General features: G+C 68.6%; 58 protein-coding genes and 1 pseudogene. 19 read left to right on the forward strand and 40 right to left on the reverse strand.

Annotated features, from left to right (window positions below; all coding sequences use genetic code 11):
• From N802_RS19320 to N802_RS04625, 5 genes and pseudogenes are all read right to left on the reverse strand, one after another.
• A pseudogene (locus N802_RS19320) lies at positions 1-457 on the reverse strand (DUF222 domain-containing protein); the annotation flags it as partial.
• Between the two features lie 200 nt (positions 458-657).
• On the reverse strand, positions 658-1,440 hold the full coding sequence (locus tag N802_RS04610) for a ParA family protein (RefSeq protein WP_035913023.1): 783 nt from the start codon (positions 1,438-1,440) through the stop codon (positions 658-660).
• Between the two features lie 152 nt (positions 1,441-1,592).
• Complete coding sequence (locus tag N802_RS04615) at positions 1,593-2,495, reverse strand: RecB family exonuclease (RefSeq protein WP_245613834.1); 903 nt, start codon at positions 2,493-2,495, stop codon at positions 1,593-1,595.
• A 54-nt stretch (positions 2,496-2,549) separates the two neighbouring features.
• Positions 2,550-3,440 (reverse strand): formyltetrahydrofolate deformylase, encoded by an 891-nt coding sequence (gene purU / locus N802_RS04620; protein ID WP_035913026.1) that lies wholly within the window; start codon positions 3,438-3,440, stop codon positions 2,550-2,552.
• Positions 3,437-4,282 carry a PHP domain-containing protein gene (locus tag N802_RS04625; RefSeq protein WP_035913029.1) on the reverse strand — a complete coding sequence of 282 codons (846 nt, stop codon included), beginning with the start codon at positions 4,280-4,282 and terminating at the stop codon, positions 3,437-3,439. Before N802_RS04625 ends, purU begins: the two co-directional genes overlap by 4 nt.
• A 129-nt stretch (positions 4,283-4,411) precedes the next feature.
• On the opposite strand from N802_RS04625, the gene N802_RS04630 reads away from it, so the two are divergent.
• The 4 genes from N802_RS04630 (at position 4,412) to N802_RS04645 (ending at position 7,371) form a co-directional block, all read left to right on the forward strand.
• Positions 4,412-4,921: a SigE family RNA polymerase sigma factor gene (locus tag N802_RS04630; RefSeq protein WP_035913033.1), complete on the forward strand. Its 510-nt coding sequence runs from the start codon at positions 4,412-4,414 to the stop codon at positions 4,919-4,921.
• On the forward strand, positions 4,918-5,787 hold the full coding sequence (locus N802_RS04635) for a hypothetical protein (RefSeq protein ID WP_035913036.1): 870 nt from the start codon (positions 4,918-4,920) through the stop codon (positions 5,785-5,787). Before N802_RS04630 ends, N802_RS04635 begins: the two co-directional genes overlap by 4 nt.
• A gap of 74 nt (positions 5,788-5,861) precedes the next feature.
• Positions 5,862-6,359 carry a SigE family RNA polymerase sigma factor gene (locus N802_RS04640; protein ID WP_035913039.1) on the forward strand — a complete coding sequence of 166 codons (498 nt, stop codon included), beginning with the start codon at positions 5,862-5,864 and terminating at the stop codon, positions 6,357-6,359.
• Positions 6,352-7,371, forward strand: a complete 1,020-nt coding sequence (locus tag N802_RS04645) for a hypothetical protein (protein ID WP_035913041.1) — start codon at positions 6,352-6,354, stop codon at positions 7,369-7,371. Before N802_RS04640 ends, N802_RS04645 begins: the two co-directional genes overlap by 8 nt.
• 18 nt (positions 7,372-7,389) lie before the next feature.
• On the opposite strand, the gene N802_RS04650 is transcribed toward N802_RS04645, so the two are convergent.
• On the reverse strand, positions 7,390-7,809 hold the full coding sequence (locus N802_RS04650) for a VOC family protein (RefSeq protein ID WP_035913778.1): 420 nt from the start codon (positions 7,807-7,809) through the stop codon (positions 7,390-7,392).
• A 115-nt stretch (positions 7,810-7,924) separates the two neighbouring features.
• Between N802_RS04650 and N802_RS04655 the strand changes: the two genes are divergently transcribed.
• Both N802_RS04655 and N802_RS04660 read left to right on the forward strand, forming a co-directional pair.
• A complete protein-coding gene (locus tag N802_RS04655) occupies positions 7,925-8,425 on the forward strand; it encodes a SigE family RNA polymerase sigma factor (RefSeq protein WP_035913042.1) in 501 nt (166 codons plus the stop codon).
• Positions 8,418-9,467 (forward strand): hypothetical protein, encoded by a 1,050-nt coding sequence (locus N802_RS04660; protein ID WP_035913044.1) that lies wholly within the window; start codon positions 8,418-8,420, stop codon positions 9,465-9,467. Before N802_RS04655 ends, N802_RS04660 begins: the two co-directional genes overlap by 8 nt.
• 73 nt (positions 9,468-9,540) lie before the next feature.
• Here N802_RS04660 and N802_RS04665 read toward each other — a convergent pair whose 3' ends face one another.
• Complete coding sequence (locus tag N802_RS04665) at positions 9,541-10,095, reverse strand: MaoC family dehydratase (protein ID WP_035913048.1); 555 nt, start codon at positions 10,093-10,095, stop codon at positions 9,541-9,543.
• Positions 10,096-10,248: 153 nt separating this feature from the next.
• Entirely contained in the window at positions 10,249-11,151 is a 903-nt protein-coding gene (locus tag N802_RS04670) for a type IV toxin-antitoxin system AbiEi family antitoxin domain-containing protein (protein ID WP_035913050.1), read from the reverse strand.
• A 131-nt stretch (positions 11,152-11,282) separates the two neighbouring features.
• Here N802_RS04670 and glpK point away from each other — a divergent pair, with 131 nt between their 5' ends.
• Entirely contained in the window at positions 11,283-12,797 is a 1,515-nt protein-coding gene (gene glpK / locus N802_RS04675) for a glycerol kinase GlpK (RefSeq protein ID WP_035913052.1), read from the forward strand.
• Positions 12,798-12,864: 67 nt separating this feature from the next.
• Here glpK and N802_RS04680 read toward each other — a convergent pair whose 3' ends face one another.
• Together N802_RS04680 and N802_RS19325 are read right to left on the reverse strand one after the other, a co-directional pair.
• Entirely contained in the window at positions 12,865-13,206 is a 342-nt protein-coding gene (locus tag N802_RS04680; RefSeq protein ID WP_035913054.1) for a hypothetical protein, read from the reverse strand.
• A gap of 159 nt (positions 13,207-13,365) precedes the next feature.
• Positions 13,366-14,283, reverse strand: a complete 918-nt coding sequence (locus tag N802_RS19325; RefSeq protein WP_052109441.1) for a serine hydrolase — start codon at positions 14,281-14,283, stop codon at positions 13,366-13,368.
• 30 nt (positions 14,284-14,313) lie between these two features.
• Between N802_RS19325 and N802_RS04690 the strand changes: the two genes are divergently transcribed.
• Complete coding sequence (locus N802_RS04690) at positions 14,314-16,032, forward strand: glycerol-3-phosphate dehydrogenase/oxidase (RefSeq protein WP_035913056.1); 1,719 nt, start codon at positions 14,314-14,316, stop codon at positions 16,030-16,032.
• A gap of 96 nt (positions 16,033-16,128) precedes the next feature.
• Here the strand turns inward: N802_RS04690 and N802_RS04695 are convergent, their stop codons facing one another.
• Complete coding sequence (locus N802_RS04695) at positions 16,129-17,163, reverse strand: DUF2332 domain-containing protein (protein WP_035913058.1); 1,035 nt, start codon at positions 17,161-17,163, stop codon at positions 16,129-16,131.
• Positions 17,164-17,181: 18 nt separating this feature from the next.
• On the opposite strand from N802_RS04695, the gene N802_RS04700 reads away from it, so the two are divergent.
• Positions 17,182-18,675 carry an aminopeptidase P family protein gene (locus tag N802_RS04700; protein ID WP_035913060.1) on the forward strand — a complete coding sequence of 498 codons (1,494 nt, stop codon included), beginning with the start codon at positions 17,182-17,184 and terminating at the stop codon, positions 18,673-18,675.
• An 8-nt stretch (positions 18,676-18,683) separates the two neighbouring features.
• A complete protein-coding gene (locus N802_RS04705) occupies positions 18,684-19,607 on the forward strand; it encodes an alpha/beta fold hydrolase (RefSeq protein ID WP_052109442.1) in 924 nt (307 codons plus the stop codon).
• On the opposite strand, the gene N802_RS04710 is transcribed toward N802_RS04705, so the two are convergent.
• The 3 genes from N802_RS04710 to N802_RS04720 form a co-directional block, all read right to left on the reverse strand.
• Positions 19,604-20,350: a PIG-L deacetylase family protein gene (locus N802_RS04710; RefSeq protein WP_035913062.1), complete on the reverse strand. Its 747-nt coding sequence runs from the start codon at positions 20,348-20,350 to the stop codon at positions 19,604-19,606. The genes N802_RS04705 and N802_RS04710 overlap by 4 nt on opposite strands.
• A gap of 5 nt (positions 20,351-20,355) precedes the next feature.
• Positions 20,356-20,943 (reverse strand): YflT domain-containing protein, encoded by a 588-nt coding sequence (locus tag N802_RS04715; protein ID WP_035913064.1) that lies wholly within the window; start codon positions 20,941-20,943, stop codon positions 20,356-20,358.
• 93 nt (positions 20,944-21,036) lie between these two features.
• The gene (locus tag N802_RS04720; protein WP_035913066.1) at positions 21,037-22,233 is read right to left on the reverse strand and encodes an acyl-CoA dehydrogenase family protein; all 1,197 of its coding nucleotides are present in this window, start codon (positions 22,231-22,233) and stop codon (positions 21,037-21,039) included.
• Between the two features lie 340 nt (positions 22,234-22,573).
• On the opposite strand from N802_RS04720, the gene N802_RS04725 reads away from it, so the two are divergent.
• Positions 22,574-23,425, forward strand: a complete 852-nt coding sequence (locus N802_RS04725) for a serine protein kinase RIO (RefSeq protein ID WP_035913068.1) — start codon at positions 22,574-22,576, stop codon at positions 23,423-23,425.
• 69 nt (positions 23,426-23,494) lie between these two features.
• Here N802_RS04725 and N802_RS04735 read toward each other — a convergent pair whose 3' ends face one another.
• The 3 genes from N802_RS04735 to N802_RS04745 form a co-directional block, all read right to left on the reverse strand.
• On the reverse strand, positions 23,495-24,259 hold the full coding sequence (locus N802_RS04735; protein ID WP_035913070.1) for a L,D-transpeptidase family protein: 765 nt from the start codon (positions 24,257-24,259) through the stop codon (positions 23,495-23,497).
• 125 nt (positions 24,260-24,384) lie between these two features.
• A complete protein-coding gene (locus N802_RS04740; RefSeq protein WP_035913073.1) occupies positions 24,385-25,254 on the reverse strand; it encodes an HpcH/HpaI aldolase/citrate lyase family protein in 870 nt (289 codons plus the stop codon).
• Entirely contained in the window at positions 25,254-26,369 is a 1,116-nt protein-coding gene (locus tag N802_RS04745; protein ID WP_035913076.1) for an HpcH/HpaI aldolase/citrate lyase family protein, read from the reverse strand. Before N802_RS04745 ends, N802_RS04740 begins: the two co-directional genes overlap by 1 nt.
• Before the next feature lie 54 nt (positions 26,370-26,423).
• On the opposite strand from N802_RS04745, the gene N802_RS04750 reads away from it, so the two are divergent.
• The 4 genes from N802_RS04750 to N802_RS04765 are packed head-to-tail and all read left to right on the forward strand — an operon-like array spanning position 26,424 to position 30,010.
• Complete coding sequence (locus N802_RS04750) at positions 26,424-26,969, forward strand: hypothetical protein (protein ID WP_245613835.1); 546 nt, start codon at positions 26,424-26,426, stop codon at positions 26,967-26,969.
• 10 nt (positions 26,970-26,979) lie between these two features.
• On the forward strand, positions 26,980-28,278 hold the full coding sequence (locus N802_RS04755; RefSeq protein ID WP_035913783.1) for a magnesium transporter MgtE N-terminal domain-containing protein: 1,299 nt from the start codon (positions 26,980-26,982) through the stop codon (positions 28,276-28,278).
• Entirely contained in the window at positions 28,271-28,855 is a 585-nt protein-coding gene (locus tag N802_RS04760) for a DUF1003 domain-containing protein (RefSeq protein WP_035913079.1), read from the forward strand. Before N802_RS04755 ends, N802_RS04760 begins: the two co-directional genes overlap by 8 nt.
• Positions 28,856-28,864: 9 nt before the next feature.
• Positions 28,865-30,010, forward strand: coding sequence for an Mrp/NBP35 family ATP-binding protein (locus tag N802_RS04765; protein ID WP_035913081.1), 1,146 nt, complete (start codon positions 28,865-28,867; stop codon positions 30,008-30,010).
• A gap of 68 nt (positions 30,011-30,078) precedes the next feature.
• Here N802_RS04765 and N802_RS04770 read toward each other — a convergent pair whose 3' ends face one another.
• The 4 genes from N802_RS04770 to sigE are packed head-to-tail and all read right to left on the reverse strand — an operon-like array spanning position 30,079 to position 33,125.
• The gene (locus tag N802_RS04770; protein ID WP_035913084.1) at positions 30,079-30,486 is read right to left on the reverse strand and encodes a twin-arginine translocase TatA/TatE family subunit; all 408 of its coding nucleotides are present in this window, start codon (positions 30,484-30,486) and stop codon (positions 30,079-30,081) included.
• Between the two features lie 25 nt (positions 30,487-30,511).
• Positions 30,512-31,924 carry a S1C family serine protease gene (locus tag N802_RS04775; protein ID WP_035913088.1) on the reverse strand — a complete coding sequence of 471 codons (1,413 nt, stop codon included), beginning with the start codon at positions 31,922-31,924 and terminating at the stop codon, positions 30,512-30,514.
• The gene (locus N802_RS04780; RefSeq protein ID WP_035913091.1) at positions 31,921-32,484 is read right to left on the reverse strand and encodes an anti-sigma factor; all 564 of its coding nucleotides are present in this window, start codon (positions 32,482-32,484) and stop codon (positions 31,921-31,923) included. The genes N802_RS04775 and N802_RS04780 overlap by 4 nt, the downstream gene beginning before the upstream one ends.
• Positions 32,484-33,125 carry an RNA polymerase sigma factor SigE gene (sigE, locus tag N802_RS04785; protein WP_035913094.1) on the reverse strand — a complete coding sequence of 214 codons (642 nt, stop codon included), beginning with the start codon at positions 33,123-33,125 and terminating at the stop codon, positions 32,484-32,486. Before sigE ends, N802_RS04780 begins: the two co-directional genes overlap by 1 nt.
• A gap of 132 nt (positions 33,126-33,257) precedes the next feature.
• Here sigE and N802_RS04790 point away from each other — a divergent pair, with 132 nt between their 5' ends.
• On the forward strand, positions 33,258-33,893 hold the full coding sequence (locus N802_RS04790; protein WP_035913097.1) for an O-methyltransferase: 636 nt from the start codon (positions 33,258-33,260) through the stop codon (positions 33,891-33,893).
• Positions 33,894-33,900: 7 nt separating this feature from the next.
• Here the strand turns inward: N802_RS04790 and N802_RS04795 are convergent, their stop codons facing one another.
• The 10 genes from N802_RS04795 to N802_RS04835 form a co-directional block, all read right to left on the reverse strand.
• On the reverse strand, positions 33,901-34,266 hold the full coding sequence (locus N802_RS04795; protein ID WP_035913099.1) for a hypothetical protein: 366 nt from the start codon (positions 34,264-34,266) through the stop codon (positions 33,901-33,903).
• Positions 34,263-35,777 carry a leucyl aminopeptidase family protein gene (locus tag N802_RS04800; protein ID WP_035913101.1) on the reverse strand — a complete coding sequence of 505 codons (1,515 nt, stop codon included), beginning with the start codon at positions 35,775-35,777 and terminating at the stop codon, positions 34,263-34,265. The genes N802_RS04795 and N802_RS04800 overlap by 4 nt, the downstream gene beginning before the upstream one ends.
• Before the next feature lie 75 nt (positions 35,778-35,852).
• On the reverse strand, positions 35,853-36,029 hold the full coding sequence (locus N802_RS19840; RefSeq protein WP_082569572.1) for a DUF3117 domain-containing protein: 177 nt from the start codon (positions 36,027-36,029) through the stop codon (positions 35,853-35,855).
• 139 nt (positions 36,030-36,168) lie between these two features.
• Positions 36,169-37,479: a glycosyltransferase family protein gene (locus N802_RS04805; protein ID WP_052109443.1), complete on the reverse strand. Its 1,311-nt coding sequence runs from the start codon at positions 37,477-37,479 to the stop codon at positions 36,169-36,171.
• The gene (locus tag N802_RS20155) at positions 37,476-39,569 is read right to left on the reverse strand and encodes a hypothetical protein (protein ID WP_052109444.1); all 2,094 of its coding nucleotides are present in this window, start codon (positions 39,567-39,569) and stop codon (positions 37,476-37,478) included. Before N802_RS20155 ends, N802_RS04805 begins: the two co-directional genes overlap by 4 nt.
• Positions 39,566-39,973, reverse strand: coding sequence for an SRPBCC family protein (locus N802_RS20160; protein ID WP_156971291.1), 408 nt, complete (start codon positions 39,971-39,973; stop codon positions 39,566-39,568). Before N802_RS20160 ends, N802_RS20155 begins: the two co-directional genes overlap by 4 nt.
• Positions 39,966-40,268, reverse strand: coding sequence for a hypothetical protein (locus tag N802_RS20165; protein ID WP_052109445.1), 303 nt, complete (start codon positions 40,266-40,268; stop codon positions 39,966-39,968). Before N802_RS20165 ends, N802_RS20160 begins: the two co-directional genes overlap by 8 nt.
• A gap of 41 nt (positions 40,269-40,309) precedes the next feature.
• On the reverse strand, positions 40,310-41,044 hold the full coding sequence (locus tag N802_RS04825) for an LOG family protein (RefSeq protein ID WP_084071918.1): 735 nt from the start codon (positions 41,042-41,044) through the stop codon (positions 40,310-40,312).
• Between the two features lie 94 nt (positions 41,045-41,138).
• Positions 41,139-42,221 (reverse strand): succinyl-diaminopimelate desuccinylase, encoded by a 1,083-nt coding sequence (gene dapE, locus N802_RS04830; protein WP_035913108.1) that lies wholly within the window; start codon positions 42,219-42,221, stop codon positions 41,139-41,141.
• Between the two features lie 36 nt (positions 42,222-42,257).
• A complete protein-coding gene (locus N802_RS04835; RefSeq protein ID WP_035913110.1) occupies positions 42,258-42,869 on the reverse strand; it encodes a LysE family translocator in 612 nt (203 codons plus the stop codon).
• 96 nt (positions 42,870-42,965) lie between these two features.
• Here N802_RS04835 and dapD point away from each other — a divergent pair, with 96 nt between their 5' ends.
• Both dapD and N802_RS04845 read left to right on the forward strand, forming a co-directional pair.
• Positions 42,966-43,889: a 2,3,4,5-tetrahydropyridine-2,6-dicarboxylate N-succinyltransferase gene (gene dapD, locus N802_RS04840; protein WP_035913114.1), complete on the forward strand. Its 924-nt coding sequence runs from the start codon at positions 42,966-42,968 to the stop codon at positions 43,887-43,889.
• Positions 43,889-44,770, forward strand: a complete 882-nt coding sequence (locus N802_RS04845) for a hypothetical protein (protein ID WP_035913117.1) — start codon at positions 43,889-43,891, stop codon at positions 44,768-44,770. Before dapD ends, N802_RS04845 begins: the two co-directional genes overlap by 1 nt.
• Positions 44,771-44,905: 135 nt before the next feature.
• Here N802_RS04845 and N802_RS04850 read toward each other — a convergent pair whose 3' ends face one another.
• The 3 genes from N802_RS04850 to fdxA all read right to left on the reverse strand — a co-directional run bounded on the left by N802_RS04850 (position 44,906) and on the right by fdxA (position 47,769).
• Positions 44,906-46,204 carry a citrate synthase gene (locus N802_RS04850; protein WP_035913121.1) on the reverse strand — a complete coding sequence of 433 codons (1,299 nt, stop codon included), beginning with the start codon at positions 46,202-46,204 and terminating at the stop codon, positions 44,906-44,908.
• Between the two features lie 102 nt (positions 46,205-46,306).
• The gene (dapC, locus tag N802_RS04855) at positions 46,307-47,446 is read right to left on the reverse strand and encodes a succinyldiaminopimelate transaminase (protein ID WP_035913125.1); all 1,140 of its coding nucleotides are present in this window, start codon (positions 47,444-47,446) and stop codon (positions 46,307-46,309) included.
• A complete protein-coding gene (gene fdxA / locus N802_RS04860) occupies positions 47,443-47,769 on the reverse strand; it encodes a ferredoxin (protein WP_035913128.1) in 327 nt (108 codons plus the stop codon). The genes dapC and fdxA overlap by 4 nt, the downstream gene beginning before the upstream one ends.
• Positions 47,770-47,789: 20 nt before the next feature.
• On the opposite strand from fdxA, the gene N802_RS04865 reads away from it, so the two are divergent.
• Complete coding sequence (locus tag N802_RS04865) at positions 47,790-48,833, forward strand: GNAT family N-acetyltransferase (protein ID WP_156971292.1); 1,044 nt, start codon at positions 47,790-47,792, stop codon at positions 48,831-48,833.
• Between the two features lie 6 nt (positions 48,834-48,839).
• On the opposite strand, the gene N802_RS04870 is transcribed toward N802_RS04865, so the two are convergent.
• From N802_RS04870 to N802_RS04895, 6 genes are read right to left on the reverse strand one after another with little or no spacing between them, the layout of a single operon-like run.
• The gene (locus tag N802_RS04870) at positions 48,840-50,549 is read right to left on the reverse strand and encodes a VanW family protein (protein WP_052109448.1); all 1,710 of its coding nucleotides are present in this window, start codon (positions 50,547-50,549) and stop codon (positions 48,840-48,842) included.
• Positions 50,550-50,574: 25 nt separating this feature from the next.
• Entirely contained in the window at positions 50,575-51,081 is a 507-nt protein-coding gene (locus N802_RS04875) for a flavin reductase family protein (RefSeq protein ID WP_035913132.1), read from the reverse strand.
• A complete protein-coding gene (locus N802_RS04880; RefSeq protein ID WP_035913135.1) occupies positions 51,078-51,944 on the reverse strand; it encodes a PIG-L family deacetylase in 867 nt (288 codons plus the stop codon). Before N802_RS04880 ends, N802_RS04875 begins: the two co-directional genes overlap by 4 nt.
• A complete protein-coding gene (locus tag N802_RS04885; protein WP_245613837.1) occupies positions 51,941-53,749 on the reverse strand; it encodes an ABC transporter substrate-binding protein in 1,809 nt (602 codons plus the stop codon). Before N802_RS04885 ends, N802_RS04880 begins: the two co-directional genes overlap by 4 nt.
• A gap of 44 nt (positions 53,750-53,793) precedes the next feature.
• Entirely contained in the window at positions 53,794-55,701 is a 1,908-nt protein-coding gene (gene typA / locus N802_RS04890) for a translational GTPase TypA (RefSeq protein WP_035913138.1), read from the reverse strand.
• 25 nt (positions 55,702-55,726) lie between these two features.
• A complete protein-coding gene (locus N802_RS04895) occupies positions 55,727-56,161 on the reverse strand; it encodes a (deoxy)nucleoside triphosphate pyrophosphohydrolase (protein ID WP_035913141.1) in 435 nt (144 codons plus the stop codon).
• Between the last annotated feature and the right edge of the window lie 167 nt (positions 56,162-56,328).

Genomic DNA, 56,328 nt, shown 5'->3' on the forward strand with positions numbered 1-56,328 from the left:
ACGCCTTGTCCCCCAACGACCCGAGCTTCGGGGCCAGGTCGGCATCGACCTGCGCCCGGTGCTCCCGCGACAAACACGCGGTCTCGCGGACCATGATCAGCGCCCGCCGCTCACTGATCTCCCCGCGCGTGAGCGCGGCCAGGGTGTGCGGCATCTCCTCCACCAGTGCTTTCGCGACCCCGACGTGCTGGTCCGCCACCGTCGGTGAACACTTCCTGGCCAGCGCGATCTCGGCGCGGACGCTGCGGGAGTCCTCACCCAGGCCCTCACGGTCCACGACCGCGGCCTGCGTCAGCCGGGCCTGCACCGCTGCGGCGGCGCCCTTGATCGCCTCCAACGCCGACACCGTCGCGACCCGCTCCGCCTCGGTCAACCCCTCCGGGTTCAGCTCCGCCAACGACGACACCACCGAGCGCACCTGCGCTTCGGGTGTGGTCGTCATCGGTGTCGCGTCCATACCCCAAATCGTACACGCGTTCGGTGACATCCAGCCGGTTGTCCACAACCCAATTCCCTTGCACCACAACCCTTTTCGTAGCGTCAGGGTGAGTGGCTGCTAGAGCGACCGTTGACGCTGACGTTGCGAAAGCAGCGACGCCTAGCGTCAGGGTGAGTGGCTAATAGAGCGACCGTTGACGCTGACGTTGCGGTGACGGGCTAGAGCCGAGGGAGCAGGCTCTTGGCGACTTCACGGTAGGCCCGTGCGCCCTTGGACGTCCGCGACGTGGAGAGGATCGAACGACCAACGGCCGGAGCCTCCGCGAACCGCACCGTGCGCGGGATCGCCGGCGACAGGACCGGAAGCCCATAGCGCTCCCCCACGTCATTGAGCACTTCCTGCGAGTGGTTGCTGCGGCCGTCGAACAACGTGGGCAGAATCCCGATGATCTCGAGCTTCTTGTTGAGGATCTTCTGGACATCGGTGACCGTGTCGAGCAGCTGCCCGACACCTCGGTGGCTCAACATCTCGCACGGCATCGGAATGATGAGTCCCTGAGCGGCGGTCAGCGCATTGAGCGTGAGCACGCCGAGGCTCGGCGAGCAGTCGAGCAGGATGACGTCATAGTCCTTGCGCACGTCTTCGAGCACACCCTGCAGCACGTATTCGCGCGCGGGCCGGCCCAGGAGGACCGCTTCCGTGCCGGCCAGGTCGATCGACCCCGGCGCCAGATCGACCCCGTCGTCACTCGGGGTGATGATGTCGGCCAGCTCGACCTGGCCCAGCATCACGTGGTGGACCGACGACTCGACCTCGTCCGGGTCGATGCCGAGACTGAAGGTCAGGCACGCCTGGGCGTCAAGGTCGAGGAGCAGCACCCGCTTGCCGGCCTCGGCGAAAGCAGCCCCGAGCGACGCGACCGACGTCGTCTTGGCGACACCACCCTTCTGGTTGGCGACGGCGATGATCGTGGCACCTGAAGAGCGCTTGCGTGGAGGCACGGACAGTCCTTGGAATCGTCGGTATGCCGGCCGGCCCAGTCTGGCAGGCAGTCACGTCCCACACGTGGATTGCTCACATGGTGTCTACCGGGGCGGCAGGACTGCCTGACCAAGGTCGGCGAAGTAGCCGTCGTGGATTCCCCAGTGGTCTGTCAATCCACCTCGACCGGCCGTGGCACTGCGGCAGCCTCCGCAGCTTCAAGGGCTGCCCAACCGGACTTCTCCGGTCCGGCAGTCTGCCCTTCGGGGCAGTGCGCCCTGAAGTCACACCACGTGCACAGGGGCCCCACCACTGGCGGGAACAACGTCGACTCGACGCCGCGCTCCGCGAAGTCCGCGTCGACCCTTTGAGCATCGCGCGCGATCGACTTCGCCTCATCGACCTTGCGGGTCAGCGACTCCGGGGTGTGCGTGTGTGACACCACCTCACCGGTGGGCACGTGGTGGAGCTCGACGCGAAGGCACGGGCGACGGAACATCTTCCAGACGGCAGCGGCATACAGGGCCATCGGCAAGGACGTGCGCGCGTCATCCTCGCCCAAGGGTTTCTGGCTCGTCTTGTAGTCCACGACCACGAGTTCGCCGTCGCGGTCGTCGAGCCGGTCGATGCGCCCCGTGACGCGCAGCGCCCCGCTCACGAACGAGACCGTTCGCTCGATCCCCTTGGGCTGGTCGTCCGGGTCGACACCTCCGAGGTATGCCGTGACGTGCTCCTGCGCCCGCTTGCGCCACTGGCTCGCCTGGTCCGGATCACGAAAACCCACATCGATCCAGGACTGGCGCACCAGCTCGCGCCCGGCCGACGCCGTGCGGCGATCACGCGGCAGGTCCCACCAGTCCCGAAGCGCGTTGTGCACCGCCAGACCGAAGGAGGTGTGCGCCCGCTGCGGCCGGGCCTCCGGCCGCGGCTTGTCGAGGTATTGCATTCGATAACGGCGGGGGCAGTCGACGAGAGCAAGAAGCCGCGACGGGCTCGCGGCATACAACTTCGGCGGCATGCCCGCGAACTCCTGCTGGACCGGCCGCCCGGCGCCCACATCGCTCACCTGACTCACCTCCCCAACCTAGCCAGAGCGGCCGACACTGTCCGGCAACCATCCACAGGCGTGTCAGCTGAAGACGATGGTGCGGTCCTCGTTGAGGATGATCCGGCTCTCACAGTGCCACTTCACGGCACGCGCGAAGACCCTGGACTCCACTTCTTCGCCCGCCGCGACGAGGTCCTCCGCATTCATCCGGTGGTCGACCCGGTGGATGTCCTGCTCGATGATCGGCCCCTCGTCGAGATCGGCCGTGACGTAGTGCGCGGTCGCCCCGATGACCTTGACCCCGCGCTCGAACGCCTGGTGATAGGGCTTGGCACCCTTGAAGCTCGGCAGGAACGAGTGGTGGATGTTGATGACCCGCCCGCCGAGATCGCGGCAGAGGTCGTCGCTGAGCACCTGCATGTAGCGGGCCAGGGTGATCAACTCGACGTCGTGCTCGGCGACGAGTTCGCGCAACTGCGCCTCCGCCTCCGCCTTGGTATCGCGAGTGACGGGGATGTGGTGGAACGGGATGCCGTAGGACCTGGCCATCGGCTCGAGGTCGAGGTGGTTGCTCACGATGCCGACGATGTCGGCGTTGATCTGACCGGAGTTCCAGCGGAACAGCAGGTCGTTGAGGACGTGACCGAAGCGGCTCACCATGACAAGCATTCGGTATGCCGTGGCCGCCTTGCGGAGCTCCCACACCATGTCGAACTCGTCTGCGACAGAGGCGAACCCGCCCCTCCATTGATCCACGTCGACGTCGCTGTCGCCGGTAGCGAATCGCACGCGCATGAAATAGCGGCCGGTGCGGTGGTCGCTGAACTGCTGGCTCTCCTCGATGTTGGCGCTGCGCTCGTAGAGGTGCTGGCTCACCGCAGCGACGATGCCGGGACGGTCCGGGCAGGACAGGGTGAGGACGAGGTCACCCTCGTCCTCGGAACGGATGCGTCGGGAGACGCCTTCAGTCATGGCTCGATCACTTTCACGCCGCGGGACTGCTCGACGATACGTGACCATTCCCGCGGCTTCGTCGTGTTCTCACCGAGGCGGTTGAGCTTGCCGGTGCCGTGGTAGTCGCTGCTCCCGGTCACGACCAGTTTGTGGCGCTCGGCGAGCCGCAGGGCACGCTCGACCTCCTCGGGTTCGTGGTCGCGGTGATGCGCCTCGAGTCCTGCCAGCCCCGCCTCGGCGAACTCCTCGACCATCTCGTCACTGACGCTGGCCATCCGCATGGCGAAAGGATGGGCCAGGACCGGAACTCCCCCAGCACCCCGCACGAGCTTGATCGCTGCCACAGGGTCGGGTGCGTAGTGCCCGACGTAGTACTTGCTCCCGTCGTGCAGCAGGTCGCGGAACGCCTCGTCACGTGTGGCCACGACCCCGTTCGCCACGAGTGCGTCGGCCAGGTGTGGCCGGCCCAGCGTTGCGCCCGGCGCCACCTGCGCGCGCACCTCACGCACCGTGATGGGTATGCCGTCCGCGGCCATGCGTTGAACCATGCGATCCATGCGGCCCACCCTGCTGTCGCGGGCCCGGGCGAGCTCGATGGCCAGGCGCGGGTCGTCGGGGTTGGGCAGGTAGCCGAGCAGGTGGATGCTCCGGTAGGCGCGGCTGCACGAGATCTCGATCCCCCGAACCAGCCTGATGCCTTCGCGGTGCGCCGCACCCACGGCCTCTTCCCACCCGGCGGTCGTGTCGTGGTCGGTGAGGGCGATCATCCCCAGACCCGCAGCCTTGGCCTCGGCCACGAGGTCGGATGGGCTCTGGGTCCCGTCACTTGCGGTCGAGTGCGTGTGGAGGTCGATCTTCACGCTGCGTAGCCTAAGCGCGAAGTGGCCGGCCCACCCCTCACTCCGGACTCGCGAACCGATCGCGCCGCAGAGGCAACCTTTGACGGCATACCCCCGTAGTGCTGGGTGAGACCACGACAAGGGGGACACATGCTGGGACGAGAGTCCAAGGCTGAACGCGACGCGGCGTTCACCGCATTCATGACCGACGCGACACCGTCGCTGCTGCGCACAGCGTGGCTGCTCACGGGGTCGCACGATCGCTCCCAGGAGCTGGTGCAGGCAGCGTTCGTCAAGACGTATGCCGCGTGGCCCAAGGTGCGCCGCGAACAAGCCTTGGCCTATGCCAGGCGGATCCTCGTGAACCACAAGACGGACACGTGGCGCAAGACGTCGCGCGAGGTGATTGTCGACGGCGTGCCCGAGCGCCCGATCCGACCCGACAGCACCGTCGAACATCGCGACGAGATCCTGCGCATGCTCGACCTGCTCCCGGCGCAACAGCGAAGGATCGTCGTCCTGCGCTACTACCAGGACCTGTCGGAGCAACAGACCGCCGACCTGCTCGGCATCTCCGTCGGCGCCGTGAAGTCCGGTGCCTCCCGTGGACTCGCCACCCTCCGAACCGCCCACCTCACCACCGAAGGGAGCCAGCGATGAGCTTCGACATGGAAGACCTGCTCAGGAACGAGCTCCGTGGCGCCGCCTCGAGCGCTCCGCACGACCTCGGGATCGCCGACCAGGACGTGCTCACGCGCGGTCGCCGGGTTGTCGTCCGTCGTCGCGTCCTCACCGTGGCCGGTGCCGCCGCCGCGACGCTCGTGATCGCCGGGACGATCGGTGTCCTCGCCCCACGGGCCGGTGACACCGACACGCTCCCCGCGGTTCCGACGCCCACCGTGACGCCGACTCCGGACGTCACCCCGACAACCACGTCCTCGGCCTCGCCGTCCGCGACGGTGACGAGCAGTGCAACTGCCACACCAAACTCGACCCCGTCGGCCACGACGACCACGACGACGACCCCGGAATCCACTCCGAGTCGGACGCCGTCGAAGTCGCCCAGCCCGAGCACCACCTCGGCCAGCGTGGACTGGACCGACCCCGTCAGCGTGGGCGGTGTCGCCTACAGCGCAAGGCTGGTGCGCGACGGCATGTCTGGCGACTACCCCAACTACAAGGCCGAACTCCGCGCGAACGGCTCACTCGTGTACACGCGTCACGACCCCAACGGAGAGCACGGACTCGGCATCGCCGCCGACCCTCGCGTCGTCTATGCCTCGCATGTCGGCCCCCTCTCGGACGTGGTCTCGGAGAACGGCCAGCCGGTCAGCGGCGAGGAGTTCAGGTCGATCACCCTGCCCTTTCCGGACACGGGCCATGAATACCCGAAGGGGTCCATGACCTTCACCATCATCAAGCTCCCCAGGCCGGCGACCGTCGACGAGAACGGCAACGTGACTCGAATGGTGGTTCGCAATGCGAACGGCACCGAAGCATCCTTGGGCGTCGGCTACGACTTCTGAGGCGTGACAACCTTTCGGACCGGTCGGCCGTATCGAGGGCGTCCGGTTCGATGGGTATGGTGTGAGGTGGTGTCGTGAGCAGGCGCGATGACGGGTCGTTCGACGAGTTCATGCGGTCGAGCTCCCCCCGGCTGCTGCGGCTGGCGTGGCTGCTCACGGGTGGCGCGTCGAGCGCGGAGGACCTGGTCCAGGAGACGCTCGAGCGCGTCTATGTGGCGTGGCCCCGGATCGAAGCGGGCGGCACCCACAACTATGCGCGGCGCGTGCTCGTGAATCTCCACACCGACTCACATCGGCGTCGCTGGCGTGAGTCGCTCACGTCGGAGGTACCGGAGACGTCGCTCTCGGACCGCTCGGATCAGGTCGTCCTCTCCGACCACCTCGCGGGCGCTCTGGCTCAACTTCCGGTCCGCGAGCGCCAGTGTGTCGTCCTGCGCCACCACGTCGACATGTCCGAACGCGACGTCGCCGAGGCCCTCAACATCAGCACGGGGACGGTCAAGTCCTCAACCTCGCGCGGCCTCGCCCGCCTGCGCACCCTGCTCGTCACCGAAGGAGACCGTCATGCCTGACCCGATCCTCGAGCTCCTTGCCGCTCCCCCGTCACCTTCGCTGGCCGTCGACGAGGACGCCGTGTATGCCGGGGGGCGCCGTCGCCTGCGCCGGCGCGCCTTGCGGCGCACCGGGCTCGGCGTGGTCGGCGTGGTGGGAGCAGCCGCCATCACGTTCGGTGCCCTCGGCTCGGGGGTGCGCAACGACGCCCTCCCGGCCGTCCCGTCTCCGTCGGTCAGCGTCGGCAAGCCCGTTTCCGCCACGGTGCTCGACGGTCGCTATGCCGTCGAGGTCATCCCTGGTGACACGGGCGACCAGCCGAACGTCACGTTCTACAAGATCGAGGACGGCAAGCGCACACAGCTCGCGCAGTCGCTGGTCGACTCAACCGTCGTTTCGATGGGCACCGGCACCGGTGCCGACGGCGTCATGCTCGGCACCGCGCCGGTCGGCCTGGCCAAGTCCCTGACCAGCGCACCTGAGGCGAAAGGCGGGATCCAGCAGGACGATGCGCCGCTACCCGGAACCGAGTTCAAGGCGTACGCGCTCAAGTTCGACAACCCGGCCGACGTGGGGACCTACAGGGACACGTTCTGGATGGACGATGCCGGAAGCGGTGCGGTCCGTGACGGCATGGGCAACCGAGTGCTCAGCACGAGGCTCGCCGAGACCGACACCTTCTTCGTCGATCGTGAGTCGGGCGTCATGGGCGTCTTCACGCGCGACGGCGGATCAATGAAGCCCCTGACCCGAGAAGAGGCCATCACCACGATGGGCTACGGCCAGCAGCACGATGGAGGTGACTGGACTTGGCGCTCCGTCACCCTCCTCCCTTCTGAGGCGCGCAACATCGAGTTCTCGTGGGCCGCCGACAACTACCACTCCGAGGTCTTCACCGAGTCGCTTCCGAACGGCACTGAGGTGGCCGCATTTGCCGACGCCACCGGTCCCGGATCGGGCGCGGGCCCGCGGGTCACGAAGGTGACGTGGACGGACGAGGCGGGCGTACGGCATACCGAAGAAGTGAAGTGACCTTCGACTGAGATGCCCTCACACGACGAGGTGGGTGTACGGGTCCGGTCGCTCGTCGTAGCTGCGCAGGATGCAGAACTCGTTGCCCTCGGGGTCGGCCATCGTCACCCAGCCCGCCCCGGGGCCACCCTCGGGGTGGTCGCGCAGGTCGTTGACGACGGTCGCGCCGTGGGCGAGGAGGCGCTCGACCTCCTCGTCGCGGGTGCGGTCCGTGGGCACGAGGTCGAAGTGGAGTCGGTTCTTCACGGTCTTGCCCTCGGGTACCTCGATGAAGAGCACCCGCTCGCGACCGTCGGGGCTGAGGATCATGCATTCCTCGTGGCCCGGGAGATTGGGGTCCTGTGGGTCCTCGGACCACCCGAGCACTTCGCTCCACCAGTGCGACTGGTCGTGGGCGTTGCGGGAGTCGACTGACGTGTGTGAGATCCGTGAGGCCATGTCGGCCACCCTTTCATTCGGGAATCAGGCCGGCCACCGAGATACTCGACTCAACCTTTGGGGGACGTGCTCCGTTCTAAGGGGGCAATGACGAACCGAGGGAACGAGGGGTGAGATGGCGGGGAGACACGACGACGAGTTCGCCGAGTTCGCCGTGGGGGCCACACCACGGCTGTTGCGGACGGCCTGGTTGATCTGTGGTGACGAGTCTCAGGCCGAGGACCTGGTGCAGTCGGCCATGGTCAAGGTCTATCTGCGCTGGGGCTGGCTGCGCACCCGCCAGCCCGTCGCCTACGCGCGCAAGTGCATCCTCAACGAGCACATCGACACCCATCGCCGACGCCAGCGCGAAACGACCGTCAGCGACCTGCCGGAGCAGCACCATCGCGACCGCGAGCCCGAGGACACCGGGCACATCGTCCGGCTCCTCAACACCCTGCCGACGCGCGAGCGCCAGGTCGTGGTGCTCCGTCACTACGTCGGGCTCCCTGAGGCCGAGGTCGCCGACCTCCTCGATGTGAGCGTCGGCACCGTCAAGAGCAGCGGGTCACGCGGCCTCGTCCGGCTCCGCGAAGCCCTCGCCACCGAAGACCTTCAGGAGGGACAACATGTCTGACTTCCAGCAGCACGATGAGATCCGCGACCTGCTCGTCCGGGCACCAGCGCCCCACCTGCACTATGACCTCGACGCCACCCTGTCGACAGGTCGGCGGGTCCGCCGTCGCCGCCGGCTGGCCATGGGCGGAGGCGCCGCCGTCGTCCTTGCAGCCGGGGCGATCGGGTTCGCTGCCGTCGGCCCGCTGCCGGATCGAAGCGTGCTGCCCGGGGCGTCGGACGTCTCGACTGCCGGCGATCGCGTGACGAGCCGAGTGCTCTCCTCTCGGTATGCCGTCGAGCTCGACCGCGCCGCCAAGCCGGGCCAGGACGACGTCACCCTCTTCCGGGTCGATGACAACTGGAAGAACGTTCGGTTGTCAGCCACTCGGTCGACGCCCGACGGTGTGTCCCTCGTTCGGGCTGCGGGCAGTGACACGGTCATGATCGGGACGGCCCCCGCTCGGGCCGCGTCGTTGATGGTCGTCACTGACGGCGTCGTGGAGCTGCCCTACCTCGACAAAGTTCCCCTTCCAGGCACCGATCAGCAGGCCATCGGCGTGGAGTTCCGGGATGCTGCAACCGCCGATGCCTACCGGGACGTCGTGTGGACCGACGGCTCGGGAGCCTTCAACGCCAAGGGACAACCCTTGACGAGTGCATGGCTCCCGGCGAGCGAGAGCACCCTCCTCCTGTACCCCGACCAGCGGCTCATGGCCGATCTGCGACCCAATGGCGGCCAGGTCGAGAAGTACGCTCCCGGCTCCACACCATGGCTCGGCCTCGACCTCGACTCGCGGGCGACGAGGCTGCAGTTCCTGAGCGCCGCCTTCGCGCTGCCGAACACCGGTCGTGCGGCCACGGACGTGACAGTGACGTGGAACACCGGGGCCACGACGCCGGCCACGGTCGTCGGTCGTCCCGGTGCCGAGTGGACCTTCGTCCACACGACCCGTGAGCGCAGCCAGTCAGTGGTCGACGGCGAGATCCACCCCACCGCCGTCGAATGGACCGACGCCTCCGGCACCCGCCACACGGAGGCGGTCAAGCGGAACGTGCCCTGACCGCATCACGCAAGCGGACGGCATACCGAGAATTCCTGGTATGCCGTCCGCTTGCGTTGGGAGAGAAGGAGACTCAGCCCTCGGCGGGCTTGTCCTCCACGGCGTCAGGGCCGGCCCAGTTCTTGTCGGGCTGAGGCGTCGGGCGACCGGGCTGCTCGCCGCCGCGCGACTCGAGGTAGTTGTTCTTGGGGACCATGACCTTGCGGCGGAAGATGCAGACGACCTTGCCGTCCTGGTTGTAGCCGATGGTCTCGACATAGACGACGCCACGGTCGTCCTTGGAGGTGGACTCCCACTTGTCGAGGACCTTGGTCTCGCCATAGAGGGTGTCGCCGTGGAAGGTCGGCGCGACGTGGCGCAGGCTCTCGATCTCGAGGTTGGCGATCGCCTTGCCGCTGATGTCCGCGACGCTCATGCCGAGCAGGATCGAGTAGACGTAGTTGCCGACCACGACGTTCTTGCCGAACTGCGTCGTCTTCTCCGCGTAGTTCACATCCATGTGAAGCGGGTGGTGATTCATCGTGAGGAGGCAGAAAAGGTGGTCGTCGTACTCGGTGACCGTCTTCCCGGGCCAGTGCTTGTAGGTCGCTCCGACCTCGAACTCTTCATAGCTGCGTCCGAACTGCATGCCGCCCATCCTCGCCTGCCGCGCGCGCCGACACAGCACGTATGCCGCGTGCGTTCCCTCACAGGTCAGGTCACCTCTGTCGCGTGGACCCCATGACACGAAATCGTTGATCGTCCCGGTTGCAACAAGGACGGTGCCCGATTTCCGGGATGGTCAGGCTGCGAGGGCCCGGCGGATCATGGCGGCAACTCGTTCCGGCCGAGACAAGTCAGACCACACGAGCCGCACGACCGCGTATCCGAGGGAACGCAAGCGGTCTTCGCGCTTCTTCTCCGCGGCCAGCGCCTTGTGTCCGTCGGCTCCGGCGTACTTCTTGAGTCCATCGAACTCCACGACAACCCGTCCCTCAACGAGGAAGTCCACCTTGGCGACGAAGTCGTCGTTCTCGTCACAGATGACGACCTGGCTCCGCCAGTTGTGCCCCAGATCGTGCAACAACACTCGCGTCCGTGTTTCGCCCGGGGAGTCGCTCTTGGCGTCGGCAAGGTCAAGGAGGTGCTGGCCCAGGGCCCTTCGGGGCTTGGGCACGAGCTGATCGACGGCCCTGCGAATGCGATCGACTGTGCAGACCTTGGTGCGCAGTGCCGCATCGAGCGGAACCAGCGCGGCCTCAAGACCGGAGCGGAGGAGTACCTGGACGATCGCGTGCTCAACCGACACGGCCCGCGTCTCGTCCACCATGACGTGAGGGAGTGATCCTGGCTGCGTGCGCAACCCTGCGGAGAGCCGGACCCGCCCCGCCTTGGTCTGGACATCCACGACGTCCAGGCGCACACCGTGGAGTGGCAACCCACGCATCGCCAGGGCGGCCTGATGCGTCACCACGTCGTCCGGGCGCGTTCGCATCACGGCCAGCGCCCGCAACCTCAGAACCTCTTCGTGCACAGCCGGACGCCATACGTCCCCCACAACGTATGCACCTCTTCGGACCCGGACGACGTCGCCGGATCGCGTGAGCGCCCGCAACGCCGCGTCGTCGACGTCCACCCCTCGAGCGTCGGCCGTGCTGAAGACACCGCCGCGGGCGGTGGCGATGGCGTGAAGTCGAGAATCCATCACGCCATGGTGGCGCAGGGAGCGAGTCGAGCCGCTCGACTATCCACAGGGCTCAGTCCTGACAGGGAATCGCGGGTCGTCCAAGTTGCAACCGGGACGATCCACGATTTCCGCGTCATAGGGTGACCGGCATGGCGGACTTCATCGGCGCGGTCGACCAGGGCACCACGAGCACCCGGTTCATGGTCTTCGACCACGACGGGCGCGAGGTGGCCCGGCACCAGCTCGAGCACGAGCAGGTCCTCCCCCGCGCCGGCTGGGTCGAGCACAACCCCCTCGAGATCTGGGACCGCACCCAGACCGTCATCGGCTCCGCCCTGACCAGCGCGGGACTCTCCTCTGCCGACATCGCCGCCATCGGCATCACGAACCAGCGCGAGACCGCGATCGTGTGGGACCGCCACACGGGTCGCCCGTTCCACAACGCCATCGTGTGGCAGGACACCCGCACCGACTCGATCGCCAAGGCCTTGGACTCCGACGATCGCGGCCAGGTCATCCGCCACAAGGCCGGCTTGCCTCCGGCGACCTACTTCTCGGCCGGCAAGATCCAGTGGATCCTCGAGAACGTCGACGGCGTCCGCGAGGCAGCCGAGCGCGGCGACGCCCTCTTCGGCACTCCCGACACCTGGCTCGTGTGGAACCTCACCGGCGGACCCCGCGGCGGCATCCACGCCACCGACGTCACCAATGCCAGCCGGACCATGCTCATGGACCTCACCACCCTCGACTGGGACGACGAGCTCCTCGGCTTCTTCGGAATCCCGCGCAGGATGCTCCCGCAGATCCACGCGAGCAGTGACGACACGGCATACGGGATCACGTCCGGGGAGCGAGGCACGGCGAAGGTGCCGATCACCGGCGTCCTTGGCGACCAGCAGGCCGCAACGGTCGGCCAGGTCTGCTTCGAGCCCGGCGAGGCGAAGAACACCTACGGGACCGGCAACTTCCTCCTGCTCAACACCGGCACCGAGATCGTCCGCAGCAAGAACGGACTGCTGACCACCGTGGCGTACCAATTCGGTTCTTCCGCACCGGTATACGCGCTTGAGGGCTCCATCGCGGTGACCGGCAGCGCAGTCCAGTGGCTGCGTGACCAGCTCGGCATCATCTCGGGCGCCTCCGAGGTCGAGACCTTGGCGGCGCAGGTCGACGACACGGGCGGGGTCTACTTCGTGCCGGCGTTCAGCGGGCTCTTCGCGCCGTACTGGCGCAGTGATGCGCGCGGCGCGATCGTCGGGCTCTCCCGCTTCAACACCAACGCCCACGTCGCACGGGCGACCCTCGAGGCGATCTGCTATCAGAGCCGCGACGTCGCGGATGCCATGACTGCGGACTCAGGCGTGCGGCTCGAGACGCTCAAGGTTGATGGTGGTGTCACCGCCAACCGCCTCTGCATGCAGCTCCAGGCCGACATCCTCGGCGTGCCCGTGAGCAAGCCGGTGGTTCCCGAGACGACGGCCTTGGGAGCCGCGTATGCCGCGGGGCTGGCCACCGGCTTCTGGTCCGGCACCGATGAACTCAGGGCGAAGTGGGCCGAGGCCGAGCGCTGGGAACCCTCGTGGTCCGACGACCAACGACGAGACGGGTATGCCGGATGGCGCAAGGCGGTTGACCGGACCCTGGACTGGGTCGACGTCGACTGACGCGAAGAGGGGCCCGATGCTGGATCGAGCCCCTCTCGGGTGGTCTGTGAAGCTGTCCTGCTGCTCCTCATGCGGGGTGCGCCGCGTGGCGGTGGCGGCGCGAGGCGACGGCGATGCCAGCGCCACCGAGGGCAAGGCCGGCGAGTACTCCGGCGCCGACCTGGAGCACCTCGATGGCGTTGTCGTCGACGGTGAGGGCTGCAGTGCCGGGTACCTTCGTGGCCGGCGAGTCGGCCTTCGGCGCGGAGTTCTGCAGGATCGAGCCGTCCGGTCGGGACTGGCTGGACGCCGCCCCTGCCGGCTCCCCGGGGTCGGGCAGGGCGCTGGCCGGTGCGGCGATCGAGAGGGCAAGGACGCCGGCTGCACCCACGGTGCAGGCCGTGCGGCGGAGGCTGGTGGAGTGGGACATGGTGGCGCTTCTTCCTGGTGGGAGCCGACCCGTCGTGGAGCTGGGTGCTCGTGAACCCTGATGTTCACTCGGCTACTGGACAGGAGGCGGCGTGAGGCCCGGGGATACGGCGTGGGAGGGCGGTCTGAGGAACCACCCGCCTGGGCCAGGGACCCCGGCTCAGAGAGGCTGCGTCAGGGCCTCATGGACGATCTCGGACACACCATTGATCGACTCGCGGCCGTAGCGGAAACCCCTCGGACTGCGCGTGAGGATCGCCATGGTGTAGTTCCGACTGTGACCGATGACCCGTCCGATGGAGTTGAGCCGGTAGCCATCCGGGAGTGGTCCCCAGCCGTTCTTGGTCTCGGTGTAGACACCACCCGGCAGGGGCGGATCCGCCACGCCCCAGCGCTGGTTCGGCACCACGCCGGCCATGAGGTGACGGACGTAGGCCCGATGGCCGCCGTGGATGATCGCCGACCCGCCCGTCGGGGTCGCTGGCGCGATGGCGCCGAGCATCTTCACCAGGTCGGCTGGCGTCGTCTTGGTGTAGCCCCACCACGTGGCCGTCCCTGCCGCACCGCCGCCCTGAACCGTCGTGCTCGTCATCTCCAGGAGGGCGGCAGCCTCCTGGACCTTCGACGTGTCGACCCACGCGAGGAGCGCGTCGGTGGCTGCGTTGTCGCTCGACTGGATCATCCGGCGGGCCTGGTTGTGCTGGGCGTCCGTCAGGGCCGCCCCTGAGTCTTGGACCTTCCGCAAGCACGCGATGAGGATGAGCACCTTGATCGTGCTCAGCGACTCGTTGGTGAACGGTTGCCACTCGAACGTCTCGCCGCTGCGCTGGTCGCGGACGAAGAGACCCAGAGTTCCGCCACGCGTGGCCAGATAGGCGTCCAGCTCGGCCGTCAGGGCTGCGCGGTCCACCGTGCGAGCCACCGGAGCAGTGGTCTCGGCGGGCAAGGCCGGCTGTGCACGCGCCAAGGGCGCGGCCGCGACGTCGTCCGGCCGCTCCCGCAACGCGAAACCCGCCCCGACGAGGGCCAACGCCGAGCTCGCGATGACTCGACGTGAGATGGGGGTGGTTTCCGGCACAGGCCACAGAGTAGGCCCGGAGGGCGACCTATGCTGGCAGGCGTGACCCTTTCGCCGGCTGCGCGCACGTCCACCCTCCAGCGGCTGCGGTCAGGTGAGGAACTCGACGTCCTCGTCGTGGGAGGCGGTGTCGTCGGCTGCGGGACCGCGCTGGACGCCGTGACTCGAGGGCTGTCCACCGGCCTCATCGAGGCCCGTGACTACGCCAGTGGCACGAGTTCGCGCTCGAGCAAGCTCATTCACGGCGGCCTGCGCTACCTCGAGATGCTCGACTTCGGGCTCGTGCACGAGGCACTGCAGGAGCGCCGCCTGCTGCTCACGACGATCGCTCCCCACCTCGTGCGTCCGGTGCCCTTCATGTATCCATTGAGCAAGCCGGCGTGGGAGCGCTTCTACGTCGGCTCGGGCATCGCGCTCTATGACGGGCTCGCTTTCGGGGTTCGCCAGACCGCGGGTCTCCCCCGCCACCGGCACCTCGGCAAGAAGGCTGCTCTCCGGCTCATGCCGAGCCTGCGCCCCGACGCCCTGACGGGGGCGATCCAATATCACGACGCCCAGGTGGACGATTCACGGTTCGTGCTCGAGCTGGCCCGGACTGCGGCCATGCACGGCGCGCACGTCGTCAACCGGGTTGCCGCCGTGAGCATGCTCCGCTCCGAGGACGGCGAGCGCGTCGTCGGGGTCCGGGCACGGGATCAGCGCACCGGCGAGGAGTTCGACATCCGCGCCCGTCGTGTGATCGCGGCCGCCGGCGTCTGGACGGATGAGATCCAGTCCATGCTGGGCGAGGGCGGGCCGCTCAAGGTGCGGGCCAGCAAGGGTATCCACCTCGTCGTCCCGCGCGACCGCATCAGCTCCGAGACCGGCGTCATCCTGCGCACGGCGAGGTCGGTCCTCTTCATCATCCCGTGGGACGAGCACTGGATCATCGGCACGACCGACACGGACTGGAACCTCGACAAGGCGCATCCGGCAGCGACGTCCGCGGACATCGACTATCTCCTCGAGACGGTGAACTCGGTCCTCGTCACGCCACTCACCCGCGACGACATCGACGGCGTCTACGCCGGCCTGAGGCCACTGATCTCCGGCGACGAGGCCGATGAGACCACCAAGCTGTCACGCGAACACGTCGTTGCCACACCGGTTCCCGGGCTCACTCTCATCGCCGGCGGCAAGTACACGACCTACCGGATCATGGCCAAGGACGCCGTGGACGAGGCGGTCCAGGATTTCGAGGCCGAGGTGGCGGCGTCGTCCACCGACAAGATCCCGCTGGCCGGCGCGATCGGCTGGGAATGGCTCAGCGAGCGCCCGCAGATCCTCGCCCGATCCGCCGGAATCGACCAGGAGCACGTCGAGACGCTGCTCGAGCGCTACGGCACCCTCACCAAGGAACTCATCGCGCTCATCAACGCCCAACCCGAGCTGGGCGAACTGCTCCCCGGCGGCGAGACCCACCTCAAGGCCGAGATCGTCTACGCCGCAGCCACGGAGGGCGCCGTCCACCTCACCGACATCCTGACCCGCCGCACCCGCATCTCGATCGAGGCTCGCGACCGCGGAATCATCGCGGCGCCACATGCCGCAGCACTGGCAGCACCGATCCTCGGATGGGACGACGCCCGCGTCGCGCAGGAACTCGACATCTATCACCGCCGCGTCGAGGCCGAGATGTCGAGCCAGACGATGCCCGACGACGAGAGTGCCGCCGAGGCCCGCCGACTCGCCCCCGACGCCACCCTCTGACATCACGCGTCCCCAACCGAGGAATTGGCTGAGTTCGGGACGGATGGGTGCGTCCCCAACCGAGGAATTCGGTGAGTTCGGGACGCCGGTTTCAGGTCAGGGGCGGTCGAGGTCCAGCGGTGGGCCGTGGTGCGTGCAGTGGCCGATCACGTCCTCGTCGACCTCGATCTGCGGCACCCACGCCCCGTTCGCCGGGGGCCGTTCAGGGTCCTCGAGGGCGACCCGCACGAGCGGCATCCGGCTGCGGGCCTCGTCGATGGCCGCGATCATCGCGTCGTACTCGGAACGCGGCCAGTAGAGCCGGGTGATCGAGTGCCAGACCACGGTCAGCACGTCGTCATCCACCGGGGCGGCCAGCTGCTCGCGCACCCACTGCGCAGCCGGTGCGCGGTCGATGACGACCGGATTCTCGCGCAGTGTGGCGAGCGCGCCCACCAGCCGCGCATCGCGCTCCGGCATGTGCGGCCAGATGAACGACCGCAGGTATGCCGCTCCCTCACCTGTCGTGGCATCGAACGGTTCGAGGTCGCACCCCCTGCGTGACGCGACCTCGAACTCAACAGGCGCGAATCCCGTTGCGCCACAACCCTCCAGCACCAAGTGGGCATCAGACGGCCCTGCCTCCCAACCGTCCCCGACAAATCGGTACTTGTCGACGAGGAGGTTGAGTCCAGCCGAGGCACCCGGCTCCAGCAGGCGCACCCGACGAATCCCAGTGCGGCGCACCGCTTCTGACAAACCTGCCAGCAGCGCCACCGACCGACCCACCTCGTTGGTCTGCGGCGCCACGTCGAGGCCCGCTCGCAACTCGGCCACATGCGAGCGCAACACGGGCTCAAGAGCCGGCCACACGGCATACCGGTCGGCGGTTCCGCCCATGGACGGATAGAAGGGCTCGAGCCCGGGTGCATCCCCTCGCAACACGATCCGGTGAATCCCGGCCAGCAGTCTCAGCTGGAGCAGATCCCCCGCGGGCGCGTCCTCCCGGCCCGAGAGGATCTCGCGCACGACTCCGCCGCGGTCCCAGTCGCCGGCCAAGTCGCGGACGAGCACGCCGTAGAGGTGCTCGGTCCTCCCGTCGAAGTGGTTGCGCATGCGCTCGCCAATGGTCGCTCCGTCGTAGGCAGTCACGCGTGACACCATAGGCGGGTGAGTGAAGAGCAGAAGAAGGCCGAGAACCGCGCCCGTCCGACGACCGAGGAGTTCCGCGGCTTCGTCCGCGAGGACTGGGCGGAGCGACGACCGCAGGCGACCGGCGAGTCTCCTGCCGCCCCGTATGCCGCGGCGCGCCGTTCAGCTGTCAGCAAGGCCTTCCCGGGTCAGCGTCTCATCGTCCCGGCGGGTGGGCTCAAGGTGCGCAGCAACGACACCGACTACGTGTTCCGCCCCCACACCGCCTTCGCCCACCTCACGGGCCTCGGCGCCGACCGCGAGCCCGACGCCGTGCTCATCCTCGAGCCGAACGGCGACGGGCACGAGGCGATCCTCTACTTCCGACCTCTCGGCGAGCGGGACAGTGACGAGTTCTTCGCAGACGCTCGCTATGGCGAGTTCTGGGTGGGCGCTCGCCCGAGCCTGGCCGACATCGAGCTCGAACTCGGGCTCACCGCCAAGCACATCGACGAGTTCGAGGCTGCGGCGGCCAAGGACGCCGGCGAGGTCGTCGTTCGCCTCGTCCGGGATGCCGACCGCGAGCTCACGGCCGTCCTCGACAAGGCGCGCGCCGACAACGGTGCTGCATCCGAATCGCTGGAGGAACAGGACGACGAGCTCGCCCACCTCCTGTCCACGCTGCGGCTCGTCAAGGACGAATACGAGATCGAGCAGATGCGCGAAGCGGTCGCCGGCACGCACGTCGGCTTCGAGGCGGTCATCGCCGAGCTCGCGCGGGCCGCAGAGCTGGGCCGCGGCGAGCGCTGGATCGAGGGCGTCTTCGGGCTCCACGCCCGCCACCAGGGCAACGGTGTCGGCTATGACTCCATCTGCGCCGCCGGTGACCACGCGAACACGCTCCACTGGATCCGCAACACCGGTGACGTGACCGAGGGCGAACTCGTGCTCCTCGACGCCGGCGTCGAGGTCGACGCGCTCTACACCGCGGACATCACCCGCACGCTTCCCGTGTCCGGCACCTTCACGGACGCGCAGCGCGAGATCTACGACGCCGTGTATGCCGCGCAGGAGGCCGGGATCGCCGCGGCCAAGCCGGGCAACAAGTTCTCGGACGTCCACGCCGCCGCCATCCGAGTCATCGCCGAGCACCTCCACGCGTGGGGCCTGCTGCCCGAGGGTGTGTCGGTCGAGGACACCCTCGACACCGAGCACGGCCAGTACCACCGCCGCTGGATGGTGCACGGCACCTCGCACCACCTCGGTCTCGACGTGCACGACTGCGCCCTGGCGACGCGGGCCGAATACATGGATGCCGAGCTCACGCCGGGCATGGTGCTCACGGTCGAGCCGGGGCTCTACTTCAAGGCCGACGACCTCAAGGTGCCCGAGAGGTTCCGCGGTATCGGCGTGCGCATCGAGGACGACCTCGTCATCACTGCGGCCGGCAACGAGAACCTCTCGGCCGCGATGCCGCGGAGCAGCGCGGACGTGGAGGCCTGGATCGCGGACGTTCGCGAGGAGAACGCCTGACGGCAGCCATGTTCAACTCCGCCCCCAAGGTGGGCCACTTCCGTTCCGATGCCGACCGCGACCGCTACCTCGCGGCCTACGACCGGGCCATGGCTGAGCTTCCCGAGCCCAGCGAGGTGCTTGACGTGCCCACGAGCCACGGCACGGTGCGCGTCTATCGTTTCGACGGGCAGGGCAAGGGTGCACCCATCGTGGCGCTCCCCGGCACCCGGTCGGGTGTCCCCGTGCTGGCCGCCAACCTGCCCGGACTCCTGGAGCACCGCACGGTCTATGCCCTGGACCTGCTGGGAGAGCCGGGCCGAAGCGTGCAGACGGCACCGATCACGACCCACGAGGAGCAGGCGGACTGGCTGGCCGCGACGCTGGTGCAGCTTCCCGAAGGGGCCTTCCACCTCGTCGGTCTCTCCATCGGCGGCTGGACGGCGGTGAACCTCGCAGTCCACCGCCCCGACCGGCTCGCGACCATCTCCTTGATCGACTCGCCCTTCGTGGTGAGCAGCCTGCGCCCGGCCGCCATCCTCCGGTCCATCCCGGTGGCCTTCCCCTCCGCACCGCGCTCGTGGCGCGACTCGTTCAACAGCTGGACCGCAGGCGGGGCGCCGGTCGAGGACGTGCCCGTCGCCGACATGATCGAGGCCGGCATGCAGACGTACGCGATGGCCCTGCCCACACCGTCACGCACTCCCGAGGACAAGGTCGAGGCGCTCGACATTCCCACGATGATGATCGTGGCCGGCGCCTCCCCGCTGCACGACGCCCGTGAGGCAGCCCAGAACGCGCGTCGCCTGCTCGACGTGGTCCACGTCTACGAGGGCGCCTCACACGCCGTCAACGGCGAGCAGCCAGAGCGGCTCGCGCGCGACGTGGGCGCCTTCATCGACGCCCATGAGCCGGCCGTCCCCGACCCGGCTTCGCCCCAACCGCCGGCCTAGCGGCGGTTGACGACGTCGAGGGCGAGAGCGTGCGTGACTCCCTCGGCCTGCGCCGCCTTGGCGCCCATCTCCAGGAACATCGGCACGAGCTGGTCCGGCTTGGGGAACGTGTCCGGGAGGGCGGAGTTGTATGCCGCGTGCTCCTCGAGCGACTTCACCGCCACCTCGACCTGGTCCCCCACGTCGACGTAGTGCGTCGGTGTCATCGGGCCGGCAAAGGCGAGGATCCCGACGTTCCAGGGCTCGAAACCCTCCTCGACGAGTTCCGGGAAGATCCAGCGGTTGCCCGCATCGGCGACCGCGTCGGCACAGGCCAGCCCGACCGCGCGGTGGTCGGCCTGGTTGAGCATGCCGCCGACGAAGCGGTTCCCGTAGTCGCCGGTGATGACGACGTCAGGTCGACGCCGGCGGATCTCCCGTGCGATGTCGCGGCGGAGGTCGAGGGAGTACTCGACGTTGCCGTCGCGGTGGTTGCCGAAGTCCACCTCGGTCACGCCGACCACCTCAGCGCTCGCACGCTCCTCCGCCTCACGGACCGGTCCCGCCTCGTCGGGGTGCATCGTGTCGATGCCGGCCTCACCACGGGTGAGGAGGAAGTAGGTCACTGTCTTGCCAGCGTCGGTCCACTTGGCGACGGCCGCCGCCGTGCCGTACTCGATGTCGTCGGGATGCGCGACGACGCACAGGACGGACTCGAAGTCCTCGGGGAACGGTTCCAGCGGACTGTTGGGCGGGACGCTCATGACCGTCAACTCGTGGGAGCCGGACCCTCGGACGGCGGCGCCTGACGCGTCGCCGCCTCGCGCATCCGCGCGGCCTCCGCCTGAGCGGCAGCCATCGGGTCCATCTGCGCGATGAGGTCACGACCCCGAGCAGCGTGCTTGTGCTCCGTGAGCACTTCGTACTTCGTCGCGACGACCTGCATCACCGAGGTGAAGTCACGCTGCCCGCCCGTGAACGAGTAGCCGACGAACGCCCAGATCGCGCCGAAGACGGCGCCGAAGATCACGGTCATGAGCACCGAAGTCCAGGCGAACCCGCTCGTGTCGAAGAGCGCGAAGATCATGCCGATGAGGAGACCCAGCCACGCACCGGACAGGAGCCCGCCCAGCAGGATTCGACCGCGCGTGAGCCGACCGGTGACGCGTTCGAGTTGCTTCAGGTCGGTCCCGACGATGAGCAGGTCCTCGACGGGGAACTCATGGTCGGACAGGTAGTCCACGACCTTTTGCGCCCCGGCGTAGGTGTCGTGGACACCGAGGGACATCGGGTAGTCGAGGGAAAGCAGCTGCTGGGCTGCGGCCGGACCGAGGCCACGCGTCGGTTGGGTGCTCATGCACCCCAGTCTCGCACCACAGTCCGCACAAACGCCGGAAGGCGACCGACCGGCATACCCGGTCAGTCGCCTTCCGAAGCGGGAGGAACGATCTCAGCCCTTCAGTGCATAGTCCTTGAGAAGGCTGCGGCCGATGATCATCTTCTGGATGTCGGACGTGCCCTCGCCGATGAGCATGAACTTGACCTCGCGCATGAGCCGCTCGATCTCGTACTCCTTGGAGTAGCCGTAGCCGCCGTGGATGCGGAAGGAGTCCTCGACGACCTCGTTGGCGTACTCGCTGGCGAGCATCTTGGCCATGCCGGCCTCGACGTCCATGCGCTGGCCGGTGTCCTTCAGGCGTGCGGCCCGCACCATCATGTTGTGGATCGTCTCGACCTTCGTGGCCATCTCGGCCAGCCGGAACAGCACTGCCTGGTGGTCGGCGATGATCTTGCCGAACGTCTTGCGCTGCTGGGCGTAGGCGATGCCCAGCTCGAAGCCGCGGATCGCGAGACCACATGCACGTGCCGCGACGTTGACGCGGCCGACCTCGACACCGTCCATCATCTGGAAGAAGCCCTTGCCAGGCACGCCGCCGAGGATCTGCTCGGCACCGATCTTGTGGCCATCGAGGATGAGCTCGGTCGTCTCGACGCCCTTGTAGCCCATCTTCTCGAGCTTGCCCGGCACCGTGACGCCCTGCGCGGTCTCGCCGAACCCGGCCTCCTTCTCGACCAGGAACGTCGTCATGTTCTTGTAGACGCTCTCGGCGCCCTCGTCGGTCTTCACGAGCACGGCGACCAGCGTCGAGGTGGCGCCATTGGTCAGCCACATCTTCTGGCCGGTGATCGAGTAGCCGTCGTCGGTCTTCGTCGCCTTGGTCGACACCGCGGACACGTCGGAGCCGAGGCCCGGCTCGGACATCGAGAACGCACCGCGGACCTCACCGGTCGCCATGCGCGGGAGGTACTTCTGCTTCTGCTCCTCGGTGCCGTGCTGCATGAGCAGGTAGGCCACGATGAAGTGGGTGTTGATCACGCCGGAGACGCTCATCCAGCCGCGCGCGATCTCCTCCACGACCAGCGCGTAGGTGAGCAGCGACTCACCGAGACCACCGAACTCCTCGGGGATGGTCAGGCCGAAGACACCGAGCTCCTTGAGGCCGTCGACGATCTCTTGGGGGTACTCGTCAGCGTGCTCGAGGTCCTGGGCAGCCGGAATGATCTGCTCGTCGACGAAGACCCGCACGGCCTTCAGGATCTCGGACTGTTCCTCGGTGAGGCCCTCGGTCTGGGCGAGACGTGCCATGCGTGAATGCCACCTTCATGAGTCGGAGAAAGACCGTTGTCGAGTATGCCGTCCGCTCACCTCCCGCTGAACCCGCTCGGCGCGTGATTCCCCCCACCTCGCACCCCGTGCGTCCGCAACTTTGGTCGCCACGACGACCACATCCGCGGACGTGGAAAATCGGTGGCGAAGCGAGCGGTGGGGTGTCAGGCTGGGAGGTGAGCGGACGGCATACCGACTGCTTGCGAACGCACTCGGCGTTCACGGTGCGACGACACCGACGAGAGAAGGAGGCGTGACATGTCCACGACTGTCCTGGGCCTTTCCCGCGCCCACACCCTTCTTTCAACGGAGTCCTACCTTGACGTTTCACGCAGCCGCGACCGAGTCGCCGCTCTTCGCCAGCAACACCTGCCCTGACACCCCGCCCGAAGGCGAGCGCTGGTCCTCCTGGGACGGCGCCACGCACGGGCCCACACCCCGACCCGACTGGGTCATCACCGCCCTCGGCGCCGTCGAGGAGGACCTCGGCGTCCTCAAGACCGGCAAGGAGGCCGATGTCCACCTGATCCGACGGTGGGTGCCCGACGGGACGGCTACGCCCGCCGTCGACTCACTCCTCGCGGCCAAGCGCTACCGCGGCGCGGAGAACCGGCTCTTCCACCGGGACAGCGGCTACCTCGACGGCCGGCGAGTCCGCAAGACCCGCGACATGCGGGCCATGCAACGTCGCACCGAATACGGTCGGGCGCTCATCGCCGGCCAGTGGGCCTTCGCCGAGTTCGAGGCGTTGGCCAAGCTCTGGGAGATGGGCCTGCCCGTCCCCTACCCGGTCCAACTGGACGACGCCGAGATGCTCATGGAGTTCTTCGGCACCGGTCGCGAGGCCGCTCCGAGGCTCGTCCAGACCAAACCGGCGCCCGACCTGCTCGCCGAACTCTTCGAGCAGTTCCGCCACGTGGCGATCACCCTCGCGCACGAGGGCTGGGCGCACGGCGACCTGTCGCCCTACAACGTCCTCGTCCACCAGGACCGGCTCGTCGTCATCGACTGGCCACAGATCGTCGACGTGGTCGGAAACCCGCACGGTTTCGAGTTCCTCGAGCGGGACGTCCGCGTGATGTGCGACTGGTTCACCCGCCGTGGACTGGTCGTCGACACGGACCAGGTCTTCGGCGACGTCGCGGCCGTCGCCGCGGGCAGCGCTTGGTGAGCGGCACCGGGTGACGAGAGAGGGGCGTCGACCCTGTGGTCGACGCCCCTCTCCTGCCGCGCTTCGTGGTCAGTAGATCCAGACCTTGCGGCCGATGACCGTCCAGCTCTCACGATAGAACTTGTCCATGGCGGACGTGCTCACTCGGCAGCAGCCGTGCGAGGCGGGGTAGGGCGGGATCGACGTCGAGCCGTGGATCGCCCAGCTCTGGTTGAAGTACGTCGGCCGATACATGGAGCCGAGCCGGCCGTTCTGCCAGCCGGTGGTCCAGCGGTGGTAGATCGGCCAGCTGCCAGTGGGTGTGCGCGCGGTGCGCCACTCCCCCTGGGAGTAGTAGCGCTCGTTGTTGCCGGTGCTCGTGTTGATCGTGTAGACGAGCTTCCCGTCGCGCACGAACATCAGCGTGTTCTCCGCAAGGTCGCACTCGATCGCCGTGCCGGAGGTCGTGCGCGGGTTCGCCCTGACGCCCTGGTCGAGAAGTCCCCAGGCGCGCGAGTCGACCTGCCCCGTGCGACTGACGTGCGCGACCTTCTGCAGCGCCCACACCGCCTGCTGGGTGAGGGGCCCGAAGGTCCCGTCGCTCGTGCCGCACCAGTAGGTCAGGGCGTTGAGACGGTCCTGGGCCATCTTGACGTGCGCACCGGTGTCCCCGAGCTGGAGCGTCGGGCGCACCGCGTTCGGGTTGGGCGCGGACCTCGTGGTGGCCCGCGTGCGGCGCTTCTCCCATGTCGGGTCAGCAGCCGCACTCGTCGCCGTCAGGGCGGTCAACAGACCACCGCCACCGACAGCCAGCACTGCCGCTCGACGGGTGGCCGTTCGTCCCGTGGTTTCCATGCTCCCCTGCCCCTTCGTACGTTCGTCCTGAGTCACTCCCCCAGACGCTCCAGCGCACCACAGGGTTGCGTCGTGGTGCGGGAGTTTGGGAGAAACTCACCGACCCCAGGCTGGCGGGGGCACGGTCAGCGGCTTGAGACTACCTCGTGGACGGCGAGAACCCGGCGGGCGATGTCGACGTGAAGGTTTTCGACCATGCGCCCGTTGTGGGTGACGACGCCACTGCCGTCGCCCGCCTCCCAGGCCTCGAGGATGCCGCGTGCGTCCGCGACGGCCTCGTCGCTCGGCGCGAAGATCGTGTTGCACGGCTCGACCTGGCCGGGGTGGATCAGGGTCTTTCCGTCGAACCCGAAGTCGCGCCCCTGGACGCACTCCGCCTCGAAGCCCTCGGCGTTCTTGACGTCGTTGTAGACGCCGTCGAGGATCGCGATCCCCGCTTCACGCGCGGCGAGGAGCGACAGCTGCAACGAGGTGAGGAGGGGGCCACGACCGGGGACGTGATCGGCCCGGAGTTCCTTGACGAGGTCGTTGGTGCCCATGACGAGCACCGCGAGTCGCGGCGAGGCCTTGGCGATCTCTCGCACGTTGAAGATCGCCTCGGGCGTCTCGATCATGGCCCAGAGCTTCGTGTGCTCCGGAGCACCGGCGGCCTCGAGCCCCGCGACGAGCGAGCGGACCTCGTCCGCGGATCCCACCTTCGGAACCACAACACCGGCCGGTCCGGCGGCCGCGGCGGCGGCGAGGTCGGCCTCATGCCACTGGGTCCCGATGCCGTTGATCCGGATCGTCACCTCACGGTTGCCGTACTCCCCCGATGCCGCAGCGGCGCAGGCGTTGTCGCGTGCCGACTCCTTGTGGTCGGGGCCGACGGCATCCTCGAGATCGAGGATGAGCCCGTCGACGGGCAGGGTCTTGGCCTTCTCGAGGGCGCGCTCGTTCGAGCTCGGCATGTAGAGGACCGAACGACGAGGCGTGTATGCCGTCTGCTCACCCATCAGGAAGCCTCACCCTGCGTGACGGGCGCATCACCAGAAGGCGCCGGGACGGCATACAGGGCGGCAAGCTCCGGGTCACCCGCACTGAGGCGCTCGGCCAGCTCGAGAATGACGAGGCACTGCTTGAGCGACGCGTCGTCCTCCATCTTCCCGTCGAGCATCACGGCGCCGGTGCCGTCACCCATGGCCTCCTTGACCCGTCGTGCGTGGGCGACGTCCTCGGCCGACGGGCTGAAGACCCGCTTGGCGATGTCGACCTGGACGGGGTGCAGCGACCAGGTGCCGACGCAGCCGAGGAGGAAGGCGTTGCGGAACTGGTCCTCGCACGCGACGACGTCCTTGATGTCCCCGAACGGGCCGTAGTACGGGAAGATCCCGTGCATCGCGCAGGCATCGACCATGCGCGCGATCGTGTAGTGCCAGAGGTCCTGCTGGTAGGTCGTGCGCTCGGCGGTGATCGGGTCGACTCCCTCACCGAGGTCCTTGGCCGGGTCCTGGCGGACGAGGTAGCCGGGGTGCCCGCCACCCACGCGGGTGGTCTTCATCCGACGGTCGGCGGCCAGGTCGGCAGGACCGAGGCTGATGCCCTGCATGCGCGGGGACGCGCCCGCGATGGCCTCGACGTTGGCGACGCCACGAGCCGTCTCGAGGATGGCGTGGACGAGGATCGGCCGCTTCAGGCCGGCGCGAGCCTCGAGCTGCGCGAGGATCCGGTCGACGTAGTGGATGTCCTCGGGGCCCTGGACCTTGGGGACCATGATGACGTCGAGCTTGTCGCCGATCTCGGTGACGAGCGTGATGAGGTCGTCGAGGACCCACGGGCTGTCGAGGCTGTTGACGCGCGTCCAGAGCTGCGTGCTGTCACCGAAGTCCGTCGCCTTGGCGATGTCGACCAGGCCCTGCCGGGCGGCCTCCTTGCGGTCGGCCTTGACGGCGTCCTCGAGGTTGCCGAGCAGGACGTCGACGGTGCCGACCATCCCGGGGACCTTGGCGGCCATCTTCTCGTTGCTCGGGTCGAAGAAGTGGATCATCCGACTGGGGAGGGCGGGAACCTCGCGGACCGGTGCCGGAGCACCCACCGCGAGGGGGCCGAAGAAGTCCTTGGGAGAGCGCATGAGGCCGGACGGTAGCAGTGACGATGCGTGCAGCGTTATGAGACAGTTCACGCCGTGAGCGGTTCGCCCATCCCGGCCCCCCGACAGGCCTCCATCAATGTCACGCGCCTCCTCGCGGAGGCCGCGTCGAAGTCCGGCGTGCTCTGGGTGGAGGTGCCCGACGCCGGGACGCACGCGGTCTGGTTCGTGTGGCACGACGACGAGGATCCTCGCGGCACCGGCCCGGCGGCCTATGTCGTCTCCGGCCATGGCGAGCAAACCCTCCCCGACCTCCCCGACGTGGTCACGGTCATCCTGAGATCCAAGGACACCGGGGGGCGAATCCTCCGACTCCGGGCGAGCGTGCGCGAGGTCGACAAGGCCACGCCCGAGTGGGACGAAGCAGCCGAGATCCTGCGCAGCAACCGCCTCAACGCCACCGGGGACGTGCTCGCCCGATGGCGCGAAGGTGCGACGATCCACGTCCTCGCACCACACGGCATACCCGAAGAAGGACCGGGAACGTATGCCGCGGAGTCCGGGCGTGTGACCGTCTCGCCCGCGCGCGGGACCACGGCGCGCTGGCGACCATGGCACTGGCGGGGACGCGGACGCGACTAACGTGTCGCTCGTGAGCACGAGCACCCGCGTCTTCGTCGGCCGACTGGCCGAGCTCGCCGTGTTCGACCCCCTGGGCGACCCGGTGGGTCGCGTGCGGGACGTCGTCGTGACCTTCAGCGCCCAGCGATCGAGGCCGCGCGTCATCGGCCTCGTCGTCGAGGTGCCGGGCCGTCGTCGTGTCTTCGTGCCCATGACCCGCGTCACCTCCGTCGACGGTGGGCAGGTCATCACGACCGGTCTGGTCAACATGCGCCGCTTCGAGCAGCGACCCAACGAGACCCTTGTGCTGGCCGAGCTCATCGAGCGCAAGGTGAGCGTCCGCGACGAGCAGGGTGAGACCGTCGACGCCACGGTCGAGGACATCGGCCTCGAGCAGAACCACGCACGCAGCTGGTCGGTCACCCGTGTCTTCGTGCGCCGAGTCTCGACTCGCAGCTCCCTGTCCCGACTCGGTCGCCGCCGCGGAGAGACGTTCGTCGTGCCCGTCGAGGACGTCACCGGGCTCCGGGACACCGCGGACCAGCAGAGTGCGGCGAGACTCCTTGAGCACTACGAGGACCTCAAGCCGGCCGACCTCGCCGAGGCGATCCATGACCTCCCGGTGAAACGACGCGCCGAAGTCGCTGCGGCACTGGCCGACGACCAGCTCGCCGACGTCCTCGAGGAGATGCCCGAGGACGAGCAGGTCGAGCTCATCGCCGGCCTCGACAACGACCGCGTCGCCGACGTCCTCGAGGCCATGGAGCCCGATGACGCTGCCGACCTCCTCGCCGAGCTGCCCACAGAGCGCCAGGAAGAGCTCCTCGAGCTGATGGAGCCCGACGAGGCCGCCGACCTGCGCCGCCTGCTCACCTACGACGAGGACACCGCCGGCGGTCTCATGACGACCGAGCCCGTCATCCTCGGCCCCGACGCGTCGATTGCCGAGGCCCTCGCGGTCGTGCGCCGTCAGGAGCTGTCGACGACGATGGCGTGCACCGTCTTCGTGTGCCGACCCCCGCTCGAGACCCCGACCGGGAAGTTCCTGGGGATGGTCCACATCCAACGCCTGCTGCGCGAGCCGCCGCACGCCTCGATCGGCACGATCCTCGACAAGGACGTCGAGCCGGTCACGACCGAGGCCACCGTCGGCCAGGTGACCCGCCTCCTGGCGACCTACGACCTCATCGCGCTGCCCGTGGTCGACGAGAACGGCCTGCTCGTCGGCGCCGTCACCGTCGATGATGTCCTTGACCACCTGCTGCCCGACGACTGGCGCGAGGACCGCCACGAGGTCACGGGATCCCACGAGGTGATCCCGCATGGCTGAGCGCCGCGACCGCGCCCCCCGCCTCGACCAGCCTCGCGAAGCCAAGCGCCAGTTCCTCACCCGCCCCGAAGCACTCTCCTCGGAGGCCTTTGGGGTGCTGTCCGAGAAGTTCGCCCGCTACATGGGCACGGCCTACTTCCTCATCGGGATGACCGTCTTCGTCCTCACGTGGGTCGTGTGGAACCTCGTCGCGCCCAGGGACTGGCGCTTCGACGACTACCCGTTCATCTTCCTGACTCTCATGCTCAGCCTCCAGGCGTCCTATGCGGCCCCCCTCATCCTGCTGGCCCAGAACCGCCAGGCCGACCGCGACCGGGTGATGCTCGAGCAGGACCGCACCCGGGACGAGCGCAACCTCGCCGACACCGAGTTCCTCACCCGTGAGGTGGCTGCGCTGCGCATCGCGATGCGCGACTCGGCCACCCGCGACTTCGTGCGCGGCGAGCTGCGCGACCTGCTCGACGAGATGGAAGAGCGCGGACTCGTCATCGGCCGCCTCCAGGATCCGCAGGACAGTGACGCGTCAGACACCGCGAACGCCCGGACCGATGAGGGCGGATCGTCGCGAGCGACTTAGCATGGAGCAATGGCTGTCACTGCTGCACCCGTGAGCGATGAGGCGCTGCGCGCCGCTCTCGCCACCGTCAACGACCCTGAGATCCGCAAGCCGATCACCGATCTCGGCATGGTCGAGTCCGTGGAGTGCGACGAGTCCGGGCGGGTCGCCGTCACGGTGCTGCTCACCATCGCCGGCTGCCCCCTCAAGGACACGCTGACCAAGGACACCACCGCTGCGCTCATGAAGGTCCCCGGCGTCACGGCGGTCGACGTGACCCTCGGTGTCATGTCGGACGAGCAGCGCGCCGAACTGCGGACCAACCTCCGTGGGGGCGCCGCCGAGAAGGAGATCCCCTTCGCCAAGGCGGGCAGCCTCACTCGGGTCTATGCCGTGGCCTCGGGCAAGGGTGGCGTCGGCAAGTCGTCCGTGACCGCCAATCTCGCGGCTGCCCTCGCGCAGCAGGGCCTCAAGGTGGGTGTCGTCGACGCCGACATCTACGGCTTCTCCATCCCCCGCATGCTCGGCGTCGAACACAAGCCGACGCAGGTCGACGAGATGATCCTGCCGCCCATCGCGCACGACGTGAAGGTCATCTCGATCGGCATGTTCGTCCCGGGCAACCAGCCGGTGGTCTGGCGCGGACCCATGCTCCACCGCGCGCTGCAGCAGTTCCTCGCCGACGTCTTCTGGGGCGATCTCGACGTCCTGCTCCTCGACCTGCCCCCGGGCACGGGCGACATCGCGATCTCCGTCGCCCAGCTCATCCCCGGCGCCGAGATCCTCGTCGTGACCACCCCGCAGCAGGCCGCAGCCGAGGTGGCCGAGCGCGCAGGGGCCATCGCCGTTCAGACCCATCAGCGGGTCGCCGGCGTCATCGAGAACATGTCGTGGCTCGAACTCCCGGACGGCTCCCGTCAGGAGATCTTCGGCTCCGGCGGCGGGCAGACCGTCGCCGACTCGCTCACGCGCAGCATCGGCGCGCCCGTGCCGCTGCTCGGTCAGATCCCGCTCGACACCACGCTGCGCATCGGTGCCGACCAGGGCAACCCGGTCGTCCTCGGCGAGCCCACGTCACCGGCAGCCGTTGCCCTGCGCGGGATCGCGCGCGAGCTCGGGACCCGCTCGCGTGGCCTCGCCGGTCGTTCCCTAGGCCTCACGCCCTCCGGCCGCTGACAGCACCGTCGACCGCTCGCAGCGGCGACCACGATCGACCGCTCGCTGCGGCGCCCACGATCGCCTCCCTACGTGGCGTCGATGTCGTAAGGGGTCGGCCGCGTCGGGTCCCACGTGCGCAGGTCTCCGCTCGACGGGGACGCCGTCTCCGGATCGTATGGGTCGATGACCCCGGCATCGGGAGAGCTTCCGTTCGACCTCAGGCCTGAGGCCGCGTCCTCGAGGGGCTCCACGAGGGCCTCGCGCACGATGCGACGAGGGTCGTACTGGCGCGGGTCGTACTGACGCCAGTTGATGTCCTCGTACTCGGGCCCCAGCTGATCCTTGAGCTGCCCCTTGGCGCCCTCGGCCATGACCCGGGCCTTCTTGATGAACTGCGCCAACTTCTGGGCATACTCCGGCAGGCGCTCGGGGCCGAGCACGAAGACTGCGATGAGGGCGAAGAGAACGATCTCCCAGCCGTTGATGCCGAACACGCGTCCTCCTGTGCGCCGCAGCGCGTCAGTCGCTCCTGCCCTGAAGCACCATCTTGACATCCCGTGACTTGCCGTCACGCACGACGGTCAGTGTGACGGTCGAGCCCACGGCCTTGGAGCGAATCGCGACGACGAGTGCATCGGGGTCGGTCATCGGTCGGCCTTCGAAGGCAGTGATCACGTCGCCAGCCCGAAGCCCGGCCTTGGCCGCCGGCCCGTCGGGGGTGACCGCGGGGTTGTCAGCGGAGTCTTCGGCGATCCTGATCCCCTCACCCTGGTACTGGCGGTCGAGCATGACCCCGATGATGGGGTGCTCGGCCTTGCCCGTGCGGATGAGCTGGTCGACCGTGATCTTGACCTGGGCGCTCGGGATCGCGAAGCCCACGCCGATGTTGCCGCTCTGCCCGCCGATGCTCTGCCCGGCGACCCGTGCGATCGCCGTGTTGATGCCGATGACACGCCCCTGCATGTCGAGGAGCGGGCCCCCGGAGTTGCCGGGGTTGATCGCGGCGTCGGTCTGGATGGCGTTGATGAACGACTGGTCGTCGGCGTTGCCCGGTGTGACGGGACGGTTGAGGGCCGAGACGATGCCGGTGGTCACGGTGGAGTCGAGCCCCAGCGGTGCTCCCACGGCGATGACGGGGTCTCCGACGACCACGGCGTTGGAGTCGCCAATGGGCAGAGGGGTGAGGTCCGTGCGGTCGACCTTGAGGACGGCGAGGTCATAGGACACGTCCCGGCCCACGATGGTGGCCTTGGACTCCTTGCCATTGGACAGCACGACGGTGATCTCGCCCCCGCTCGCGGCCGACGCGACGACGTGATTGTTCGTCACGATGTGACCCTTGTCGTCGAGCACCCACCCGGAGCCCGTCCCGTCACCGTCTGCGGCCTGGACCTGGATGGTCACGACGCTGGGCGTGGCGTTGGCGGCGATGTTCGCGACCGTCCCCCCGGGGCGGGTCGTCGCGCCCGCCCCGGGTTGGGGCGTCGCGCCGGCATCCTGTCCGGAGCGCAGATCAAGCCCGTCGAACCGATCAGTGGCGCCGAGCCACCCCCCGAACAGGCCGCCGGTCAGGCCCGCGAGGAGCGCCGCGAGCCCGGCGATCAGGAACACCGCGAGCCAGCTGGGACCCTTGGTGGCCTGCTTCGCAGGGACGCTCTGAGTCGCCGTCGCGGAGTACGGATTGTTCGCGTATGCCGGGTGCTCACCCGCGCTCCACGGCTTCGGTCCCGACATGGCCTGAGAAGGGGCCGCGGTGTAGTCCGGCCCGGACGCCCAGACCGGTTCGCGGACCGGCTCCTGGGGAGGCAGCAAAGGCGCCTGCCCTGGGGGCGGCCCGAACGCCCGGGTGTGCTCGACGTCGACCTCTTGGGTGTGACCCGGATCGACAGGCGGCCGTTCAGCATCGGGTCGGGGCGTGCTGTCCTCGGTCATGCCTTCGATTCTGCCTCGCAGATCACCAGGTCACGAACCGAGGCCTCACCAGCCCATTGCGTGGACACCGTGCGCAAGGTTGCGGAGCCTCCTGACGTTGGCGGTGCGAGCGTCGGCCGCACCGCCGGCGACACGCCGCCGACGGAGGTGACGGTCGTCGTCACGGCGCCCGTCCCCGTGATCGTCAGGGTCCAGGCGACAGCTGCAGTCGCACCGGCGGCCGCCGTGGCCATCGCCGCCGACCGCAGCGGGCTGCGGTGCGCCGGAGGAGCCGTGGGAGGCACCATTTCAAGTGGTGCGCGCTCGCTTGTCTGGGCCATGGCCGGTCCGGTCATTGACGAGGCGAGCGCGACGAGTTGGGCATGGAGGCTGCCGGGCATCGACGGGCAGCCGGACGCGAGAAGCGCCTGCAACCGCCGCTCCCCCGCCACGGCATGCTGGCAGCCCACGCAGGTGATGAGGTGCCGGTCCCACACGTGGGCACGCTGCGCCGAAAGCTGCCCCGAGACGTAGTCGGGCAACTCGTCGAGGCGGCAACGGGCGGGACGCGACAGAGGCATCACACGGCACCTCGAGCAGCGGTGAGGACGCCCGGCCGACGGGACGGACCGGCGCTCGCCGCAACAGGAGTGCGGACCTCGGGTGCACGATGTGCCAGGGCCTCGCGCAGCTGGGCGCGACCACGGTGGATGCGGGAGCGCACCGTGCCAAGCTTGATGTCCAGGGTTGCGGCGATCTCTTCGTAGGACAGGCCCTCGATGTCGCAGAGGACGACCGCAGCGCGGAAGTCGGGCGCGAGCTGGTCGAGTGCCCGCTGGACGTCGTCGTCGAAGTGCGCGTCCGCGTAGGTCTGCTCGGGGCCGGCCTCGCGCGACGGGAGGCGCGCGGCGGACTCGTCAGAGAGCGCGTCGAACCGGATCCGCTGCTTGCGACGCATCTTGTCGAGGAAGACGTTGGTCGTGATGCGGTGCAGCCAGCCCTCGAAGGTGCCAGGACGGTACGTGTGCAGCGAGCGGAACACCCGGATGAAGACGTCCTGAGTGAGGTCCTCGGCGTCATGCACGTTGCCGGTGAGGCGGTAGGCCAGCCGGTAGACCCGCGCCGAGTGCTCCTCGACGATCTGCTCCCATGACGGCGGCGTCCACTCCACAGTGGTCACGCCTGCTTCGGTGGTCATCATCGTCCCCTGCTCGGTTGCCACGGCTTCTCGATGTCACAGGTGCTGTGCATGTCACAGATATCTACGTGCCGAAGCCGGGAAATGTTCCTGAGGAACCTGAGTGGCGCCTGTGAGTCCCGTGCCTCCAGAGCCCCACGAGTAGGGTTTCCGCACATGAGCACCCTCAAGCCCGCGAGTTGGTCGTACGCCGAGGACTTCGTCCCTGAGCCCGAGGTCATCGAGCAGGCGCGCGCTCGGGGCCTCGCCTTCGATTCGGCCATGCCCGTGGGGACGGGCGCAGGCGCTGCCCTCCGCATGCTCGCCGCCGCCATCGCGGCCAAGCACGTCATCGAGGTCGGGACGGGATCGGGCACGTCGGGTCTGTGGCTTCTCGCTGGGATGCCGGAGGACGGCGTCCTCACGACCATCGACATCTCCCCCGAGCACCAGAAGGCCGCTCGCGAGGCCTACGCCGAGGCGGGCTACCCGTCGCAGCGCACCCGCGTCATCAGTGGTCGGGCCACCGACGTCCTACCGCGCATGACCGACGGCGCCTACGACATGGTGGTCATCGACGCCGACAAGGCGAGCTACCCGGACTACGTCGAGCACGGCATACGACTGCTGCGCAGCGGCGGCGTCCTGGCCCTCGACAACATGCTCTGGCACGACAAGGTGGCCGATCCTGCCGCCCGCGACGCCGAGACGACGACGCTGCGCGACCTCGGGAAGACACTGAGGGACGACGATGCCCTGCTTCCGGCGCTGTTGCCGGTGAGCGACGGCCTCTTCGTCGCGGTCAAGCGCTGAGGAGACCTCAGGCGTGGGCGTCCACGTGCGGTCCGGCCCCGCGCCGGAAGCCGGCGGGACCCTCCGCGATGCCGACGACCTCGAACTCCTCGACGAAGATCGGCGATGACCCGATGAGCTCCGAGCCCTTGGACTCGGCCGCCGTGGCCTCGAACTCCTCGCGGAACACCTTGCGCTCCTGCTCGGTGTCGAAGACGTAGGTGCCCTCGAACCACTCCCCCTCACGCATGCGCCAGACCTTGAAGGCGAGCCCGTCGAGGAACATGAAGCGCGCGATCGACGTGCCCACGACGTATTCGCGCAGCAGGTCGGGCGCATTCTCGGGCGCATCCTCGAGGGACCAGCGCACTGCCAAGCCGTATCCGGCGTTCATCGCAGACCTTCCAACCATCGCAACAGGAGTCGGGTGCCGAACCCCGTCCCACCCTTGCCGTGGACTCCGGAGTCGACATCGGACCGGCCGGGGCCGGCGATGTCGAGGTGAGCCCAGCGGCGCGTCCCGACGAACTCACTCAGGAACAGCGCCGCGGTGATGGACCCACCGCCGACCGAGGGCCCGATGTGGTTGATGTCTGCCACGTCGGACTCCAGTGCCCGACGGTAGGCGCGCACGAGCGGGAAGGGCCAGAGCGTCTCACCTGCTGTCTCACCTGCGGCCCGAAGCTGGGAGGAGAGCGCGTCGTCCGTCGCATAGACGGGAGCCATGGCGCGGGCCAGGGCGACCCGGGCAGCTCCAGTGAGGGTGGCGATGTCGACCACGACGTCGGGGTTCAGCTCGGCGTCGGCGTAGGCGAGGGCATCGGCCAGGACGATGCGCCCTTCGGCATCCGTGTTGCCGACCTCCGACGTCGTCCCACCAAAGTGCGTGATGACGTCACCGGGCCGATAGGCCGATCCGCCCACCATGTTCTCGGCGAGCGCGAGCAGGCCCGTCACCCGCACGGGGACATCGAGGTCTCGGCAAGCAGCGAGGACCGAGAGGACGATCGCCGAGCCGGACATGTCGGTCTTCATCGCCAGCATGCCGTCCGGAGGCTTCACCTGCAGACCGCCGGAGTCGAACGTGATGCCCTTCCCGACCAGGACGACATGGGTCGTCTCGGAGCCTGCCCCCTCGGGGACGTAGTCGAGCTGCACGAGTCGCGGGGGCGACGCCGAACCCCCGCCCACGGCGAGCAGTCCGCCGAAGCCACCCGCACCCAGGGCCTTCTCGTCCCACACCCTGACGTCGAGTCCGGCACGTCGAGCGACGGTGCGCGCCTGCTTGGCCATCCATGCAGGGTTCTTGATGTTGGACGGCGTGTTGGCGAGGTTGCGCGCCGTCAGCGTCGCGACAGCGCGGCGGACGGCCCGCTCGACGACATCGGCCTCGACGTCGACGACCGTCACGGCGCCGGTGACCTCGGCCCCCGACTGCCAGGCCCCGCCGCTGAAGCGCGCCGGCCCCCACCCCCCGAGGACGGTGCCCTCGACGAGGGCTGCGTGTCCCACCTCATCCGACGGCGGTGCCACGAGGACGACGTCCCTGCGCCCCCGCGCTGCTCGACCCACGCCGGCACCCGCGATCCGAAGGTCCGCGGAGCTGCCCTCCCCCAGCCCGACGAGAACGAGCGCCCGCACGGCCAACTCGCCCCGCGGCATACGCACGGTCGTGGACGCACCAGCCGTCGTCGCGGGTTCGTGGGTCTCGAGGATCTCGTCGGCGTCGAAGCCGGCACTCGCGAGCGCGTCCCGGGTCCGCGGGTCCCACGGCTCCGCTCCGGACAGCACTCCGACAGCGAGGACGAGATCGGACGCATCGCGGTCGGCGAGGAGGTCGCTCAGGGGACCATCACTCGCAGTCCAGGTGGCGATGCTCGGGGACAGGAGGTCTTCGGAAGGCACCCGCCGACCCTACCGACGACGAGAGGGCCTCCACCATGCCGGTGGAGGCCCTCTCGTCACGTCATCGGCGGACGGTCACTTCTTCAACGCCTCGCAGTCGTCGATCGCCTGACCCAGCGCTCGCACCTCATCCGGAGTCATCTCGACGACGAGGCGGCCACCACCCTCCAGAGGCATGCGGAGCACGATGCCGCGACCCTCCTTGGTGACCTCGAGAGGGCCGTCGCCCGTCCTGGGCTTCATTGCCGCCATGGGTGTTCCCTTCGTTGCCGCGGCGCACAGTCATGCGTCCACGTATTCGCGTCCCGGTGTTGGCGCACCGGAGTCCGGGTCCATTATTCCCGTTGCAACGGGCCAGCACGAAATCGGGGTCACCCCAACCGATCCCCGGTCACGGTGGCCGTGACCCCCACGGGGTGTAGGTGAGGAGCGCACAGGTCCACCACAGCAGTCCGGCGAGGACCGGGACGAGAAGTACCGCGACGCGACGACGCCAGTGCTTGACGATCCGCTCGCCGGTGGAGGTCCGCATCGCGACGCTGGCGAGGAGGGCCGCGATCGGGAAGTCGAGCAGGAGGAACCGCCACATGCTCGTGATCGGCCGGACCACGGCGAAGAGGTAGAGGGGGTAGGCCACGGCCCAGGCACGCACCTCGACAGGGATCCACCGACCGTGCCGTCCGAGGATGAGCGTGAAGTAGGTGCCGCAGAGCGCGATCAGGACGAGGAGGCCCGCGAGACCGCGTGCGTCCCACGCCCACTCCAACCACAGCACGAACGGCCCCGACGCCGGCTTCTGACCCCATGCCTCCTGGACGTCGAAGAAGGCCGTCGGAATGCCGCTGACGACGCCCACCACGACAGGCCAGGCGATTCCGGACAACCCAGTGACCACAAGCATCAGCGCGGCCGTGAACCGCTGCCCACGCAGTGGCGCGACACCTGCCTCACGGTCCTCACGGATCCGCACGACGAGGTGGATCAGGGCAGCGCATCCCATCGCAGCGGCGACACCGCGTGTGAAGCCGAGCGGGACCGCGATCGCTGCGACGACGGCATACCGGCGTCTCATGAGATAGAGCAACGAGGCGGCGACAAGGACGACCGCGAGGGGCTCGGTATAGGGCTTGAGCATCACCCCCGTCGCCGGGTAGAAGCACCAGAGGCAGGCAGCCACCAGGGCGAGGCGTTCGCGCCCCGGCTGGGGTTCGGCGTGCAGGCCGTGGCGGAACAGAGCCCAGATGAGGACGGCACCCACGCCGCCCAGAATGACGTTGAGACCGACAGCCGCGGCCGTGAACGGCAGGCCGAGGGTCATGAGCCCCTTCACGAGGAAGGGGAAGAGCGGATAGAAGGCCCATGCGCTGTAGGTGAGCTTGCCGGTGTTCGGATCGGCGGGCAGCGGAACCGGGTAGCCCTGGGTCGCAATGCGTTCGTACCACTCCGAGTCCCAGAGGCCGATGAGGTCCCCGACCGTGGGGTCGAGGTGCCCCACCCCGGCGGGGTTCTGGAACCACGTCGCCGCCACCCACATGGCACCGAGGGCCACGAGGCGCGACGCGACGTAGACGGCGGCGATCGTGCGGATCGGGTGCGAGAGGGCCGCGACGGCGAGACGGCTCCGGCCGGCAGTCGTGAAGAGGGAGCGCAGACGTGCCTGCTCGAGCCCCGGAGCGGTCGGTGTCTTCGTGGGAGCACTCATGAGCGCAACTCGCGAACGTCCCAGACGAAGACGTCCTCAACGCGTTGCGGCTCTCCGAGAACTGTGACGAGAGAGTCGCGCAGGGCGGCCGTCTGGTCGCGCATCGGCAGGACCACGGTGTCGGTGCGCCAGGCGCGCAGGTCCTCGATGAACTGCCGCCGTTGCGCCTCGGTCGCAGGTGTCGCGACGTTGGCGGCGTTGACGTCGTAGAGCCACAGGGACAACGGACGCCGGGTGGCGCCGTACTGGCCACCGCGGTCGGGTTGCCCGTTCGGCCCGACGAAGTAGCCCTCGACGATCGGGAACGCCATCGTGTCGGCGGCCAGCTGCCAGTCGAACGCGCGCGCGTCGACGATGTCCGTCGGGGGCACGGCGAGGATCGAGCCGCCATGGCTCCAGTCCCGCCAGGCATCTCCCGTGAAGAAGGTCGGCACGGCCGGGCGGGACTCGACCTGAAGGGGGGTCGGCACGACGGGCAGCAGCGCGACCACTGCGGCTGCGACGACGATCCACCCACCCATGCGGTGCTGCCACGCGGGAATCTCGGCAGCGTTCGGGTCTGCCCGTGGGGCCGCCTTGATGGCTGCATCGACCCCCAGCGCCAGGAGTCCCGCGAAGGCTGGGATCGCCATCATCGTCAGGCGGGTCGGCAGGACGTTCTCGAGGATGGGGAGGCCGTCGACGAGGGCCCACGGACCGGGTATGCCGGTCGGCTGACCCCGCAGGACCACTTCCTCCCCCAGCGAGAGCCAGGACGACACGATGACGAGAGCTGCGAGTGCCTGAACGACCGGCCGGCGGATGAGCACGAGTGCGATGGCCACCGCGACGATCCAGAGGGGAACGCCGAAGAAGGCGTTCTCCTCGGTGCGGTTCATGGACAGCGCCGCGGACTCCCACGGGTCCGTGCCGATCGTCCGGGTGGCCCGCCCCCACAGCGAGGCGAGATCGTTCCCACCGGGCAGGTGGAAGATCGACGTGTAGCTCTGCCTGCCCGCGAACTGCCACCAGAGGGGGACGGCGACCAGCGAGACCGACAGCGCTGCGCCGATCCCGACCCCCGGGAGCAGCCGAGCGACATCGAGGCGCCTGTGGATCGCGAGGACCGCTCCGACGATGAGCATGCCGATCGCAGCGAGGAGGAGTGGCTCCTCGCCGATGAACAACTGCCAGGTGACGAGGAGACCCAGCACGATCCCGTCGCGGACCCGACGATCGCCCTCGGCCAGCCGGAGAACCCGGTCGATGATCACGGGGATCAGGAAGAGCGCCACGAAGTTGGGATGTCCATTGGCGTGCGACACCAGCGCGGGCGCGAAGCCGGTGAACCAGCCCCCGATCGCCGCGCCGGTCCGACCGATGCCGCGTCTGCGGAAGAACCAGTACCAGGCCGCGGCAGTGCCGGCGAGGCCGAGGAGCTCCACGACGAAGAACGTGATGTGGGCTCCTGCCGCGAGCGTCAGGGGCGCGAGCGGGATCCCCAGGCCGGTGACGGCCGCGTTGGCCATGAGGTTGACGCCATCGGGGAAGTTCTGGCGGTCGCTGAACAAGGGATTCGAGAGCGTGGCGACGTTGTGGGCGGACGCGCCGAAGTACCACTCGAAGGCCTGGTGGTCCTGAACCCCGTGGAACAGGTAGCCCGAGCGAGGCCGGAGCACGAGGTTCGAGAGGACGTAGAGAGCCGACCCGAGGTAGGCGGCGACCACCACCAGGTCGACCATCCCCCACCGCGGCCCCGGCTCCTCGGCCGACTCCACGACGTCGCCCCGTGCGTCCGCAGGATCGGTCGCCACGGCGACCACTTCCGCGGACCCTGCCGTATGCCGTGTGCCCGCGTCCGCCGTCACGGCGGGTCGTGGACCGCTGTCCAGCAAGGCGTCGTTGGCCGCGATCTGGGCATCGAGGCGATCGAGGACCTCGTCGACGCGACTCGTCGGATAGCCGATCACCTGGAGCCGGAAGACCTCTACGCCGTCGTCCGGGCCGCCGGGGCCACCCTCAGCACGCCCGGGCTCTCGGCGGGCGAGGAACCACGCCAACGCCAGCGCGCACGCCGCGACGGGCGCGCTCAGAAGGAGCGCCCACCTCATGAGGGCACCCCGACGATCCGGTCGAGCACCCGGCCGAAGAGCCAAGGACCCACACGGTCACCGATGCGAGTCGTCACCCGTCGCAGCCCGGGAACGCCGAGCCAGAGTTCCTCGGTCCACGTCACCCGAGACCCACCGGCATACGGGTGGACCACGGCCTCGGCCCATCCCTCGAGCCGACCGGTCTTGCGCACCCTCCACAGCCGTGGTGGGTCCCACGACTCCACCGTCATCGTGTCGTCGAAGTGGAACGGTCCCAGGGCCGTGCGCACGGTGAAGGCCCATCCGTTCGAGGGCGAGCCCGGTCCGCTCAGGGTCGTCGTCAGGGGCACCGCCTGCGTGTGGTCGGGGATCGCGGCGAGGCGCTGCCACAGCCGCTCCGGCGGAAGCGGGGACTCACGCATCAGGACGAACATCCCCGCCCCGTCCGCGCAGTTCCTCGAGCGCCCGTTCCTGCTCGGCGAGGCGGTCCTGCCGCCGCTCCAGCGCCCGGTCGACCTCCGCCGGCGCGTAGCCGTGGAGGGCAGTTCCGAGGCGCAGCGGGGTGATGTCCGCACTGGTCGGGTGCTCGGGGAGTTCGAGGGGCGGCACGCTCGACGTCGCCTCGGGAAGCACGGGGGCATCGACGCGACCCGTCGCGACGAGGGCCGTCACCGCGATGACGGCGACGGCGAGGAGGCCGAGGGCTACCCATTCCACGCCGCGATCCTATGGTTTGGAGACCGGAGCCACTCGGCGAGTCACTCCGGGTGAGTGCCGGTCCCCTCGGGGACGTCGCCCTGGAGTCCCCTGTCCGACGCCACGATCGCCGCGACCGCCTCCTCGACGTCGTCGGTGAGGGTGATGAGTGACAGGTCCTTCGCGCTGATCGTTCCCGCCCCAAGGGCGGCCGCTTGCAACCAGTCGAGCAGTCCCTGCCAGTACGCCACGCCCATGAGGATGATGGGGAACGACGTCACCTTCTGCGTCTGCACCAGCGTGATCGCCTCGAAGAGCTCGTCGAGCGTCCCGAAGCCGCCGGGCAGGACGATGAAGCCCTGGGAGTACTTGACGAACATCGTCTTGCGGGCGAAGAAGTAGCGGAAGTTGACCCCGAGGTCGACGAAGGGGTTGAGGCCCGTCTCGAACGGGAGCTCGATGCCGAGACCGACCGAGGTGCCGTTCGCCTCGCACGCGCCCTTGTTCGCCGCCTCCATGGCGCCGGGTCCACCACCGGTGATCACGGCATACCCGGCCTTCACCAGGGCTGCGCCCACGTTCTCGCCCAGAGCGTACGTCGGGTCGTCGACGCTGGTTCGCGCCGAGCCGAAGACGCTCACGGCCGGACCGAGCTCCGCCAGGGCTCCGAAGCCCTCGACGAACTCGGACTGAATACGCATGACGCGCCATGGATCCGTGTGCACCCAGTCAGCGGGTCCCCGGCTGTCGAGGAGTCTCTGATCGGTCGTCTCCTCGGGCACCTTGGAACGGCGCATCACGACCGGACCCTTGAAGTAGTCCTGCGCCTGGTCCCACGGCTTCTGCGTGTCGGTCACGACACCAATCTAGGGCGTCAACGCACGGCTGAGGTCAGGCGAGCCACCGCAGCATGGCGGCTTCCGCCGCGACGAGCTGGTCGACGGGGCAACGCTCCTCGTCGTGGTGGGCCAGGTTCGGGTCGCCGGGTCCGAAGTTCACCGCCGGCACCCCCATGGCCTGGAAGCGCGCCACATCGGTCCACCCCTGCTTCGCGATGACATCGACTCCGAGCGCCTCGACGAAGGCCTTCGCAGCAGGCAGGTCGAGCCCCGGCCGCGCGCCCCCGGCGTTGTCCGTCACGGCGAAGGTCAGTCCGTCGAAGACCTCGTGCATGTGGGCGACCGCGTCCTCCTCCGTGAGGTCCGGGGCGTAGCGGTAGTTGACGGTGACGGTGCAACGGTCCGGGATGACGTTGCCGGCGATGCCGCCGGTGATGTTCACGGCATTGAGTGCTTCGCGGTACTCCAGTCCGTCGACGGTCACGATCCGAGGCTCGTATGCCGTGAGGCGGCTCAGGATGTCGGCCGCGTCGTGGATGGCGTTGTGGCCGTTCCACGGCCGAGCCGAGTGGGCAGCGGCACCCTTGGTGGTGAGGTCGATCCGCAACGTGCCCTTGCAGCCGCCTTCGACGATGGCACCGGTCGGCTCGAGGAGGACCGCGAAGTCTGCGTCTTCGATGAGTTCGGGGCGCTGCTGCTGCACGTGCAGAAGCCCGTTGAACTCGCTCTCGATCTCCTCGCCCTCGTAGAAGACGTAGGTCACGTCTCGGCTCGGCGCGGGAACCGTCGCGGCGAGCCGAAGTTGGACGGCGACGCCGCCCTTCATGTCGACCGTCCCACGACCCCAGAGCACCTCGCCCTCGCCATCGCCCCCCGGGAGGCGGCGCGTCGGCAGATTCGGCGGATCCGTCAGGGGCACGGTGTCGATGTGCCCGGCGAGGACGACGCGCTCGTCGTACCCCTGCTCGGTGCGAGCGACGACGGTATTGCCGATGCGCGTCACCGTGAGGTGAGGAAGCGGAGCCAGAGAAGCCTCGATGGCATCGGCGATCGAGGCTTCGTTCTGGCTCACCGACTCGATGTCACAGAGGGCAGCGGTGAGGGTGACAACATCGGCAGTGAGGTCGAGCGGCATACGCCCGACCATATCCACCACCAGATCGGGCGCACGTCAGCGGCTGGCCGTGGCCAACTTGGCACTCATCGCCACGAACGCGAGTGCGAAGCCCTGCCGCATCCGGCGCACGACGCGGGGCCGTTCGAGAACGCGCTGCCGGACCGTCGACGCACCGACGCCGTATGCGGCGAAGACCACGAACGTCAGCGCCATGAACACACCGCTCAGGCCCAGCATCTGCCACGTCGCGTTCGGGGTTCCTGCCGGAACGAACTGCGGCAGGAAGGCGAAGAAGAAGAGCGTCAGCTTGGGGTTGAGCAGGTTGATGACCACCCCGGTGATGAGAACACGGCGGGACGACTCCGGCGACGCGTCGGGGTCGGCCCGGAGGTCGCCGTGGTCGTGCCACATCCCCCACGCCATGTAGAGGAGGTAGGCGATCCCGAGGTACTTGAGCGTCTGGAAGGCGAGCGCGCTCGTGTGGAGAAGCGCCGCGAGACCTGTGAGTGCCGCAGCCAAGTGGGGCACGATGCCGAGGGTGCAGGCAAACGCCGCCAGCACCGCCCTCTTCGCGCCGTCGGACAGCCCTGCGGCCACCGAGTAGATGGCGCCCGTCCCCGGCGTCGCGATGATGACGAGTGAGGTGAGAAGGAAGGCGGTGCTCATGGTTCCATTCAGGCACACGACTGGCCGCGGGCGCAGCGCCTTTCGTCCACCGACCAGTCTCCGGACCGTTCAGCCCCGCCCCCTAGGCTTGCGACCATGACTTCGCGCGTTGCACACGGCTACGGCCTGCTCACCCTCCACGGCGACACCGTCCTCGACGCCTGGTTCCCGGCGCCGGCTCTGGGCGCGCCGGAGGACGTGAGCGAGCCCGCCGGACTGTCGGCCCTGGCTGTTGCCGACGACGCCCGCGGGGTCACCCGCGAGGTGCGTCTCGTGCAGATCGACCTCGATGGTGCGCCCGGCGACGCTGCCGACGGCTGGTTGCGCCTGCACCTGCTCTCGCACCGACTCGTGGCACCCAACTCGATCTCCCTCGACGGGTTGTTCGGCGTCCTCACGAACGTCGTGTGGACGAGCCAGGGGCCCTGCGCCGTCGAAGGTTTCGAACTGACCCGCCTCGCCCTCCTCGCCCGGGGGCCGGTCCAGGTCTTCGGCGTCGACAAGTTCCCGCGCATGACCGACTACGTCGTGCCTTCCGGTGTCCGGATCGCCGACGCCGACCGCGTGCGTCTCGGCGCCCACCTCGCCAGTGGCACGACCGTGATGCACGAGGGCTTCGTCAACTTCAACGCCGGCACGCTCGGCACGTCCATGGTCGAGGGCCGCATTTCCCAGGGTGTCGTCGTCGGCGACGGCTCCGACATCGGGGGTGGAGCGTCCACCATGGGCACACTCTCCGGCGGCGGCACCGAGCGTGTCGCGATCGGGGAGCGCTGCCTCCTCGGCGCCGAGTCGGGTCTGGGTATCGCGCTGGGCGACGACTGCGTCATCGAAGCGGGCCTCTATGTCACTGCAGGCACCAAGGTCACCCTCCCCGACGGCACGGTGACCAAGGCGAGCGAACTGTCCGGTCAGTCCAACCTGCTCTTCCTGCGCAACTCGGTCACCGGTGCCGTCGAAGCCCGTCCGCGGGACGGCCACGGCATCGTCCTCAACTCGGCGCTGCACGCCAACGACTGATGCGATCAACGCGCGGACGCCTCACGTTCGCCGAGGAGGAACCGCGGCGCGGCCCTCGGTGGATCGCGCGCGGCCTGATCCTCACGCTCGTGGCCCTCGTGGGCCTCGGGGCCTGGTTCGGCGGCCGCAACCTGTTCGACAGCGTCATGGGACCGCGTTGTCAGGCCACGGCGGCCGGCAACACCGTCGACTTCGACCCTGAGCAGATGAGCAACGCTGCCACGATCACCGCCCTCGCCCTCAAGCGCGGTCTGCCCGCGCGGGCTGCGACGATCGCGCTGGCCACCGCCATCCAGGAGTCCAAGCTCCGCAACATCCGCTACGGCGACCGCGACTCGGTCGGGCTGTTCCAGCAGCGCCCATCCCAGGGGTGGGGCACCGTCGAGCAGATCCTCGACCCCGAGTACTCGACCAACAAGTTCTACGACGCACTCGTCAAGGTGGATGACTGGGAGAACGGGACCATCACCGTCGTCGCCCAGGAGGTCCAGCGGAGCGCTTATCCGGAGGCCTACGCCGACCACGAGCAGGAGGGGCGCATCCTCGCCTCTGCTCTCGCGGGCCATTCCCCTCGCGGGTTCGCCTGCCGCTTGGACGACCCCGAACGCGAAGCCGACGTCGCCATGATCGGGCGCCTCCTCGACAACGAGTACTCGCTCAAGCCCACTGCCGGCGACGGCACGCTGTCCGTCACCGCACCGAACGACCAGATCGCCTGGTCCGTCGCCTCCTGGTCAGTCGCCAAGGCGATCGACACCGGCATCACCGGCGTCACCATCGGCGACCGCCAGTGGACCCGCAGCCGCGACTCGGACGCCTGGACCTGGCAGGAAGCCGAGTCGCCCGCACCCGCCCGCCAGGTCCTGCTCCACCTCACCTGAGCCGGATCCGGCCGGCGCGCAGGGCCATCACCGACTTTGTGCCCGAATGGGACCCGCTCGGCGGCCAAAGGCCTCCTTGAGCGTGTCCCATTCGGGCACAAAGTCGCGGGCTTGGCGGCTCCTGCTCCGGGATCGTCAGCGGCCGCTGATCGCGGTGTAGTCGCGCTCCGTCGCACCGGTGTAGATCTGGCGCGGGCGCCCGATCTTGGTCTCGGGGTCCTCGATCATCTCGCGCCACTGGGCGATCCAGCCCGGGAGTCGGCCCATGGCGAAGAGGACCGTGAACATCTTGGTCGGGAAGCCCATCGCCTTGTAGATGAGGCCCGTGTAGAAGTCGACGTTGGGGTAGAGCTTGCGCTCGATGAAGTAGTCGTCCTCGAGAGCCCGCTGCTCGAGCTGGAGGGCGATGTCGAGGAGCGGGTCGCGGACGCCGTCCTTGCCGAGGATGGAGTCGGTCGTCTTCTTGATGATCGCGGCCCGCGGGTCGTAGTTCTTGTAGACCCGGTGCCCGAAGCCCATGAGCTTGACGCCGTCTTCCTTGTTCTTGACCTTCTTGACGAAGGTGTCGACGTCACCGCCGGTCTCGAGGATGCCGTCGAGCATCTCGAGGACCGCCGAGTTCGCGCCACCGTGGAGCGGACCCGACAGCGCGTGGATTCCGGCCGAGACCGAGTTGAACAGGTTCGCATGGGCCGAACCGACGAGACGCACCGTCGACGTCGAGCAGTTCTGCTCGTGGTCGGCGTGGAGGATGAGCAACTGGTCGAGGGCCTTGACCATGTCGGGGTCGATGTCGTAGTTCGTCGCCGGGACACCGAACGTCATGCGCAGGAAGTTCTCGGTGAGCGAGAGCTCGTTGTCCGGATAGAGGAACGGCTGGCCGATGCTCTTCTTGTAGGCGTAGGCGGCGATGGTCGGCAGCTTGGCGAGGAGACGGATCGTCGAGATCTCGACGTGCTCCTTGTCGAACGGGTCCAGGCTGTCCTGATAGAACGTGCCCAATGCGGAGACGGCCGACGACAGGACCGGCATCGGGTGCGCGTCGCGGGGGAATCCGTTGAAGAACGCCTTAAGGTCCTCGTGCAGCATCGTGTGCTGACGGATGCGCTCGGTGAAGTCCTCGAGCTCGGCCGTGGACGGGAGCTCGCCATAGATGAGCAGGTAGGACGTCTCGATGAAGTTCGACTTCTCGGCGAGCTGCTCGATCGGGTAGCCGCGGTAGCGCAGGATGCCGGCGTCACCGTCGATGTAGGTGATCGCGCTGTTGCACGACGCCGTGTTGACGAATCCGATGTCGACCGTGGTGTCGCCGGTCTCCTTGAGCAGCGTGGAGATGTCGTATCCGTTGTTGCCTTCGGTGGCCTTCTTGAGCGGGAAGGTCAGTTCCTTGTCGCGGACCGTGAAGGTCGCGCCAGCGGCTGCGTCGGTGCTCATCGTGTCTTCAGTCCTCACGTCTCGGGCGAGGTCGCAGGTGGGCGTCGCTCGCGCACCAGTGACGCTACCTCAGAGCACGTGGACGACGAAAAGAGTGTCCGCTCAGTCGACGGACAGGCGATCGGCGGCTGCACGAATCCGTTCGTCGGACGCCGTGAGCGCGATCCGGACGTGCTGCGCCCCCGCCGGGCCGTAGAAGGTGCCGGGTGCGGCGAGGATGCCGCGCGCAGCCAGGCGGTCGAGCGTCGACCACGCGTCCTCACCAGCGCTGGCCCAGAGATAGAGACCCGCCTCGCTGTGGGTCGTCTCGAGACCGAAGGCGCGAACTCCCGCCAGCAGCGTCTCGCGGCGCGCGGCATACACAGCCTTCTGCGCCTCGACGTGGGCGACATCCCCGACAGCAGCAGTGAGGGCCACCTGCACGGGCCAGGGCACGATCATCCCGGCGTGCTTGCGCACCTCGAGGATCTGCTTGACCAACCGCGGATCGCCAGCGACGAAGGCCGCCCGGTAGCCGGCGAGGTTGGACTGCTTCGACAGTGAATAGACGCAGAGCAGCCCCTCGTGCGACCCGCCCGTGACCCGCGGGTCGAGGATGGACGGAGTCGTGGGAGCGGGGTGGCCGCCCCGATCGGTGCGCCAGTCAAGCTCCGCATAGCACTCGTCGCTCGCGACGATGACTCCGTGTTGGCGGGCCCACGACACGACCTTGGCGAGATGCTCGACGCCGAGAACCTGACCGGTGGGGTTGCCGGGGCTGTTGAGCCACAACAGTTTTGGCGTTGTGGAGGGGGTGAGCGGACCGAGGGCAGCGAGCCCGTCGACGACCTGCGGTGTCGCGCCGGCGAGCCGCGCGCCGACGTCGTAGGTCGGGTAGGCGGCTGAGGGGAAGCCCACGATGTCGCCCGAGCCGAGACCGAGAAGCGTCGGCAGCCAGGCGACGAGTTCCTTGCTGCCCACGGTGGGCAGCACGCCGTCGGGGTCGACATCCGGGACGCCGCGGCGCGAGGCGAACCACTGCGCCACCGCCTCGCGCAGAGAGGGCGTGCCCCACGTCTGCGGATATCCGGGAGCATCCGAGGCCGAACGGAGCGCCTCCTGGACCACCGCCGGTGTCGGGTCCACGGGTGTGCCCACGGACAGGTCGACGAGGCCGAGGCCGTCGGCCGTCACAGCAGAACTCGCCCGCTCCTTGACCGGAGCGAGCGAGTCCCACGGGAAGTCAGGGAGCGCGAAGCTCACTCGTCGTGCACCTGCGGCGGCAGCGCCGCAATGAGCGGGTGGTCCTTGTTGATGAGACCCATCTTGGCGGCGCCACCCGGGCTGCCGAGGTCGTCGAAGAACTCGACGTTGGCCTTGTAGTAGTCGGCCCACTGCTCCGGAGTGTCGTCCTCGTAGTAGATGGCCTCCACGGGGCAGACCGGCTCACACGCACCACAGTCGACGCACTCGTCGGGGTGGATGTAGAGCGATCGCTCGCCTTCGTAGATGCAGTCGACCGGGCACTCCTCGATGCAGGCCTTGTCCTTGAGGTCAACACAAGGCTGCGCGATCACGTACGTCATGCCGCCATAGTATGCCGCTCGTGCCCACGCCTTTCGACGCCGTCCACATCGGAGCCCGCGTCGTCGTCCGATACCGCCTCGGAACGGACCCACAGCGCCCCGCAGAAGGGCCGTCCATGACCGACGCGACTGGCGATCTGGTCGCGCGCACGGACAGCGCCGTGGTCGTCCTGACGCGCCGCGGCGAGGTGACGATCCCGCGCGACCGCATCGTCGCTGCCAAGGAGATCCCGCCCCGTCCGAGTCGTCGCGGAGCCCCGCACCTGGCACCCACGGTCGCCGAGCTCCAGCGCATCGCCGGCCCTTCGTGGGGCGCCGTCGAGCGTGACCGTCTGGGCGACTGGGAGCTGCGCGCCTCCGCGGGGTTCACCCAACGCGGCAACTCGGTCCTCCCGGTCGGAGACCCAGGCGTTCCTCTCGCCGACGCCGTGGACCGGATCGAGGAGTGGTATGCCGTCCGCGGCCTCCCAGCGAAGGTCGCCCTGGCCGGGCCGGTCGGCTTCGAGCCCGCCGACGACTCCTTGGGGGCGGAACTGCTCCGACGGGGGTGGACAGCGGGTGACCGCACCCTCAACCTCACGGCCGCCTGCGACGCCATCGCCGCCGCGGACCCGGGCGGGCCGGACGTGAGGATCACCGCCGACCTCGACGACACCTGGCTGGCGGCCTACTCCCAGAGCCGTGCGGTCATTCCCGATGTGACGACCACGGTTCTCGGAGGCAGCCCCGGCCACCTCTTCGGCAGCATCTCGCTCGGCGGAGGGCTGGCACAGAAGCTCGGACTCAGCACACCCGGCTCACGGGCTCCCCGGCCGGTGGCCATCGGTCGGCTCGGGCTCGCTCACGGCTGGGCCGGGCTCGGCGCGCTCTGGACCGACCCGGGCTTCCGTGGTCGAGGCCTGGGGACTCGGATCACTGCCGCGCTCGCAGCGCGAGCGCGGGCGGACGGCATACACCTCATGCATCTCCAGGTGGAGGCCGACAACGACGTCGCCATCCGCGTCTACGAACGGCTCGGGTTCGCCCGGCACTCGAACTACGTGTATCTCACCGCGCCAGGCTGAGAGCCGCTACTTCGCGTCGGGGTGCGTGCAGGTGACGTCGTCCTCGGGGTTGTAGTGGGTGTTGAACGCCTGGGTGCGCACCGTCTTGCCGCCCTGCTTGAACGTGCGCGTCACGGTGACGTCGAAGCCCGGAACCGGGTTCTGGGTGATGCACTCGGGCGCGTCGTCGGTGATCTTCTTGGGCTGGACGAGGTTGCGCCGGGGGCTCTTCGCCGCGGTGATGTCCCACTTCTTCGTGCCGAAGAACTCGACCGTCACCTGCCCGCCGGAGGAGTGCGCCCGGATGAGGATGCCACCGTCGGTCGTATTGACCCACCGGTTGTCCGGGTACGGGAAGGAAATCGTCGCCTCACGCCCCTCGGGGTAGCGCGAGATGTAGAAGCCGTGGGCCATGTACTCCTTGAACTCCACCCCGGCGAAGAAGGCCGCGTTGAACAGCGTCGTCGACACCTGGGAGATGCCGCCACCGTAGTTCTCGCTGAGACGGCCCTCCTGGATGACACCGCCCTTCTGGTAGCCCTTCTCGGGGGTGCGACGACCGAGCACGCCGTTGAGGCTGAACGTCTCGCCCGGCGCGACGTAGGTCCCGTTGAGGGTGCGCGCGGCGAGGCGGATGTTGTGCACACGTCCGCCGCCGTTGGGGTCGAAGTTCGTCGTGAAGGTCGAGATGCGACCCTTCGGAAGGGTCTTCTGTGCCTCTTCGGTCGTGAACTTCGGCTGCGCCACGGTGACCGGGACGATGGCCGTGCGCTCCTCCGACGTGAGTGCCGCGCGAATCGGCTCCGCGATCTTGGTGGAGTCGATCGCGACACCGGTCTTCGCCGGAACCACCCGCGGCTGCCCGCTCGCGAAGACGACCGTGGCGTCCTTCGCCTTGGTCGTGGCCCCCGCCTTCGCAGCAGCGCCGGACACCACGTCGATGAGCTTCTTGTCATCGAACTTCGGGGTGATCTTGCCCTTGGCGTCAGCGGGGAACGTGATGGACGGAGCGATGGCCGCGGCGCTGAGGTCGAAGGACTTGTCACCGACCTTGACGCCGATGGGACCAGACATCGCCTTGTCCGCGAACTCCGTCTTGACGCGCTTCAACTCGTCCGCGGTGACCTTGGGGCGAGTCTCGGCAATCGGGGCAACGATCGGCGCCGTGCGTGGCCACGAACTCGTGATCAGCTCGACCGTCTCGTCCACCTTGAGGGCCTGTCCCCGCACCGGCTGGGTGACCGCCACCTTGCCGTCGGCAACGGAGATCGCGCCGTCCTTGGGTGCCACCGCCAGTGCGGCACCGGCCTTGGTCACCGCGGCCCTGAGCTTCTCCTCGTCCACCTCGGTGGCCAGGCCGCGCGTCACCCCGCCCGTCAGGTGCCCGAAGACCTTGACCGGGTTGAGGCTGAAACTGGTGAGGTCCTCGATCGACGTGTCGAGATCGATGCTCAGGCCCGCCTCGGCCGGATTGATGGTGGTGGTCTTGTCATGGGCGGTGAGGGTCACCGGCGCGGCGCCGCGGTCCTTCACACCCGCTGCCAGCGCGGTGCGGGCCTCGGCTGGGGACATCCCCCCGACCTGGACGCCACCGATCGTGGTGTCGCTCGGGATGCGCCCACTCGCCCAGGCGGCAGCGCCGACGTAGGCCACGATCAGGAGCACGAAGGCAGCGACCAATGCTGCGGCGCGCTTGCGCCGCAGTTGGTTCCACAACTGGTCGAGGTCGTCGTTCATGGCGTTCCTTGAGGAGGGGTCATGGTCAGGGAAGGGCGGAGTACTGTCCGCGGAAGTGTACGAGGGCTGGCTTGGGATCGCCGGACAGCCGGGCCGACGCCACGTCCGCAATGATGACGCTGTGGTCCCCCGCCGGGTGGACGGCACGCACCGTGCACTCGAGGGTGGCAAGGGCTCCGTCGAGCAGGGCCACCCCGGACGGAGACCTCGTGTGGGATGCCCGATCCATCTGTCCTGGCAGCGGCCTCCCCGGGGTCGCGAACCAAGCGGCCACCGCTCGCTGCTCCGCGGACAGGATGCTCACCCCGAACACACCTGCCTCGAGGGCGGCGTCGTGGAATCGCGCGTCGGTCTCGACGCAGACCAACAGGAGCACCGGGTCGATCGAGACACTCGTGACCGAGTCGGCCGTGAGCGCGTGGTCCTGGCCGGACGTCGTCGTGGTGACGACCGCGACACCCTTGGCGAGCCGTCCCATCGCGTGGCGATAGATGTCGACGTCCACCGCCTCCCCCTCCCCCGGCCGCGTCATGACAGATCCTCGACCAGTCCGCGGCGATGAGTGGCATCACCGGGAGCGAGCGCGCCCGTCACGGGGTCGAGCACGGCATAGCCCTCACGTCCGGCGAGCCGGGCCGCGATGTCGTTGGACAGGGCGAACCACCCGTCCCCCACGACGACCTGCGTCTCGTGGTGGCGCAGCGCGTCCTGCTGCTGGGGCACGACGCCGGCATCGACGACGGCATGCGTGACCACGGCGTCGTCGACCACGGATGGTGCCATCTCATCGCTCGTCGACGGCACGGCATACCCGGTCTCGGTCGCCACGTGGGAGGCGAGCCAGGCACGATCCTCGATTGCCCAGCTCCTCGGCGTCACCGTCACGAAAAGGGTTGAGGCAGAGGGCTCCTCGGCAAGGACAGCGCGCACGGCGTCATGGACGCGGATGTGGTCCGGGTGACCGTAGCCCCCGTGCTCGTCGTAGGTCACGACGACGTCGGGGGCAATCGCGCGGATCGTCGAACGCATGACGTCGACAACCTCACGGAGGTCTGCACCTGCGAACGAGCGTGGGTGTGCGAACGCAGGTGAACCCACCATCCCCGAGTCCCGGTAGGACGGATCGTCGCTGCCGTCACCGGCGCCGAGGTAGTGGTGCGTGGCCCCCAGGACCCCCATGGCGCCCTTGAGCTCGCCCTTGCGGTGGGCCGCGAGCGGATCACCCTCGGCGCCCTGGAGGTGGGAGAGCTCGGCCGGGATGACCTCGCCCTCCTCACCGAGGGTGCACGTGAGGACGTGCACGTCGTCCCCGCGCCGGACATGGTGCAGGATCGCAACGCCCGTGGCGAGGGTCTCGTCGTCGGGGTGCGCGTGGACGAACAGCAGTCGGGTCACTGTTGAACCGCGATGTCCGCGAACTCGACCACTCCACCGATGGCCTCGTTGGCCGAGAGGTTGCGGACCTCACTTCCGGCGATGAAGAGGGAGCGTCGCTCGGCGAGTGCGATGTAGGCACCCTGACGTTGGAGCTTGACGTCGAGGGACGCCCACGCCTTCTCGCGCTCGGTCCGATCGGCGACCGTGGGGATGCGCCGGATCTCGGCGTTGACGTTGGTGTCGGCGAAGTAGCCGTAGTCGCGTCCGGGCCCGCTCGGGGTGATGTTGATCGAACTGTCGAACAGGGCCGGCAGGATCGTGCTCGCCGACGCCCAGGCCGGGGCCCAATTGGACCAGAAGACGTCGTAGGACGTCGCCGCGGCCGGCGCCGAGATGGTCGTGAAGTACTCGTCCTTCAGGGGGGTGAGCGTCGGGGCGAAGCCCGCCTCGGTCCACCCCGCCACGAGCGCTGCCATGGCCTTGTCGGCAACGGGGCTGGATCGGTAGGCCACCCGAATCGGGACGGGAAGGGTGAGTCCCGCCTCGCCGAGCAGCACCTTGGCGCGGCCCGCGTCGCCGCGGCCGCCTGCACCCATCGGGTCCTCGTCGTGATGGGCGGGGAGAACTTCCGGGATCAGGGAGGTGGCCGGACGCCCCGTGGTCGCTCCACCCAGGGCCGTGACGTAGGCCTCGCGGTTGGTTGCGACGGCCAGCGCGGCACGCGCCTGCGGCTTCTGCATGACCGGACTCTTGACGTTGGGCGCCAAGTAGTCGATGAGGCCCGTTCCGGCGGTCACCGATCGGTCCTTGAGCGCGTCGACGTTGACGATGTGCTGCTGCAGGGCCGGCGGCGCAGACCCGAGGGACACCGCGGCACGTGCCCTCTCGCCGTCGGCCATGATCTGCTGCGCCACGGTTTGGGTCTCGATGCCCTCTTGGTACTCGATCCGGTCCGGGAAGGCCCGACGCACCTCATCGGTGGTGGGCTTCCAGTGTTCGTTGCGCACCCACGTGCCGCCCGTCGACGCTCGCCACGGGGCCTCGAGCCGGTAGGGGCCGTTGGAGAACACGGTGAGAGCGTTCTCCGCGTCGTCCTTGTCCTTCTTGACGGGCGCGAAGGCGGGCTGGCTGACCATCTCGTTGAAGTCGCTCACCGGGGAGCTCAGGTTGAACGTGATCGTCGCGCCCTTGCACGACACCGCCTTGTCGTATGCCGCGACGCCGGGATCGTTCGCCGCCACCTTGGCGAAGGGGCCCGCATAGATCGACGCGCCGTCGGGCTTCTTGGGCACCGACAGCACCGCCAGGGCGTCGGTCGACCCGCCCGTGATGGCGGTTGTGGAGAAGGTGCGGGACACGCCGTACTTGACGTCCTCGCACGTCACCGGCGAGCCGTCCTCCCACGCCACACCCTCACGCAGCGTGAACGACCACGACGTGAGTTCCTTGTTGGGTGTGCCCGCATCCTTGGCGAGGTCGCCGATGAGGCGGGCCTGGTTCCGTGGGTCGGTGCTCGGCTGGTAGGCCGTGAGCGTCCGCAGGAAGGTGCGCCCCGCGAAGGCCGCATCGTCCCGGGCGGCGATCCGCTGGGGGTCCCAGCTCGTCACCGGCCCGAGCGACATGGCCCTGAGCGTGCCGCCCTTCTCGTCGGTCCGTTCGCGAGCCGAGACCTGGGAGGGCAGCTCCTCGTCGCCGCCGTCGCCACGCAGGAGGGCGAACCCCGCCACACCCGCGATGAGCGCGACCACCAGGCCCACGGCGAGCGCCCAGAGACCACGCCTGCGGCGCGGACGAGAACGGGATCGGCTGCTTCGGGTGTTCACGTGCTGGGACTTCCTCCGGGGACGGACGACGCCGGTGCGGCGCCTCAGTTCTTGCGGGCCCTCGCGGCCGAGCGGCCACGGACGGTCTGGTCGAGCTCGACCTTGCGGATCCGCACGGCGTCAGGCGTGACCTCGACGCACTCGTCCTCGCGGCAGAACTCGAGGGACTGCTCGAGGCTGAGCTTGCGCGGGGGGACGACCTTCTCGAAGTTGTCGGCCGAGGAGGCGCGCACGTTGGTGAGCTTCTTCTCCTTGGTGATGTTGACGTCCATGTCGTCGGCGCGGGAGTTCTCGCCGACGATCATGCCTTCGTAGACCTCGGTGGCCGGCTCGACGAAGAGCGTGCCGCGCTCCTGCAGGTTGACCATCGCGTAGGACGTGACCGGCCCGGAGCGGTCGGCGACCAGGGAGCCCGACGTGCGGGTCGTGATGGCGCCGAACCACGGCTCGTAGTCCTCGAACACGTGGTGCGCGATGCCGGCGCCGCGGGTCTCGGTGAGGAACTCGGTGCGGAAGCCGATGAGTCCGCGCGACGGCACGAGGAACTCCATGCGGACCCAGCCGGTGCCGTGGTTGGTCATCTGCTCCATGCGGCCCTTGCGCGCGGCGAGGAGCTGCGTGATGGCGCCGAGGTACTCGTCCGGGGTGTCGATCGTCAGGCGCTCGACGGGCTCGTGGAGCTTGCCGTCGACCTGCCGGGTCACCACCTGCGGCTTGCCGACGGTGAGCTCGTAGCCCTCGCGGCGCATCTGCTCGACGAGGATCGCGAGCGCGAGCTCGCCTCGACCCTGGACCTCCCAGGCGTCAGGGCGCTCGGTGGGGAGGATGCGCAGCGACACGTTGCCGATGAGCTCCTTGTCGAGGCGGTCCTTGACCATGCGCGCCGTGACCTTGGTGCCCTTGGTGGCGCCGCGGCCGACGAGCGGGCTCGTGTTCGTCCCGATGGTCATGGAGATCGCCGGCTCGTCGACCGTGATGACGGGGAGCGGAATCGGGTTCTCGGCGTCGGCGATCGTGTCACCGATCATGATCTCGGGGATGCCGGCGATCGCGATGATGTCACCCGGGCGGGCCGACTGGCCCTCCTCGAGCGGCTTGCGCTCCAGGGCCTCGGTCATGAGGAGCTCGGTGATCTTGACCTTTTCGATCGAGCCGTCGTGCTTGCACCAGGCGACCTGCTGGCCCTTCTTGATCTCACCGTTGTGAACCCGCAGGAGGGCGAGACGACCGAGGAAGTTCGACGCGTCGAGGTTGGTCACGTGCGCCTGGAGGGGCGCCTCCGTGTCATAGGTCGGCGCCGGGATCGTCGAGATGATCGTCTGGAAAAGCGCCGTGAGGTCGTCCTCGGCAGGCAGTCCGCCGTCGTCGGGACGCTCGGTCGACGCCCGGCCGGCCTTGGCGGAGGCGTAGACGATCGGGAACTCGATCTGCTCCTCGGAGGCGTCGAGGTCGATGAAGAGCTCGTAGACCTCGTCGACGACCTCCTGGATGCGGGAGTCGGGGCGGTCGACCTTGTTGATGCAGAGAATGACCGGCATGTTGGCCGCCAGGGCCTTGCGCAGCACGAAGCGGGTCTGCGGCAGAGGGCCCTCGGAGGCGTCCACGAGGAGCACGACGCCGTCCACCATGGACAGACCGCGCTCGACCTCGCCGCCGAAGTCGGCGTGGCCAGGGGTGTCGATGATGTTGATCGTGAGGCCGTCGGTGAGGCCGGCCTCGACCGCGGCCTTGCCGGCGTAGTGGACCGCCGTGTTCTTCGCGAGGATCGTGATGCCCTTCTCGCGCTCGAGGTCACCGGAGTCCATGACACGCTCGCCAGTGGACTCGACAGTGGCTCGTTCTTCGAAGGCGCCGGCCTCCCAGAGCATCTTGTCGACCAGAGTGGTCTTTCCGTGGTCGACGTGCGCGACGATGGCGACGTTACGGATGTCGTCGCGAGTAGTGATGGGCATGATGCCCAGTCTCTCAGGGAAAACGTCAGGGACGAAAACGCGTGGCGACGGCGTCGACGATCGGGAGGTCCGCTGGGAGCCACTCCACGGCATACAGGTCGTCGCGTGTGAGCCAACGCACGGCGTCGTGGTCCTCGATCGGTGCCGGAACGCCCTCCGTCACCACCGCGAGCCACACGGACATCGCGTATGCCGTCCCGAGCGGCCAGCGACCACGTTCCAGCGGGCCTTCGAGCAGCTCTCCGATCTCGACCTCGACGCCGAGCTCCTCACGGATCTCGCGGTGCAGTGCCTGGACGTCGGTCTCGCCGGGGTCGACCTTGCCTCCCGCGAACTCCCACCCTCCGGCCAGGGCGGACGGCTCGGTGCGGCGAGCGGCGAGCAGCACGGTCGGGGACTCGAGGTCGTCAACGATCGCTGCGGCCACGACCTCGATGGGGTCGTTCTGCTCCGCGGGCACTGGGAACTCCTTGCCGATTCTGGGTCTCACTCCGATAAACAAATTCATTGTGCGGTTGTCGGACCAGTGAATGTCGCTAGGGTCAACCCCTGTCCGCGCAGTGAGGCACGCCACACACCCTGCCGTGTTGCCCGGTCGTTCCACCCTCCGGGGGTCACCGTGGCCTT

Origin of the sequence: Knoellia sinensis KCTC 19936 (assembly GCF_000768705.1) — a bacterium.
Classification (GTDB): Bacteria; Actinomycetota; Actinomycetes; order Actinomycetales; family Dermatophilaceae; genus Knoellia; species Knoellia sinensis.

Coding starts and splice junctions, on each gene's coding strand:
- purU (WP_035913026.1), bottom strand. CDS start 3,440: ATGACTGAAGGCGTCTCCCGACGCATCCGTTCCGAGGACGAGGGTGAC.
- N802_RS04630 (WP_035913033.1), top strand. CDS start 4,412: ATGCTGGGACGAGAGTCCAAGGCTGAACGCGACGCGGCGTTCACCGCA.
- N802_RS04635 (WP_035913036.1), top strand. CDS start 4,918: ATGAGCTTCGACATGGAAGACCTGCTCAGGAACGAGCTCCGTGGCGCC.
- N802_RS04645 (WP_035913041.1), top strand. CDS start 6,352: ATGCCTGACCCGATCCTCGAGCTCCTTGCCGCTCCCCCGTCACCTTCG.
- N802_RS04650 (WP_035913778.1), bottom strand. CDS start 7,809: ATGGCCTCACGGATCTCACACACGTCAGTCGACTCCCGCAACGCCCAC.
- N802_RS04655 (WP_035913042.1), top strand. CDS start 7,925: ATGGCGGGGAGACACGACGACGAGTTCGCCGAGTTCGCCGTGGGGGCC.
- N802_RS04660 (WP_035913044.1), top strand. CDS start 8,418: ATGTCTGACTTCCAGCAGCACGATGAGATCCGCGACCTGCTCGTCCGG.
- N802_RS04665 (WP_035913048.1), bottom strand. CDS start 10,095: ATGCAGTTCGGACGCAGCTATGAAGAGTTCGAGGTCGGAGCGACCTAC.
- N802_RS04670 (WP_035913050.1), bottom strand. CDS start 11,151: ATGGATTCTCGACTTCACGCCATCGCCACCGCCCGCGGCGGTGTCTTC.
- glpK (WP_035913052.1), top strand. CDS start 11,283: ATGGCGGACTTCATCGGCGCGGTCGACCAGGGCACCACGAGCACCCGG.
- N802_RS04680 (WP_035913054.1), bottom strand. CDS start 13,206: ATGTCCCACTCCACCAGCCTCCGCCGCACGGCCTGCACCGTGGGTGCA.
- N802_RS04690 (WP_035913056.1), top strand. CDS start 14,314: ATGCTGGCAGGCGTGACCCTTTCGCCGGCTGCGCGCACGTCCACCCTC.
- N802_RS04705 (WP_052109442.1), top strand. CDS start 18,684: ATGTTCAACTCCGCCCCCAAGGTGGGCCACTTCCGTTCCGATGCCGAC.
- N802_RS04710 (WP_035913062.1), bottom strand. CDS start 20,350: ATGAGCGTCCCGCCCAACAGTCCGCTGGAACCGTTCCCCGAGGACTTC.
- N802_RS04715 (WP_035913064.1), bottom strand. CDS start 20,943: ATGAGCACCCAACCGACGCGTGGCCTCGGTCCGGCCGCAGCCCAGCAG.
- N802_RS04720 (WP_035913066.1), bottom strand. CDS start 22,233: ATGGCACGTCTCGCCCAGACCGAGGGCCTCACCGAGGAACAGTCCGAG.
- N802_RS04735 (WP_035913070.1), bottom strand. CDS start 24,259: ATGGAAACCACGGGACGAACGGCCACCCGTCGAGCGGCAGTGCTGGCT.
- N802_RS04740 (WP_035913073.1), bottom strand. CDS start 25,254: ATGGGTGAGCAGACGGCATACACGCCTCGTCGTTCGGTCCTCTACATG.
- N802_RS04745 (WP_035913076.1), bottom strand. CDS start 26,369: ATGCGCTCTCCCAAGGACTTCTTCGGCCCCCTCGCGGTGGGTGCTCCG.
- N802_RS04760 (WP_035913079.1), top strand. CDS start 28,271: ATGGCTGAGCGCCGCGACCGCGCCCCCCGCCTCGACCAGCCTCGCGAA.
- N802_RS04765 (WP_035913081.1), top strand. CDS start 28,865: ATGGCTGTCACTGCTGCACCCGTGAGCGATGAGGCGCTGCGCGCCGCT.
- N802_RS04775 (WP_035913088.1), bottom strand. CDS start 31,924: ATGACCGAGGACAGCACGCCCCGACCCGATGCTGAACGGCCGCCTGTC.
- N802_RS04780 (WP_035913091.1), bottom strand. CDS start 32,484: ATGCCTCTGTCGCGTCCCGCCCGTTGCCGCCTCGACGAGTTGCCCGAC.
- N802_RS04790 (WP_035913097.1), top strand. CDS start 33,258: ATGAGCACCCTCAAGCCCGCGAGTTGGTCGTACGCCGAGGACTTCGTC.
- N802_RS04795 (WP_035913099.1), bottom strand. CDS start 34,266: ATGAACGCCGGATACGGCTTGGCAGTGCGCTGGTCCCTCGAGGATGCG.
- N802_RS19840 (WP_082569572.1), bottom strand. CDS start 36,029: ATGGCGGCAATGAAGCCCAGGACGGGCGACGGCCCTCTCGAGGTCACC.
- N802_RS04805 (WP_052109443.1), bottom strand. CDS start 37,479: ATGAGTGCTCCCACGAAGACACCGACCGCTCCGGGGCTCGAGCAGGCA.
- N802_RS20155 (WP_052109444.1), bottom strand. CDS start 39,569: ATGAGGTGGGCGCTCCTTCTGAGCGCGCCCGTCGCGGCGTGCGCGCTG.
- N802_RS20160 (WP_156971291.1), bottom strand. CDS start 39,973: ATGCGTGAGTCCCCGCTTCCGCCGGAGCGGCTGTGGCAGCGCCTCGCC.
- N802_RS04825 (WP_084071918.1), bottom strand. CDS start 41,044: ATGCGCCGTTCCAAGGTGCCCGAGGAGACGACCGATCAGAGACTCCTC.
- dapE (WP_035913108.1), bottom strand. CDS start 42,221: ATGCCGCTCGACCTCACTGCCGATGTTGTCACCCTCACCGCTGCCCTC.
- N802_RS04835 (WP_035913110.1), bottom strand. CDS start 42,869: ATGAGCACCGCCTTCCTTCTCACCTCACTCGTCATCATCGCGACGCCG.
- dapD (WP_035913114.1), top strand. CDS start 42,966: ATGACTTCGCGCGTTGCACACGGCTACGGCCTGCTCACCCTCCACGGC.
- N802_RS04845 (WP_035913117.1), top strand. CDS start 43,889: ATGCGATCAACGCGCGGACGCCTCACGTTCGCCGAGGAGGAACCGCGG.
- N802_RS04850 (WP_035913121.1), bottom strand. CDS start 46,204: ATGAGCACCGACGCAGCCGCTGGCGCGACCTTCACGGTCCGCGACAAG.
- fdxA (WP_035913128.1), bottom strand. CDS start 47,769: ATGACGTACGTGATCGCGCAGCCTTGTGTTGACCTCAAGGACAAGGCC.
- N802_RS04870 (WP_052109448.1), bottom strand. CDS start 50,549: ATGAACGACGACCTCGACCAGTTGTGGAACCAACTGCGGCGCAAGCGC.
- N802_RS04875 (WP_035913132.1), bottom strand. CDS start 51,081: ATGACGCGGCCGGGGGAGGGGGAGGCGGTGGACGTCGACATCTATCGC.
- typA (WP_035913138.1), bottom strand. CDS start 55,701: ATGCCCATCACTACTCGCGACGACATCCGTAACGTCGCCATCGTCGCG.